This is a genomic window from Citricoccus sp. CH26A, from assembly GCF_000224415.1.
Classification (GTDB): Bacteria; Actinomycetota; Actinomycetes; order Actinomycetales; family Micrococcaceae; genus Citricoccus.
Map to the genome: position 1 here is coordinate 1 of NZ_AFXQ01000019.1, position 57,215 is coordinate 57,215.

Annotated in this window: 47 protein-coding genes, 3 tRNA genes and 2 pseudogenes (1 of these 52 running past the window's edge); 25 read left to right on the forward strand and 27 right to left on the reverse strand. The window is 71.2% G+C overall.

The genetic code is table 11. The features are described from left to right. Positions 1-407: 407 nt before the first annotated feature. The 3 genes from sucD to CITRI_RS0111570 all read right to left on the reverse strand — a co-directional run bounded on the left by sucD (position 408) and on the right by CITRI_RS0111570 (position 5,269). A complete protein-coding gene (sucD, locus tag CITRI_RS0111560; RefSeq protein ID WP_010144978.1) occupies positions 408-1,343 on the reverse strand; it encodes a succinate--CoA ligase subunit alpha in 936 nt (311 codons plus the stop codon). 15 nt (positions 1,344-1,358) lie between these two features. Beyond that, positions 1,359-2,534: an ADP-forming succinate--CoA ligase subunit beta gene (sucC, locus tag CITRI_RS0111565; RefSeq protein ID WP_010144979.1), complete on the reverse strand. Its 1,176-nt coding sequence runs from the start codon at positions 2,532-2,534 to the stop codon at positions 1,359-1,361. 233 nt (positions 2,535-2,767) lie between these two features. After that, positions 2,768-5,269 carry a UvrD-helicase domain-containing protein gene (locus CITRI_RS0111570; protein WP_010144980.1) on the reverse strand — a complete coding sequence of 834 codons (2,502 nt, stop codon included), beginning with the start codon at positions 5,267-5,269 and terminating at the stop codon, positions 2,768-2,770. Positions 5,270-5,374: 105 nt separating this feature from the next. Here CITRI_RS0111570 and CITRI_RS17515 point away from each other — a divergent pair, with 105 nt between their 5' ends. Beyond that, on the forward strand, positions 5,375-6,097 hold the full coding sequence (locus tag CITRI_RS17515; RefSeq protein WP_010144981.1) for a hypothetical protein: 723 nt from the start codon (positions 5,375-5,377) through the stop codon (positions 6,095-6,097). Positions 6,098-6,200: 103 nt separating this feature from the next. Further along, positions 6,201-6,277, forward strand: a tRNA-Arg gene (locus CITRI_RS0111580). A 40-nt stretch (positions 6,278-6,317) separates the two neighbouring features. On the opposite strand, the gene CITRI_RS17520 is transcribed toward CITRI_RS0111580, so the two are convergent. Continuing rightward, the gene (locus CITRI_RS17520; RefSeq protein ID WP_010144982.1) at positions 6,318-7,121 is read right to left on the reverse strand and encodes a carbon-nitrogen hydrolase family protein; all 804 of its coding nucleotides are present in this window, start codon (positions 7,119-7,121) and stop codon (positions 6,318-6,320) included. Between the two features lie 5 nt (positions 7,122-7,126). Beyond that, positions 7,127-8,809: an NAD(P)/FAD-dependent oxidoreductase gene (locus CITRI_RS0111590; protein ID WP_010144983.1), complete on the reverse strand. Its 1,683-nt coding sequence runs from the start codon at positions 8,807-8,809 to the stop codon at positions 7,127-7,129. Between the two features lie 257 nt (positions 8,810-9,066). On the opposite strand from CITRI_RS0111590, the gene CITRI_RS0111595 reads away from it, so the two are divergent. Genes CITRI_RS0111595 through CITRI_RS0111620 form a run of 7 tightly spaced genes read left to right on the forward strand, consistent with a single transcriptional unit; the run spans position 9,067 to position 17,111 of the window. Then, entirely contained in the window at positions 9,067-10,812 is a 1,746-nt protein-coding gene (locus tag CITRI_RS0111595) for an ABC transporter substrate-binding protein (RefSeq protein ID WP_010144985.1), read from the forward strand. Further along, positions 10,809-11,828, forward strand: coding sequence for an ABC transporter permease (locus tag CITRI_RS0111600; protein ID WP_010144986.1), 1,020 nt, complete (start codon positions 10,809-10,811; stop codon positions 11,826-11,828). Before CITRI_RS0111595 ends, CITRI_RS0111600 begins: the two co-directional genes overlap by 4 nt. Before the next feature lie 31 nt (positions 11,829-11,859). After that, the gene (locus tag CITRI_RS0111605; RefSeq protein ID WP_010144987.1) at positions 11,860-12,744 is read left to right on the forward strand and encodes an ABC transporter permease; all 885 of its coding nucleotides are present in this window, start codon (positions 11,860-11,862) and stop codon (positions 12,742-12,744) included. Continuing rightward, a complete protein-coding gene (locus tag CITRI_RS20235; RefSeq protein WP_010144988.1) occupies positions 12,741-13,397 on the forward strand; it encodes an ATP-binding cassette domain-containing protein in 657 nt (218 codons plus the stop codon). The genes CITRI_RS0111605 and CITRI_RS20235 overlap by 4 nt, the downstream gene beginning before the upstream one ends. After that, positions 13,391-14,482: an ABC transporter ATP-binding protein gene (locus CITRI_RS20240; RefSeq protein ID WP_010144989.1), complete on the forward strand. Its 1,092-nt coding sequence runs from the start codon at positions 13,391-13,393 to the stop codon at positions 14,480-14,482. The genes CITRI_RS20235 and CITRI_RS20240 overlap by 7 nt, the downstream gene beginning before the upstream one ends. Continuing rightward, positions 14,479-15,732 (forward strand): acyl-CoA dehydrogenase family protein, encoded by a 1,254-nt coding sequence (locus CITRI_RS0111615; RefSeq protein WP_010144990.1) that lies wholly within the window; start codon positions 14,479-14,481, stop codon positions 15,730-15,732. The genes CITRI_RS20240 and CITRI_RS0111615 overlap by 4 nt, the downstream gene beginning before the upstream one ends. Continuing rightward, complete coding sequence (locus tag CITRI_RS0111620) at positions 15,729-17,111, forward strand: LLM class flavin-dependent oxidoreductase (protein ID WP_010144991.1); 1,383 nt, start codon at positions 15,729-15,731, stop codon at positions 17,109-17,111. Before CITRI_RS0111615 ends, CITRI_RS0111620 begins: the two co-directional genes overlap by 4 nt. A 36-nt stretch (positions 17,112-17,147) precedes the next feature. Here CITRI_RS0111620 and CITRI_RS0111625 read toward each other — a convergent pair whose 3' ends face one another. The 5 genes from CITRI_RS0111625 to CITRI_RS0111645 all read right to left on the reverse strand — a co-directional run bounded on the left by CITRI_RS0111625 (position 17,148) and on the right by CITRI_RS0111645 (position 22,295). Further along, positions 17,148-19,031 (reverse strand): ABC transporter ATP-binding protein, encoded by a 1,884-nt coding sequence (locus tag CITRI_RS0111625; protein ID WP_010144993.1) that lies wholly within the window; start codon positions 19,029-19,031, stop codon positions 17,148-17,150. Continuing rightward, complete coding sequence (locus CITRI_RS17530) at positions 19,028-19,435, reverse strand: hypothetical protein (protein WP_010144994.1); 408 nt, start codon at positions 19,433-19,435, stop codon at positions 19,028-19,030. The genes CITRI_RS0111625 and CITRI_RS17530 overlap by 4 nt, the downstream gene beginning before the upstream one ends. 40 nt (positions 19,436-19,475) lie before the next feature. Continuing rightward, positions 19,476-19,970, reverse strand: coding sequence for an HNH endonuclease (locus CITRI_RS0111635; RefSeq protein ID WP_010144995.1), 495 nt, complete (start codon positions 19,968-19,970; stop codon positions 19,476-19,478). Between the two features lie 321 nt (positions 19,971-20,291). Further along, complete coding sequence (locus CITRI_RS0111640) at positions 20,292-21,227, reverse strand: C40 family peptidase (RefSeq protein ID WP_010144996.1); 936 nt, start codon at positions 21,225-21,227, stop codon at positions 20,292-20,294. A gap of 360 nt (positions 21,228-21,587) precedes the next feature. Then, positions 21,588-22,295, reverse strand: coding sequence for a metal-dependent transcriptional regulator (locus tag CITRI_RS0111645; protein WP_010144997.1), 708 nt, complete (start codon positions 22,293-22,295; stop codon positions 21,588-21,590). Positions 22,296-22,599: 304 nt separating this feature from the next. Here CITRI_RS0111645 and serC point away from each other — a divergent pair, with 304 nt between their 5' ends. After that, positions 22,600-23,727, forward strand: a complete 1,128-nt coding sequence (gene serC, locus CITRI_RS0111650) for a phosphoserine transaminase (RefSeq protein WP_010144998.1) — start codon at positions 22,600-22,602, stop codon at positions 23,725-23,727. Positions 23,728-23,819: 92 nt separating this feature from the next. Here the strand turns inward: serC and CITRI_RS18495 are convergent, their stop codons facing one another. Together CITRI_RS18495 and CITRI_RS0111660 are read right to left on the reverse strand one after the other, a co-directional pair. Then, complete coding sequence (locus tag CITRI_RS18495) at positions 23,820-24,500, reverse strand: DUF3027 domain-containing protein (protein ID WP_237709055.1); 681 nt, start codon at positions 24,498-24,500, stop codon at positions 23,820-23,822. After that, positions 24,490-24,873: a cold-shock protein gene (locus CITRI_RS0111660; protein WP_010145000.1), complete on the reverse strand. Its 384-nt coding sequence runs from the start codon at positions 24,871-24,873 to the stop codon at positions 24,490-24,492. The genes CITRI_RS18495 and CITRI_RS0111660 overlap by 11 nt, the downstream gene beginning before the upstream one ends. A 320-nt stretch (positions 24,874-25,193) precedes the next feature. On the opposite strand from CITRI_RS0111660, the gene CITRI_RS17540 reads away from it, so the two are divergent. The 7 genes from CITRI_RS17540 (at position 25,194) to CITRI_RS0111695 (ending at position 33,829) form a co-directional block, all read left to right on the forward strand. Continuing rightward, a complete protein-coding gene (locus CITRI_RS17540; RefSeq protein WP_010145001.1) occupies positions 25,194-25,475 on the forward strand; it encodes a hypothetical protein in 282 nt (93 codons plus the stop codon). 155 nt (positions 25,476-25,630) lie between these two features. Beyond that, complete coding sequence (locus CITRI_RS20500; RefSeq protein ID WP_141566087.1) at positions 25,631-28,030, forward strand: helicase-associated domain-containing protein; 2,400 nt, start codon at positions 25,631-25,633, stop codon at positions 28,028-28,030. Beyond that, positions 28,012-29,724, forward strand: a complete 1,713-nt coding sequence (locus tag CITRI_RS0111675; RefSeq protein ID WP_010145004.1) for a DNA repair helicase XPB — start codon at positions 28,012-28,014, stop codon at positions 29,722-29,724. Before CITRI_RS20500 ends, CITRI_RS0111675 begins: the two co-directional genes overlap by 19 nt. Before the next feature lie 121 nt (positions 29,725-29,845). Further along, positions 29,846-30,553, forward strand: a complete 708-nt coding sequence (locus tag CITRI_RS0111680) for a response regulator transcription factor (protein ID WP_010145005.1) — start codon at positions 29,846-29,848, stop codon at positions 30,551-30,553. A 20-nt stretch (positions 30,554-30,573) separates the two neighbouring features. Further along, positions 30,574-32,388, forward strand: coding sequence for a HAMP domain-containing sensor histidine kinase (locus tag CITRI_RS0111685; RefSeq protein WP_050813677.1), 1,815 nt, complete (start codon positions 30,574-30,576; stop codon positions 32,386-32,388). Between the two features lie 127 nt (positions 32,389-32,515). Then, on the forward strand, positions 32,516-32,806 hold the full coding sequence (locus CITRI_RS0111690) for a WXG100 family type VII secretion target (RefSeq protein WP_010145007.1): 291 nt from the start codon (positions 32,516-32,518) through the stop codon (positions 32,804-32,806). Positions 32,807-32,893: 87 nt separating this feature from the next. Further along, positions 32,894-33,829: a DUF4031 domain-containing protein gene (locus tag CITRI_RS0111695; protein WP_029139272.1), complete on the forward strand. Its 936-nt coding sequence runs from the start codon at positions 32,894-32,896 to the stop codon at positions 33,827-33,829. A 168-nt stretch (positions 33,830-33,997) separates the two neighbouring features. Here CITRI_RS0111695 and groL read toward each other — a convergent pair whose 3' ends face one another. From groL to CITRI_RS0111710, 3 genes are all read right to left on the reverse strand, one after another. Next, positions 33,998-35,635 carry a chaperonin GroEL gene (gene groL / locus CITRI_RS0111700; protein ID WP_010145009.1) on the reverse strand — a complete coding sequence of 546 codons (1,638 nt, stop codon included), beginning with the start codon at positions 35,633-35,635 and terminating at the stop codon, positions 33,998-34,000. A gap of 280 nt (positions 35,636-35,915) precedes the next feature. Continuing rightward, positions 35,916-36,641, reverse strand: coding sequence for a LytR C-terminal domain-containing protein (locus CITRI_RS0111705; RefSeq protein ID WP_010145010.1), 726 nt, complete (start codon positions 36,639-36,641; stop codon positions 35,916-35,918). Between the two features lie 83 nt (positions 36,642-36,724). Continuing rightward, positions 36,725-37,078 carry a DUF3263 domain-containing protein gene (locus CITRI_RS0111710; RefSeq protein ID WP_010145011.1) on the reverse strand — a complete coding sequence of 118 codons (354 nt, stop codon included), beginning with the start codon at positions 37,076-37,078 and terminating at the stop codon, positions 36,725-36,727. Between the two features lie 123 nt (positions 37,079-37,201). Here CITRI_RS0111710 and CITRI_RS17545 point away from each other — a divergent pair. Then, positions 37,202-37,895: pseudogene (locus tag CITRI_RS17545) on the forward strand (uracil-DNA glycosylase). Between the two features lie 27 nt (positions 37,896-37,922). Here CITRI_RS17545 and CITRI_RS0111720 read toward each other — a convergent pair. Continuing rightward, positions 37,923-39,776 carry a threonine/serine exporter ThrE family protein gene (locus tag CITRI_RS0111720; protein ID WP_141566088.1) on the reverse strand — a complete coding sequence of 618 codons (1,854 nt, stop codon included), beginning with the start codon at positions 39,774-39,776 and terminating at the stop codon, positions 37,923-37,925. 171 nt (positions 39,777-39,947) lie between these two features. Next, positions 39,948-40,024 (reverse strand) — tRNA-Val (locus CITRI_RS0111725). A gap of 133 nt (positions 40,025-40,157) precedes the next feature. Here CITRI_RS0111725 and CITRI_RS20625 point away from each other — a divergent pair. The 3 genes from CITRI_RS20625 to CITRI_RS0111735 are packed head-to-tail and all read left to right on the forward strand — an operon-like array spanning position 40,158 to position 41,229. After that, positions 40,158-40,439 carry an AzlC family ABC transporter permease gene (locus CITRI_RS20625; RefSeq protein WP_010145016.1) on the forward strand — a complete coding sequence of 94 codons (282 nt, stop codon included), beginning with the start codon at positions 40,158-40,160 and terminating at the stop codon, positions 40,437-40,439. Further along, a complete protein-coding gene (locus CITRI_RS20630) occupies positions 40,421-40,921 on the forward strand; it encodes an AzlC family ABC transporter permease (protein ID WP_369732230.1) in 501 nt (166 codons plus the stop codon). The genes CITRI_RS20625 and CITRI_RS20630 overlap by 19 nt, the downstream gene beginning before the upstream one ends. After that, positions 40,918-41,229 (forward strand): AzlD domain-containing protein, encoded by a 312-nt coding sequence (locus tag CITRI_RS0111735; RefSeq protein ID WP_010145018.1) that lies wholly within the window; start codon positions 40,918-40,920, stop codon positions 41,227-41,229. The genes CITRI_RS20630 and CITRI_RS0111735 overlap by 4 nt, the downstream gene beginning before the upstream one ends. 146 nt (positions 41,230-41,375) lie before the next feature. Here CITRI_RS0111735 and CITRI_RS20420 read toward each other — a convergent pair whose 3' ends face one another. From CITRI_RS20420 to CITRI_RS0111755, 4 genes and pseudogenes are all read right to left on the reverse strand, one after another. Continuing rightward, a complete protein-coding gene (locus CITRI_RS20420; protein WP_010145019.1) occupies positions 41,376-42,524 on the reverse strand; it encodes an S-layer homology domain-containing protein in 1,149 nt (382 codons plus the stop codon). A 147-nt stretch (positions 42,525-42,671) separates the two neighbouring features. Continuing rightward, positions 42,672-43,668, reverse strand: a pseudogene (locus tag CITRI_RS17565) (IS481 family transposase). Positions 43,669-43,930: 262 nt separating this feature from the next. After that, positions 43,931-44,004 (reverse strand) — tRNA-Thr (locus CITRI_RS0111750). A 126-nt stretch (positions 44,005-44,130) separates the two neighbouring features. Further along, a complete protein-coding gene (locus CITRI_RS0111755) occupies positions 44,131-45,003 on the reverse strand; it encodes a thioredoxin domain-containing protein (RefSeq protein WP_010145022.1) in 873 nt (290 codons plus the stop codon). Between the two features lie 264 nt (positions 45,004-45,267). Between CITRI_RS0111755 and CITRI_RS0111760 the strand changes: the two genes are divergently transcribed. From CITRI_RS0111760 to CITRI_RS17575, 4 genes are all read left to right on the forward strand, one after another. Continuing rightward, positions 45,268-46,917, forward strand: a complete 1,650-nt coding sequence (locus tag CITRI_RS0111760) for a trehalose-6-phosphate synthase (protein ID WP_010145023.1) — start codon at positions 45,268-45,270, stop codon at positions 46,915-46,917. Beyond that, positions 46,910-47,686 (forward strand): trehalose-phosphatase, encoded by a 777-nt coding sequence (gene otsB / locus CITRI_RS0111765; protein ID WP_010145024.1) that lies wholly within the window; start codon positions 46,910-46,912, stop codon positions 47,684-47,686. The genes CITRI_RS0111760 and otsB overlap by 8 nt, the downstream gene beginning before the upstream one ends. Continuing rightward, positions 47,674-48,354, forward strand: coding sequence for an ABC transporter ATP-binding protein (locus CITRI_RS17570; RefSeq protein WP_010145025.1), 681 nt, complete (start codon positions 47,674-47,676; stop codon positions 48,352-48,354). The genes otsB and CITRI_RS17570 overlap by 13 nt, the downstream gene beginning before the upstream one ends. A gap of 75 nt (positions 48,355-48,429) precedes the next feature. Beyond that, the gene (locus CITRI_RS17575; protein ID WP_010145026.1) at positions 48,430-49,749 is read left to right on the forward strand and encodes a DUF4032 domain-containing protein; all 1,320 of its coding nucleotides are present in this window, start codon (positions 48,430-48,432) and stop codon (positions 49,747-49,749) included. A gap of 106 nt (positions 49,750-49,855) precedes the next feature. Here the strand turns inward: CITRI_RS17575 and treZ are convergent, their stop codons facing one another. The 6 genes from treZ to CITRI_RS0111805 form a co-directional block, all read right to left on the reverse strand. Continuing rightward, on the reverse strand, positions 49,856-51,814 hold the full coding sequence (gene treZ / locus CITRI_RS0111780; protein WP_010145027.1) for a malto-oligosyltrehalose trehalohydrolase: 1,959 nt from the start codon (positions 51,812-51,814) through the stop codon (positions 49,856-49,858). Next, complete coding sequence (gene treY, locus CITRI_RS0111785) at positions 51,811-54,378, reverse strand: malto-oligosyltrehalose synthase (protein ID WP_010145028.1); 2,568 nt, start codon at positions 54,376-54,378, stop codon at positions 51,811-51,813. Before treY ends, treZ begins: the two co-directional genes overlap by 4 nt. A 29-nt stretch (positions 54,379-54,407) precedes the next feature. Next, positions 54,408-54,860: a hypothetical protein gene (locus tag CITRI_RS0111790; protein WP_010145029.1), complete on the reverse strand. Its 453-nt coding sequence runs from the start codon at positions 54,858-54,860 to the stop codon at positions 54,408-54,410. A gap of 46 nt (positions 54,861-54,906) precedes the next feature. After that, the gene (locus CITRI_RS0111795) at positions 54,907-55,464 is read right to left on the reverse strand and encodes a hypothetical protein (protein WP_010145030.1); all 558 of its coding nucleotides are present in this window, start codon (positions 55,462-55,464) and stop codon (positions 54,907-54,909) included. Further along, positions 55,461-56,447 (reverse strand): aldo/keto reductase, encoded by a 987-nt coding sequence (locus CITRI_RS0111800; protein WP_029139274.1) that lies wholly within the window; start codon positions 56,445-56,447, stop codon positions 55,461-55,463. The genes CITRI_RS0111795 and CITRI_RS0111800 overlap by 4 nt, the downstream gene beginning before the upstream one ends. Positions 56,448-56,616: 169 nt before the next feature. Beyond that, positions 56,617-57,215, reverse strand: partial view of a C39 family peptidase gene (locus tag CITRI_RS0111805; protein ID WP_010145032.1) — the 3' portion only. It continues 514 nt past the right edge of the window; 599 of the gene's 1,113 nt are visible here — the last part of the coding sequence; its start codon lies beyond the right edge, outside the window; it ends in the stop codon at positions 56,617-56,619.

Genomic DNA, 57,215 nt, shown 5'->3' on the forward strand with positions numbered 1-57,215 from the left:
GGGTCCGCCCCGCACACCCCGGGATCCGGGATCCGGTTTCCCGTGGTATTCCCGTTGCCGGACCTCGCACCGCGTCTCGCCCGGCACGGCGCCGATCCGGCCGGATTCCCGCCGCCGCTTGGGGATTCGCAGCACGGCCGAACTTGAACTGAGGGGGTTGATTGTGCCCATAATCATTGACGAACCGCAGAGCGCGGAGAACGGAGGAACACCATGCGTGGTAGCAGTCTCGTCTGGACCATTGTCGGCATTTTGCTGGCGATCGCCCTGATCATCTGGATCGTCTCGGCTCTGTAGAGTCCGGTTCTCCAAGCCAGGGTCGGGGCCCCACGGCACTCGCCGCCGGGTCCCGATGAGAACGGCCCCCTTCCGCGTGCGGAAGGGGGCCGTTCTCATCGGCGTCCGGGTCAGAGCGAGGAGAGTTCCTCGTGCTCCGGGTACACCTCGCGCAGCAGGTGCGCGGTCTCGGACGGGGTCTTGCCGACCTTCACGCCCGCGGCCTCGAGGGCCTCCTTCTTGGCCTGCGCGGTGCCGGAGGAGCCGGAGACGATGGCGCCGGCGTGACCCATGGTCTTGCCCTCCGGAGCGGTGAAGCCCGCCACGTAGCCGACGACCGGCTTGGTCACGTTGTTCTTGATGAACTCCGCGGCCCGCTCCTCGGCGTCGCCGCCGATCTCGCCGATCATCACGATCGCCTTGGTGTCCGGGTCCGCCTCGAACGCCTCGAGGGCGTCGATGTGGGTGGTGCCGATGACCGGGTCGCCGCCGATGCCGATGGCGGTGGAGAAGCCCAGGTCCCGCAGTTCGTACATCATCTGGTAGGTCAGGGTGCCGGACTTGGAGACCAGCCCGACGCCGCCCTTGCCGGTGATGTTGGCCGGGGTGATGCCGGCCAGGGACTCACCCGGCGTGATGATGCCGGGGCAGTTCGGGCCCAGGATCCGGGTCACCGGCTTGCCGTCGGCACCGGTCTTCTCCTGGGACAGGGCGAAGAACTCGGCGGAGTCCTGCACCGGGATGCCCTCGGTGATGACCACGAGCAGCGGGATGCCGGCCTCGATCGCCTCGATGGCGGCGTCCTTGGCGAACTTCGGGGGCACGAACATCACGGAGACGTCCGCCCCGGTGGCCTCCATGGCCTCGGCCACGGACCCGAAGACGGGCAGCTCGACCTCGGCACCGTGCTGGTCCTTGTGGGTCACGGTGGTGCCGGCCTTGCGGGCGTTGACGCCGCCGACGATGTTGGTCCCGGCGTGCAGCATCCGGGCGGTGTGCTTGGAGCCCTCGCCGCCGGTGATGCCCTGGACGATGACCTTGGAATCCTTGTTCAGGTAGATCGACATGTGTGCTGTCCGTCCTTACTTCTGTGCCGAGGCGTTGGCGAGCTCGGCGGCCTTGTCGGCGCCTTCGTCCATGGAGGTGGCCTGGGTGACCAGCGGGTGGGCGGCCTCGCGCAGGATGCGGCGGCCCTCGTCCACGTTGTTGCCGTCCAGGCGCACGACCAGCGGCTTGGTCGCCTTGTCGCCCAGGATCTCCAGGGCCTTGACCACGCCGTTGGCGACCGCGTCACACGCGGTGATGCCACCGAAGACGTTCACGAACACGCTCTTGACCTGCTCGTCGTTGAGGATGACGTCCAGGCCGTTGGCCATGACCTCGGCGGAGGCGCCACCGCCGATGTCCAGGAAGTTGGCGGGCTTGACGCCGCCGTGGTTCTCACCGGCGTAGGCCACGACGTCCAGGGTGGACATGACCAGGCCCGCGCCGTTGCCGATGATGCCGACCTCGCCGTCGAGCTTGACGTAGTTGAGGTCGTTGGCCTTGGCCTTGGCCTCCAGCGGGTCCTCGGTGCGCTCGTCCACCAGGGCGCCGTGGCCCTCCTGGCGGAACTCGGCGTTGTCGTCCAGGGTGACCTTGCCGTCCAGGGCCACGATGTCACCGGCGCCGGTCTTGACCAGCGGGTTGACCTCCACCAGGGTCGCGTCCTCCTTCTCGAAGACGTCCCACAGCTTGACGAGGACCTCGGCGACCTTGCCGCGCAGCTCCTCGGGGAAGCCGGCCTCGGCCACGATCTTGTCCGCGGTCGCGGCGTCGATGCCGGTCAGCGCGGAGACGGGCACCTTGGCCAGGGCCTCGGGGCGTTCCTCGGCGAGCTGCTCGATCTCCATGCCGCCCTCGACCGAGCACATCGCCAGGTAGGTGCGGTTGGAGCGATCCAGCAGCACGGAGAAGTAGTACTCCTCCGCGATGTCCGCGCCCTGGGCGATCATGACCTGGTGGACGGTATGGCCCTTGATGTCCATGCCCAGGATGGCCTTGGCGTGCTCGAAGGCCTCGTCGGCGGTCTTGGCGACCTTCACGCCGCCGGCCTTGCCGCGGCCACCGACCTTCACCTGCGCCTTGACGACAGTCACGCCGCCGATCTTCTCAGCGGCCGCCTTGGCCTCTTCCGGGGTCTGCGCCACGATGCCGGCCAGCACGGGAACGCCGTGTGCCTCGAACAGATCGCGCGCCTGGTATTCATACAGGTCCACGGGTTGGAGTCCTTCTACGTCGAAAACGGGGACGGCACGGATTCCGCGGGCGGCATCTGGGCACGGCAGCACCCGATCCTGAAAAGGTCATCCGACCCCTGACATCGGGTGATGCGTGTCCGGCTCGGCGGAAGCCGGCCGGAAGTCCGGGAAACCCCGGGCATTCCAACCCTTACCTTAGTCCACGCCACACCGTGGCCGTCCATTCCGGCCGGCAGGGTCCCGTGGGGACCTCAGTCCACCCGGGTCAGCGGGGCATAGCGCAGCAGCAGCCGCTTCTCGGTTCCGGCGAAGTCGACGGTGGCGACGGTCTTGTCCCCCGCGCCCGCCAGCGCCAGCACGGTGCCGCGACCGAAGGTGCCGTGGTCCACGGCGTCCCCCGGCGCCAGGGTCACGATCTCCTTGTTGGGCTGGACCCGGGTGGGCTTGGCACCGCGGTTCGGCACCGTCAGCTCGGCGTCCTCCGCATAGGCTCCCGACGCGCGGGCCGGCCGGTTGGACGCGGACCCGGCACCCCAGTGGGAACCGGAGAACCGCTGGGGATAGCGAGAACCACCGTGGCCGCCGATCGAGCCGCCGCCGAAACCGCCGCCGAAGCCCGCGGGACGGGTCGACCCCTCCCGTTCCCAGACCAGCAGCGTCTCCGGGATCTCCTCCAGGAACTGGCTGGGCGGGTTGAACTGGTGCTGGCCCCACAGGGACCGGGCCTCGGCGCGGGAGACGAAGAGCCGGCGTCGGGCGCGGGTCAGGCCCACGTAGGCGAGCCGGCGTTCCTCGGCCAGTTCCTTCTCGTCCGTCATGGACCGCGAGTGCGGGAAGACGCCGTGCTCCATGCCGGTCAGGAACACCACCGGGAACTCCAGTCCCTTGGCGGTGTGCAGGGTCATCAGGGTGACCTGGCCCAGCTGGTCGGCCAGGGCGGCGCCCTCGGTGTCCGGGGCGTCCGGCAGCTGGTCCGCGTCCGCCACGAGCGCCACCTGTTCCAGGAAGTCCCCCAGGGTGCCCCCGGGGTTGGTCTTCTCGAACTCGCGGACCACCGCCACCAGCTCGCCGAGGTTGTCCGCGCGGGACTCGTCCTGCAGGTCCTCGGAGGAACGCAGCGCCTCGAGCATGCCCGTCTGCTCCAGGACGGCCTCGAGCACGGTGGCCGCACCGGACGTGGCCGCCACCTGGGCGAGGTCGTCCATCATCTGCACGAAGCCGTTGACGGCCTTGAGGGAGCGGGTGGCCATGGCCGGGGCCTGGTCCGCCTGGCGCAGCGCCTCGAAGAAGGTCGAGCGGTTGCGGCCCTGCAGCGCCGCCACCGCCCCCTCGGCGCGGTCGCCGATCCCGCGCTTGGGCTCGTTGAGGATCCGGCGCAGGTTGACGTCGTCATCGGGGTTGTCCAGCACGCGCAGGTAGGCCAGGGCGTCCTTGATCTCCTTGCGGTCGTAGAACCGCGTGCCGCCCACCACCCGGTACGGGATGCCCTTCGTGACCAGGCGCTCCTCGAGGGAACGGGACTGGGCGTTGGTGCGGTAGAAGACCGCGACGTCCGCCGGGCGGATGCCCTCCTCGTCCTGGAGCCGGTCGATCGTCGTGGCGATCCACTCCGCCTCGGCCGACTCGTTCTCGGCGGCGTAGCCGACGATCTTCTCCCCCGACCCCTCGGCGGTCCACAGGTTCTTGGGCCGGCGCTGGGGGTTCTTCGAGATCACCGCGTTGGCGGCGTCCAGGATCGTCTGGGTGGAGCGGTAGTTCTGCTCCAGCTTGATGGTCTCGGCCTCGGGGTAGTCCTGCTCGAACTCCACGATGTTGCGGATGTCCGCACCGCGGAAGGCGTAGATGGACTGGTCCGAGTCCCCGACCACGGTGAGCTCGCCGCCGGCGGTCTCCACGCCCTCCGGCTCCCCCGCGGGCCCGGTGAGCAACCGCACCAGGCGGTACTGGGCGTGGTTGGTGTCCTGGTACTCGTCCACCAGCACGTGCCGGAAGCGCCGGCGGTAGTTGTCCAGCACCCCCGGGAACGCCTCGAGCATGTTGACCGTCATGCCGATCAGGTCGTCGAAGTCCATGGCGTTGGCCTGGCGCAACCGTGCGGTGTACTCGGTGTAGACGGCGGACACCGCCTGGGCGAAGGGCTCGGAGGTGCCGACGGTGGCCGCGTGGTCCTCGCAGTCCACGAGCTCGTTCTTCAGGGCGCTGATCCTGTTCAGGATCGCCTTGGGCGCGAACCGCTTGGGGTCCAGGTCGTGTGCCTTGGCGATCGAGGTGACCAGCCGCAGGGAGTCGGCGGAGTCGTAGATGGAGAAGTTGGACTTCAATCCGACCGTGGTGGCCTCCCGGCGCAGGATCCGCACGCAGGAGGAGTGGAAGGTGGAGATCCACATCTTCTGCGCCGCCGGACCGATCAGCGTGCTGATCCGCTCGCGCATCTCCGCGGCGGCCTTGTTCGTGAAGGTGATCGCCAGGACCTCGTGCGGGCGGGCCCGGCCGGTGGCCAGGGCGTAGGCGATCCGGTGCGTGAGCACGCGGGTCTTGCCCGAGCCGGCTCCGGCCACGATCAGCAGCGGCGAACCGGTGTGCTCCACGGCGCGCTTCTGCTGCTCGTTCAGCCCCTCGAGCAGTTCGTCCGCACCGGGCGCGCGGTGGGCCCCGGCGGTGGAGGCGAGGCCGAACTCCGGTTCCTCGGAGAACGGGTCGGCGGGGCGGGCGGCGAACAGGCCCGGCAGGGCGGTCTGGAAATCCTGGGACATGGTGGCGTCCATTCTACCGAGGGCCGGGACGCCCTCAGGGGCCGTCCACAGCCCCGGTCCTCCGGCCCGTCCCGCAGGCGGGATAATGGGAGGCTGGAGGTTCACGTGTCCCAGAAGAAGAGCAAGAAGCGGCAGAACAGGCCCGGTACCGGCCGGTCCGGTCCCCCGTCCGGCGCACCGTGGCAGGGCGAGGTCAGGGGCGGTGCCCCCGCGTCGGACGCCGGTCCCGTCCGGCACCCCCGCCCCTCGGTGGCCCAGGCCCGCCAGGACCTGGAGGCCTCCGGCCAGAAGGAGGGCAGCCCGGGAATGCTGGTGGCCGCCCTGCTGGGCACCACCCTGTTCATGTTCTTCTACCTGCACGTGCTGGTGCTGCCGCAGATGGCGCAGCTGTCCGGCGGGCTGCCCATGCCGGACCAGCAGTTCCTCTACGACTCCGCCTACCTCGCCGAGCTGGACGCCGCCATGGACGAGCCGGCCCACGGGCAGCTGAACTGGGTGCACAAGACGGCCGGGGTCATCTTCCCCATCGCGGTGGGCCTGTCCGTGGCCGCCGTGGCCGCCTGGTGCCTGCCCGGCGGCTGGGGTCGCTGGGTGTCCTACGCCGCCGGTGCGCTGTTCGCGGTGGTGGACATCGTGGAGAACATGCTCATCGAGTCGGTGCTGCGGGCCGGGGGCGAAGGCGCGGCCCTGGCCTCCGCGTTCACCACGGCGCGCTGGGTGCTGCTGGTGGCCATCACGGCGTGGATCGTGCTGATGCTCGCGGGCCGGTTCCGTCGCGCGGCCCGGGAACGCACCGGGGCGCTCACCCGCCAGCCGCGGCGGAGATGACCCACGGTTCCCGGAGGTGACGCACGGGCCGCCGGGGACCGCGTAGGATGTCCGAGTGGGCCCGGACGCCCTCGCGCGTGCGAGCGGGCGTCCGGGCCCTGTAGCCCCCGTAGCTCAGTAGGATAGAGCGACCCTCTCCTAAAGGGTAGGCCATCGGTTCGATTCCGGTCGGGGGCACCAGTCCTCTCCTCCGCCGCCCGTCGGCGCCCCGCAGCAGGCCTCAGGACGGTGTGGTCCGAGGGTCGCCGGGATCGCCCGGCCCGAAGAGGTCCGCCCGGCGGTCGGCCAGGTACGGCGGCACGCCCTCGACGTCCCGAAGCTCCGCCACGAGCAGGTCCTCACCCGCCGCCGGGAGGGCGTCCACGGCGCCGCCGGGGCCGCAGATCACGCTGAGCCCCGCATAGTCCTGGTCGCCCTCGCTCCCGCAGTAGTTGGCATAGGCGATCTGGACCCCGTTCTCGTAGGCCCGGGCGGGGACCAGGGTCCGGGACACGATCTCGTAACCGGCCATGTTCGCCGTCGGGACCAGGACGACCTGTGCACCCCGCAGCGCCGCCGCCCGGACGGCCTCCGGGAATTCCACGTCGTAGCAGATGAGCAGGGCGACCCGGCGCCCCCGGAGGTCCGCCACCGCGGGCGGTGCGTTCCCGGGGGTGAAGCGGCTCCGGTCCAGGTCCTCGAACAGGTGCATCTTCCGGTGCCGCAGGACCGTCCTGCCGTCCGAGACCAGCTGGGCGGAGTTGTACACGGTGCCGTCGGTGTCCCGTTCGGGATAGCCGTAGGCCACGGCCACCCCGGTGCGCACGGTCAGCTCGGCGATCCGCTGGGCGGTCGGACCCCCGCACGGCTCGGCCAGCCGATGCGTGTCCCGGCGGGGGATGTCGTACCCGGTGGTGAACATCTCCGGGACCACCAGGACGTCGGCACCTTGTTCCGACGCCCGGCCCAGGGCGTCCTGTAGCCGCAGGAGGTTCCCCTCCACGTCGAGCGGATGCGGCTCGCACTGCCAGACGGCGACGCGCACGGTGCTCAGTCCGCCAGCGCGACGGGCGCGATCTCGTCGAAGAGGTCCCCCGGGCCGGGATTGTCCCCGGCACAGGAACCGCCGAAGTAGTCCATGACACCCCAGACCGCGTTCAGCCCGGTCTGCACCGCGCCTTCCGCCCAGGCGGGGGTGAAGGAGACGTCGTCACCGGCCAGGAAGATCCCGCGCTGGCTCTCCGGCAGGTCCCGCTGCACGAAGTGGGTGTACATCCTGTGGTTGTAGCGGTAGTGCCCGGGCAGGGCCCCCTTGAACGCGCCCAGGAAGAACGGGTCGTCCTCCCAGGACACCGTCACGGGCTCGCCCACGATGTGACCGCGGATGTCCACGGTGGGATAGATCTTCGACAGCGAGTTCAGCGCGAGGTCGACCCGGCGGTCCACGGCGTGCGGAAGCATCTTCAGGGAGTCCGACATCCACGAGTAGGACAGGCAGATCGCGGCCGGACGATCGGGACCGTCGTCGAAGAGGTAGGTGCCCCGCGTCAGCCGGTCGGTGAGCGTCATGCTCATCTGCTGGCGACCGGTCTCCGGGTCCGTGCGCAGCCAGAACGGCTCGTCGACCATGACGAACGTCTTCGTCGACTGCATGTACCGCGTCCGGTCCAGCGCCATCCACAGGTCCTGCGAGAACAGGCTCTCGTCGCAGTCGACCTCCGTGGTCAGCAGCCAGCTGTGGCACGTCGCGACCACGGCGTGGTGCCGGCGCGTGGTGCCCCACCGGTCCCGCACGCAGAACCGGCCGTCGTCGTCCTTCCCGATGGCCGAGGCGGCGGCCAGAGTGGCCCCGTGGTGGAGGGAGGACAGCGTGGTCCCGCTGGGCCAGGGCCCGCCGGGGCGGACCGGCAACTCCCACAGCCCGCGGGGCAGCTGGTCGACGCCGCCCACGATGAGACGCTGGTCGGCGTCGCAGTTGGTGAGGACCACCCGCAGGATCTCCAGCATGGAATTCGGGAAGTCCGAGTCCCATCCCCCCGTGCCGAACCCCACCACGCCGAACAGTTCCCGGTCCCGGAAGGACAGGGGCCCGAAGGCCTTCGACCGGGCGATGAAGTCATAGAACGTCCGGTCGTCCCAGTCCGCCACGAGGGCGTCCCAGGACTTCTTGAGCCGGGGGACGTCGCGATGCCGGATGGCCTCCTGCATCTCGGTGTACCCGATCTCCTCCAGCGCGGCGTCCCAGGCGTCGGAGATCCTGGTGAAGGTCTCCGGGAGATCGGCCAGGGTCTGCCCGTAGAAGGTCTCACCGCCGATGTCGATGACCGTGCTTCCCGCGGCGGGTGTCAGCGGGTTCGGGAAGGGCCGGTGTTCCAGGCCCAGGAGGTCGGCATAGTGGAAGAAGGTGCTACCCGAGGTGGGGAAGCGCATCCCCCCCAGTTCCGCCACCACCCCCTCAGCACCGTCGAAGCGGTGGGTGCGCAACCGGCCACCGATCCTGGTCGGCTCGTAGATCACCGGCTTGAGCCCCAGGTTCATCAGCTCGTAGGCGGCGACCATGCCCGACAGTCCCGCCCCGATGATCGCCACCTCACGTCCCAGGACCGCCTGCGGCAGGGCGCCGAGGCCCGCCGGATGGTCCAGCCACTCGTCGTAGGCGAATGGGAAGTCGGGCCCGAACATGGTGACGGGCAGCGGCGAGGTGTCCTTCTCGGACGGCGTGAAAATGCTCACGTCAGGAGACTATGGCCTCCATCGCCACGTGCCCACCCCCCGGACGGCCGGGGCAGGTCACCACCCAGCCGCGGGAAGCACAAGTCAGGTGCGTCCCGGATGACGCGATGTGACCGTGAGGACTCGGCCTGGAAGCGCCAGATGACCTGCGTGACGCCGCGCGACAGGAAAGCCACCGTGGATGACTCCCCCCTTGGTCCCCGGTCCAACCCGCCGATAGACAGGTCCCACCGCCTCCATCACGCACAGGAGAACCAGTGGAAAATCGCCAGCCGGCGTATCCCGGGACAACCGTCCCGGGCCTGCGCACCCCATCCGCAATCACCCCTTCCGGACCACGACGCCGGCTCCCTCGCCCGGGTGCCCCGGCCGCCGCCGGACTCCTCACCGCCGCCGCCCTGGCCCTGACCGCCTGCGGCGGGCCGGCCACCGGAACCGCAGACCCCGCGGGTGAACCGCGGCGCGGGGGCACCCTGACCTATGCCACCGGTGACGTGGAACCGGCGTGCCTGGACCCGATCGTCTCGGGCAACGTCCCCCAAGCGCTGGTCTCGACCCAGTACCTGGAACCCCTGTTCCACCAGGACGAGGACGGAGAGATCGGCCCCTGGCTTGCCGAGTCCTGGAAGTGGTCCAGCGACCGGCTGGCCCTGGACATCACCGTCCGCGACGACGTGAGCTTCACGGACGGCCAGCAGCTCAATGCCGAGACCATCCAGAAGAACGTCGAGTACATCAAGGACCCGAAGACCCTCTCCAGCACCGGCATCCTCGCCGTGGAGAAGGTCGAGTCCGTGGAGCTGGTGGACGAGTTCACCGCCCGGTTGCACCTGTCCGAACCGGACAATGCGTTGCTGGAGCACTTTGCCCAGGTGTGGGTACCCATCCAGTCCCAGAAGGCCCTGGCCCGCGGCATGGAGCAGAACTGCCTGGCCCCCGTCGGCACCGGGCCATTCACTGTCCACAGCTGGACCAAGCAGCGCGAGATCGTGCTGGTGCGCAACGAGGACTACCACACGCCCGCCCCCACGGCCGGGCATTCCGGACCCGCCTACCTGGACCGGATCGTCTGGCGCTTCCTGCCGGACCACGCCAACCGCTTCTCCGCGTTGCAGGCCGGTGAGGTCGACGTCATCGACGTCATCCAGCCCCAGGACGCCATCGCCGCGGACGCCGACCCGGCACTCGACACCCTGATCGGCTCTCGTCCCGGCCACGTGGTGAACCTGACCTTCAACACCAGGCGCGAACCCTTCGCGGACCTCCGGGTCCGCGAGGCCCTGATCCGCTCCGTGGACGTGGACGCGGCGTTGAAGAGCATCTTCCTCGGCACGGTGGACCGTTCCGACTCCGTGCTCAGCTCCATCACGAAGTACAACCACCAACAGCCGGAGGTCTTCGCGACGGACGTGGAGAAGGCGAACCGGCTCCTGGACGAGGCCGGTTGGACCGGACGGGACGCGGCGGGCTACCGCACCAAGAACGGTCGGCGGCTCTCGGCCACCGTACTGCAGACCGAGTCCGTGCTCGTCCCGGTCTCGGTGCTCGAGCAGTTCCAGGCCAGCGCCAAGGCGGTCGGCTTCGAGTTGTTGATCAGCCAGGAGGAGACATCGACCTTCAACGAACGCCGCTACGCCTGGGACTACGACCTGGCACCGATGTACTACACGAAGAACTCCCCGGCGGTACTGAACCTCACCCACCACAGGGACAACATCCCCTCGGTCATCGAAGGCGGATACCACGCCAACAACAACGGCCTTCAGGGGCCAGAGGCCGAGCGGATCGACCAGCTCCTGGACACCGGGTCCGTGACCGCGGATGAACAGGAACGCCACGACTCCTACGTCGGGGCCCAGGACGTCCTGCACTCCCAGTACCTCAACCTGCCGATCTTCGACCAGCAGACGCGCCTCGGGTTCCGTTCCGACGTCGAGGGCCTCCAGCTGATCTCGCCCCTCGGCATGCCCACCTTCTACGACACCTGGTTGGACCGCTCATGACCACCACGCTGCCCGCCCGCTCCCCCGCCACGGCCACCGGTCCCACCCAGTCCGGCCGACCGGCCCGCAACTCCGGGGCCACCACCACGGCACGTTGGGCCCTGAGCCGCGTCGTCGGTGCGGCCTTCGTCCTCTGGTCCGTGGCCACCATCGCCTTCTTCGCGCTGCGGCTGGTTCCCGGGGACCCGGTGGACGCACTCCTCGGCGGCCCCGGCAACAACGCCACCGAGGAGGTCCGCCAGCAGACCCGGGAACTGTACGGCCTGGACCAGCCGGTCCTCGTCCAGTACGCGGCCTTCCTGGCCGGACTGCTGCGGGGTGACCTCGGCCAGTCCTACCAGCTGCGCCAGCCCGTGGCCCAGGTCCTCGGCGAGCAGGTCGGCAACACCCTGCTGCTCGCCGCCCTCGCCCTCGCGCTGGCCTGGGCGCTCGCGCTGGGGCTGGCCCTCTGGTCCACCCGTCCGGGGCGCACCGCGGCGGTCGTCGCGAGCGTGCTGGAGATCGTCTCGGCCGCCGTCCCGCACTTCTGGCTGGGCACCATCCTGATCCTGGTGTTCAGCGTGAACCTGCAGCTGCTCCCCGCCACCTCGGGAGCGCCCGGGGTCGAGGGCCTCATCCTGCCGGTCGTGACCCTGGCCGTGCCGCTGGCCGGCTTCCTCGGCCAGTCCATGCGCGAATCCATGCTCACCGCCATGCACTCTCCCTTCGCCCTGTCCGCCCGCGCTCGCGGCGAGGCCGAGACCGGCGTGAGCCTGCGCCACGCACTGCGACACGCCGCCCTGCCCGGCATCAACCTCTCCGGGTGGGCCTTCGGTTCCCTGATCAGCGGCGCCGTGGTGGTCGAGACGGTCTTCGCCCGCCCCGGCCTCGGTCGCACGCTGCTCGAGGCCGTCACCGTCCGGGACGTCCCGGTGGTCCTCGGGGTCGTGCTGCTGATCGCCGCTGTCTACGTCGTCGTCACGCTGCTCAGCGACCTCGCCGAACGCCTCGCCGATCCCCGCCTCCGCGACGCATGAGCGTCTCCTCTCCGACTCCCCCGAGGTAGCCATGACACAGACCTTCCCGGTCACCGAGGCCTCCGCCCCGGTCACCTCCCCCACCCCTCATCCACCCCGCGGTCCCCGCCGACGGCGATTCGGCCCCGCAGTCGCCATCCCAGCCACCGTGGTCACCGTGCTGGCGGTGGCGGCCATCGCCCCTGCCCTGTTGGCCCCCGGTGATCCACTGGCCATGGAACCGGCCAACGCATTCGCCGCCCCCTCGCTCCAGCACTGGTTCGGCACGGACGAGTCCGGCCGGGACGTGTTCACCCGAGTGATCCACGGATCCCGCGACTCACTGTCCATCGGTCTGCTGGCCACCGTCATCGGCGTAGGCCTCGGCCTCCTCCTCGGCGCGATGGCCGGCTGGGGATCGAGGGCAGTGGACTTCGGCGTGAACAGGGTCCTGGAGGTCCTCTTCGCTTTCCCGAACCTGCTGCTGGCGCTGCTCGTCATCACGATCCTGGGCCCCGGCGTGGTCACCACCACGCTGGCCGTCGGACTCTCCACCGCTCCAGGCTACGCCCGGATGATCCGGTCCCAGGTGCGGGCGGTCAAGCAGTCCGGCTACGTGGAGGCCTCCATCGTCCAGGGCCGCTCCCGCTGGTTCATCATCCGGCGGCACGTCCTTCCCAACGTGGCGGCTCCCCTGTTCATCCTGGCCACCCTCGGCGTCGGACAGGCCATCGTCTGGGCCTCCTCCCTGAGCTTCCTCGGTCTCGGCGCCACCCCGCCGGCCCCGGAGTGGGGTGCCATGCTCTCGGCTGGTCGCGGCTACATGTCCATCGCCTGGTGGATCACCCTCTTCCCGGGCCTCTTCATCGTGCTCAGCGCCACCGCCACCACCGTCCTCGGCCACAGCCTCCAGCAGAAGCTCAAGGAGATGTCATGACCCAGCAGCCCGCCTCCGCCACCGGTCCCGAACCGGCGGCCCGCATCCGGAACCTCTCCGTTGCCTTCGGCGAACGCCACCACGCGGTCCCGACCGTGCGCGGGGTGGACCTGGAGATCCACCCCGGTGAATGCCTTGCCGTGGTCGGTGAGTCCGGCTCCGGGAAGTCCGTCACCGCCCGCACCCTCATCGGGCTGACCGGCGGCCAGGCCATCGTCACCGCCGACGCCCTGGAGCTCGGCGGGCAGGACCAGCGTGGCAACACCGCCAGGGCCTGGCGCGGGGTCCGCGGCGCAAAGGTCGGCTACGTCCTGCAGGACGCCCTGGTCTCCCTCGATCCGTTGCGGCCGATCGGACGCGAGATCGATGACAGCCTGCGGTTGCACACGAACCTGACCAGACGGCAACGGCAGGAGCGCGTGCTGAGGCTGCTGGCCGACGTCGGGATCCCGGAACCGGAGCAGCGCGTCCGGCAACGCTCCGGGGAGCTGTCCGGTGGGCTGCGCCAGCGCGCCCTGATCGCCGCCGCCGTGGCCCTGGACCCGCCCCTGCTCATTGCCGATGAACCCACCACCGCACTGGACGTCACCGTGCAGCAGCAGATCCTCGACCTGCTGGCCGGGCTCAAGGAACGGGGACGGGCCTGTTGCTGATCAGCCACGACCTGGCCGTCGTCGGCCAGCTCGCCGACCGCATCGCCGTCATGCAGTCCGGCAGTATCGTCGAGACGGGACCCAGCGCCGAGGTTCTGGGCAGCCCGGCTCACGAGTACACGAAGCGGCTGTTGCGGGCCGTCCCGACGGACCGGCCGCGCGGCACCACGCTGTCCGAACAACCGGTCTCCATCTCGGCCCGTCAGCACCGCCTGATCGAGTCCCGGCAGCGGGACGACCGTGACGTTGCGGGCCGGGGGCCTGCGACCGAGCCGCTGCTGGTCGGCACGGACCTGCGAAAGGTCTACCGAAACCCGGACCGCAGCGAACGGGTCGCCGTGGCGGATGTGTCCTTCTCCCTGAACCGCGGCTCCACGCTCGGCATCGTGGGTGAGTCCGGCTCCGGCAAGAGCACGGTGGCGCGGATGGTCCTCGGTCTCACCCCACCCGACGCCGGCGCGGTCCGGTTCCGCGGTGGCGACTGGAGCGCCCTGAGCGAGCAACAGCGCCGACCCGACCGTCGCCGCATGGCCTCGGTCTACCAGGATCCACTCGGGTCCTTCGACCCGCAGTGGACGGTGGAACAGGTCCTCGCCGATGCCCTGATCGACGGGGGCGCCCTCAGCCGGTCCGATCGCCAGGATGAAGTCGTGGAACTCCTGGAGGCGGTCGGACTCGGATCGGCCCACCTGCGACGGCGTCCACTGAGCCTGTCCGGCGGCCAGCGCCAGCGCATCGCCATCGCCCGGGCCCTGGCCTCGGGCCCCGAGCTGATCGTCTGCGACGAGCCGGTCTCCGCCCTCGATGTCTCCATCCAGGCCCAGGTGCTGGACCTGCTGGACGAGCTGCAGCGTGAATTCACGCTGAGCTACCTGTTCATCTCCCACGACCTCGGGGTCATCCAACACGTCAGTGACGAGATCCTGGTGTTACGCCAGGGCAGGGTCGTGGAAGCCGGCCGGGCGCAGGAGGTCTTCACCGATCCCACCCATCCCTACACGCAGTCCTTGCTGGCCGCCGCACCCCGTCTGGCCACGGGTTCGACCCGACACACACCCACCGTCGAGGCAGGAGCCCGACCGTGACCATCACCACCCCCACCACGCAGCGATCCGCACCCGGTATCGAGGAACTCCTGGACCGTTTCCGGCCCGTCCTCGACGAGATCGCAGCCGGGTCCGTGCGGCGTGAGTCCGACCGCGAGCTGGCCCACGACGCCGTCCGTCGCCTCGCCGAGTCCGGGTTCACGGCACTGCGGGTCCCGACCGAACACCACGGCCTGGGTGCCTCCCTCGCGGACACCTTCCACCTGTTGGCACGGTTGGGGGAAGCCGACCCGAACCTGGTGCAGGCCCTGAGGGCCCACTTCACCGCGGTGGAGAACTTCCGAGCCGCCGGCCCCGCCGCGCAGGAGCGGTGGTTCCCACGCATCGTAGCCGGTGAGGTGTTCGGCAATGCCACCACTGAACGGGGCAATCGCCCCCGGACGAATGAGACACGGTTGGAGCAGCGCGATGGAGGGTGGATCCTGAACGGGACCAAGTACTACAGCACGGGAAGCCTCTACGCAGACTGGATCCAGGTCACGGCCGACCTTCCCACCGGGGAGACCCGGAGGGTGACCGTTCACCGTGGGGATCGCGGCGTCGAGCTCGTCGACGACTGGGACGGCTTCGGACAGCGCCTCACGGCATCGGGCACCACTCGGTTGCTCGACGTCGCGGTGGATCCGCAGAACATCGCGGCCGTCGGAGCGCAGGAGGGCTACGGCACCCTCACCTCGTTCGTCCAGATGGTGCTGCTGGCCGCCCTGACCGGAATCGGTCGTGCGGTCCGCCGCGATGCCGTGGAGTTCGTCCGCAATCGCACGAGGGCCTATGCCCACGGGGTGGGCGACGAACCCCAGCGCGATCCCCTGGTTCAGGAGACCGTCGGACGTATCTCGGCAACGGTCTTCGCAGTGGAGTCCGCCTTCGATTCCGCTGCCCGCCGGCTGGACGGTGCCGTGGCGCGGTCCGAACGCGGAGAGCTCACCGCGGACGACCAGGCCGAACTGGACACGGTGACCTCTGAGGCCCAGATCGTCATCATCGAGCAGGTGCTCGCCGTCGCCACCCAGCTCTTCGAGGTGGGCGGCGCCTCGGCCACGACCGAGTCCCGCCGGCTGGACCGGCACTGGCGCAACGCCCGGGTACTCGGCAGCCACAATCCCCTGGCGTATCGGGCCCGGGAGGTCGGCCAGCAGCGGCTGACCGGTGATGCAGTGATCGCCCCGGTCTACATCGGTTCCGCCACCCCACACCAGTCCCACCGAGTTCAGGAGACGACCCCATGAGCCTGCCTTCCGTCCCCCTGCTGTTCAACGCCTTCCTGATGAACACTGGCTCCCACATCCAGCACGGGCAATGGCGTCATCCCGAGGCCCGCCAGTCCGAGTTCAATGACCTGCACCTGTGGCTGGACCTGGCACGGACCCTTGAGGACGGACTGTTCGACGCCATGTTCTTCGCCGATGTCTCGGGCCTCTACGGCCCAGCCGGCGGCCAGTACGTGGACAACGTCCATGAGGGGCTGCAGATCCCCTCGAATGACCCGACCGTGCTGCTGGGCGCCCTGGCCGTGGTCACGAAGCACATCGGCCTCGCCACCACCTCGAACGTGATGCAGAACCACCCGTTCAACTTCGCCCGGCAGCTGTCCACCCTGGACCACCTCTCCGGTGGCCGGGTGGCGTGGAACATCGTGACCTCCACGCAGGAGAACGCGGCCCGGAACTACGGCCTGCCCGCCCTGGTCGAACACGACGCCCGCTATGACTGGGCCGATGAATACCTGGACGTGGTCTACAAGCTCTGGGAGGGTTCCTGGGACGAGGGGGCCCTGCTGCAGGACAAGGAGGGTGGCCGCTTCGCCGACCCGGCCCTGATCCACAAGATCTTCCATGAGGGTCCTCGTTACTCCGTCGAGGGCCCGCACTTACCCTCACCCTCGCCCCAGCGCACCCCGCTGCTGTTCCAGGCCGGCGGTTCCGAGCGCGGCATCCGGTTCGCCGCCCGGCACGCCGAGTGCCAGTTCATCGTCACGCCGACCCCCCAGGTGGCGCGGGACCACATCCGGCGCGTGCGGGCGGCGGTCGCCGAGGCGGGCAGGGATCCGCAGGACGTGAAGTTCTTCCAGGGCCTGTCCTTGGTCATCGGGGACGACGAGTCGGATGTGAGGGCCAAGGAGCAGGACTACCTCGACTACGCCTCGGTGACCGGGTTCCTCACGCACGCCTCTCTGGGGATCCTCCCGGACGGCACCAGGCTGCCCGACGAGACCCGCCTGGTCGACATCCCGAACAACGGCGGGCAGGCCCACGTGGAGTGGTTGCGCCGTGCGACCCCCGAGCGGGAGCCCACCCTCGCCGACCTGGCCAACGGCCGGATCCGCCGGGGTTACGCCGCGGGGACGCCGGAGCAGATCGCGGACCAACTGCAGGTCTGGCGCGAGGCCGGCGTGGACGGGATCAACCTCATCAACTGGCGGCTGCCCGGCACCTATGAGGAGTTCAACGAGAAGCTGTTGCCCGTGCTCCAGCGCCGCGGACTGGCCAAGACCGGGTACACCGAGGGCACGCTGCGGCACAAGGTCTTCGGCCGGGACCGGCTGCCGGACAACCACCCGGGAGCCCGCTACCGCGGGGCCTTCACCCCGGCCACGGCAGCGACCTGACGAGGCCGTCGGCCCCTGGCCGGCCGCCCCGGCGGGTCAGCCACCGGCGCCGGCCACGGGATCGTCGAACTGGGTCCGGTACAGCTCGGCGTAGCGGCCCCCGCGGGCCAGCAGGTCCGCGTGCGGCCCCTCCTCCACCACGTGCCCGTCCTCGACCACCAGGATGCGGTCGGCGGAGCGGATGGTGGAGAGCCGGTGCGCGATCACGACGGCGGTGCGGCCTTCCAGAGCCTCTGCCAGGGCGGCCTGGACGGCCTTCTCCGACGTGGAGTCCAGGGCGGCCGTCGCCTCGTCCAGCAGGACGACGCGCGGTGCGGCCAGCAGCAGTCGGGCGATCGTCATCCGCTGCCGCTCTCCCCCGGAGAGCCGGTAACCCCGCTCCCCCACCACGGTGTCCAGCCGGTCCGGCAGGCCCTCGACCACGTCCCGCAGGCGGGCGCGGTCGATCGCCTCCCACACCTCCTCCTCGGTGGCCTCGGGCCGGGCCAGGGTCAGGTTCCCGCGGATCGTGTCGTGGAACAGGTGCCCGTCCTGGGTGACCATGCCCACCGTCTCCTGCAGGGAGGCGAAGGTGGTGTCCCGGACGTCCAGGCCGTTGTAGCGGACCGAACCGGAGCCGACGTCGTAGAGCCGGGCCAGCAGCGAGGCGATGGTGGACTTGCCCGCGCCCGAGGTGCCGACCAGGGCGTAGGTCTGCCCCGGCTGCACCGTGAAGGAGATCCCGTGCAGCACCTCGGCCCCGCCCCGGCGGTCCAGCACGGCCACCTCCTCGAGCGAGGCCAGCGAGACCTGGTCCGCGCTGGGATAGGAGAACCGCACGTCCTGCACCTCGAGGGTGACCGGGCCGTCCGGGATGGCCCGCGCGTCCGGCCGCTCGCGGATCAACGGTTCCAGGTCCAGCACCTCGAAGACCCGGTCGAAGGAGACGAGGGCACCCATGATCTCCACGCGGGCGCTGGCCAGGCCGGTCAGGGGGGCGTAGAGCCGGGTCAGCAGCAGGGCCAGCGTGACGACGTCCCCGGCCTCGAGCGTCCCGGCCAGGGCCTGCAGCCCGCCGATGCCGTAGACCGCCGAGAGGGCGAGCGCGGAGACGAGGGTCAGTGCGGTCATGAACACGGACTGGCGCACCGAGATGCCCACGCCGACCGCCCGGACCCTGTCGGCCCGGGAGGCGAACTCGGCCGACTCCCGCGCGGGACTGCCGAAGAGCTTGACGAGGGTGGCCCCGGCCGCGGAGAACCGCTCGGTCATCTGGTCGCCCATGGTCGCGTTGGACTGGGCCTGGCTGCGGCTCAGTTCGGCGATCTTGCCGCCCATGAAGCGCGCCGGGATCAGGAACAGCGGCAGCAGCACCAGGGAGACCAGCGTGACCTGCCAGGAGGTCGTCAGCATGACGATGAGGGTCAGCACCAGGGAGACCACGTTCATCACCACCCCGGACAGGGTGCGGGAGATCGCCGTCTGGGCGCCGATGACGTCGTTGTTGAGCCGGGAGACCAGGGCACCGGTGCGGGTGCGCATGAAGAAGGCGATCGGCATGGTCTGCACGTGGTCGAACACCGCGGTGCGCAGGTCGTAGATGATGCGCTCCCCCAGGTCGGAGGACAGCCACCGGGTCACCACGCCCAGGATCGCGTCGAGCACGGCCACCAGGGCGATCAGCAGCGCCAGCCGGATGATGAGCGCGGACGTCCCCCCGCCGACGATCGCGTCCACCACGTCCCCGGCGAGGATGGGCGAGGCCACCCCCAGGAAGGCCCCGACGACGGAGAGCACGAGGTAGAACAGCAGCTTGCCCTTGTACCGGCGGACGAAGTCCAGGGTGCGCCGTACGGTGCCCGGCCGCAGTCCCCTGCCGGCCTGGTCCGCGCCGCGGCTCATCCGGTACATCGTCATCCACGCGGCCCGTTCCATGCTCATGGCCTGGGCTCCTGGTCCTCGGCCGTCCCACCGGGGGCGCCGGCCGCCGTCGCGTCGGTCGCGCCGGCCGGGGCCCGCCCGCGCGGGGGATGCGCGGACGGGGCGGTGACCTCCGCCGCGAGGAGCCGCTCGATCGCGCGCAGCGAGGCGGCGTGGGCGCGGTCGAATCCGGCCTGTCCCGAGCCCTCGGCCAGTCCCGCCGCGTAGCCGGCGATGAACGCCGTGGCCGCGGCGTCGTCGTCCTGACCCGAGGCCGCCGCGGCGATCCGCGCGGCCCGGGAGAGCCGGGCGGTGTCCGGGCTGACGCCCGAGAGCTCGAGGGCGGCCATCAACCGCTCCGGCCAGCCCGCCGGATACTGCGGGGCGGAGGCCTGCGGGGACGGGGCGGGAACGTTCTGGGGCACCGCACCAGTCTAGGTCGGCGCCCGCGCCGGGCTCCCGGGATCAGGCGACGGCGGCCAGGAAGTCGGTCCACTGCTCCGCCGGGCGCTCCAGTTCCCGGATCCGCCACTGCGGTCCCCGCGGGCGGGCGGGGGTGACCCGCAGGGTCCAGCCCATCTGCGCCAGGGTGCGGTCGCCCTTGGCGTTGTTGCACTTCAGGCAGCACGCCACCAGGTTCTCCCAGGAGTCCTCACCCCCGCGGGACCGCGGGTGGATGTGGTCCACCGTGGTGGCGGAGCGTCCGCAGTACCCGCACTGGTGCCCGTCCCGGCGCAGGACGCCGCGGCGGGAGACGGCGGCGGTGTCCGCGTGCGGGATCCGGATGTAGCGGTTCAGCAGGATCACGGCCGGGCGCATCACCGTACAGGTCGGCCCGACGACGGGGTCCCCGCCGTCGGCGAGCACGCTCGCCTTCCCGGTTCCCACCAGCAGGATGGCACGGCGATAGCTGACGACGGACAGCGGCTCGTAGCCGGCGTTCAGGACCAGAGTGCGCATGGGATGACCTCGCGGCTCGGGGGTGCCGCGGGCGCCGGATCGCCTGCCGGGTACCGACCCGGCCATCCGGCGTCTGCGGAGTGTATCGGGGGCGATCAGGTTCAGGATACGCGCCGCTCCCCCGGGCGCGGGACCGCGGCTCCCGACGCCGGGCGTGTCCCGGGCAGTGTTCACGGACCCGTCATGCCGCGTTCACGCGTCCGCACGGTCGCTGACGAGCACCCACCCGGGATGCCGGGAACGACCGAGGGCCCCTCCGTGTCCGGAGGGGCCCTCGTAGCAGTCGTCACCCGGCCGGTGGCCGGGGCAGGTGGTCGGTGGTCAGCCGACGTAGGTGTAGTAGCCGTACAGCGGGTTGCGGGTCACCGGGTGCTGGAAGGTGCCGACGGACGGGTTCTGGGCACCGATCATCTGGCCGTTGCCGACGTAGATGCCGACGTGGCCTCCACCGTTCTGGAACACCAGGTCGCCCGGCTTCGGGTTCGAGGTGGGCACGAACAGGCCGGAGCCACGGATCGCGGAGGTGGAGGACGGGATGGTGATCCCGGCCTGGCGGTAGGCCCAGGCCGTGAAGCCGGAGCAGTCCCAGCCGGCGGTGGTCTTGCCTCCGTAGACGTAGGGCACGCCCACGCCGGAGTAGGCGGCGGCCACGACGCCGCTGAGGCCGCCACGCTCCGCTGCCGGCTTCGGGGCCGGCTTGGCGGCGGGCTTCGGGGCGGACTGCGTGGTGGTCGTCCGCGGGGTGGACTGCTCGGTCCGCGAGGCGCGCTCGACGGTGCGCTCGGTGGAGCGCTCGGCCTGGGCCGGGCGCTCGGCCGGAGCGGAACGGGTGGTGGGCTCGGCGGACCGGGTGGTGGTCGCGGCGGCGGGGGCCTCTGCGGCGGCGGGCTGCGGGGCGGGGGCCTCGACGACGGGCTCCGGCTCGGGCTCGGGCTCCGGGGCGGGCTTGGAGGCGACGGGAGCGCGGTTCAGCTCGACCTTGACGTCCTTGGCGGCGGTGACGTTGACGGCGGCGACGGACGCGGCGCGCTCGATGTCCAGGCCCGGGGCCGGGATGCTGGTGGTGGCGCGGACGGCCGTGTCGGCGCCCTGGGCCGGCATGCCGATGGTCAGGACCAAGCCGGAGGCTGCCGCCACGACGGCCGCCTGGCGGCCGACGGTGCCGGCGTTGGCGGACACTGCCTTGGAGATGGCCTCGAGCGGGTTGCTGGTGGCCGGGGTGGCGCGGTGACGTGCAACGGAGCTGCGCTTCGACACGGGATATACCTCTCTCACGTGCCGCCGGGCCTGACCCGCCCCCGCCATGATGGACGACTGCTGAAAGGGCACCGGGCTGCGGGGGGATTGGCAAGACACCGGCCGGCTCTTCCTCGGGAATCCCGCCGAAGGGCCGGGCTCCAAGGTATATGAAACGTTTACCAATGTCACACTCAGGTCACGACGGACTGTGGATAACTCAGGGCCCCGCCCCGGCAATCTCCAGGAAGCGCCTAGTCCGATGGGGAGACGGCCGCCAAAAATGGTGACAAAGTGATTTATCCCACGTCGCGACCGAGCGCGCCACGTGATGGTGCCGTGACCTACACCGGGACGCCTTCCCGCCTCCCGGGAGCCCGGTCAGGGGAGGCTGCGCTCCACGCGGATGTGGGCGGCCGCATCCTGCGAGACCTCGAGGGCGACCCCGCCCTCCGCGGCGTCCGCGGCGCGCACCGTGATGTAGCCGTCACGCGGTGCGATCTCGATGTCCTGCCCGGGGCGGACGCCGGCCAGGGCGAGCTCCGAGAGCAGTTCAGGATCGGTCTGGATGGCCTCGGTGAGGCGGACCACCGTGTACCGGCCCGGAGCGCCGGCGGCCACCGACAGTGCCACCCCGTGCTCCAGGGCTGAACGGGCACCGCTCATGGGCGCATGGAGCTGGTCGAGTCCCGGGATCGGGTTGCCGTACGGGGAGTCGACGGGATGGTCCAGCAGTTCCAGCAGGCGCAGCTCGACCTTCTCGCTCATCACGTGCTCCCAGCGACAGGCCTCCTCGTGGACGTACGCCCAGTCCAGCCCGATGACGTCCGACAGCAGTCGCTCAGCCAGGCGGTGCTTGCGCATCACCTGCACGGCCTTGGCACGGCCTCCCTCGGTGAGTTCGAGGTGCCGGTCGGTGCTGACATGCACCAGGCCGTCGCGTTCCATCCGCGCCACGGTCTGGGAGACGGTCGGCCCAGAGTGCTCCAACCGTTCGGCGATGCGTGCCCGCAGCGGCACGATACCCTCCTCCTCGAGCTCGAGGATGGTGCGGAGGTACATCTCCGTGGTGTCGATCAGATCCGTCACTTCTGACTTTCCTCTCCAGGTCCCTATGGTCCATGGGTGACCGCCCGGCCGGGGAGTCAGGCCGGGCCCGCACACGGGACCGCACCAACCATCCTAGCCACGGCGGGGATCACCCGGGATCACCGGTCGGCCCCGTCGACAGGGTGGTGCACGGGCTGACGGGGACCACGCCCGGGCCTGACATGAATCCCGAGGTCCGGGGCCGATGCGGGAGAATGGGGAGTCGCGACCGGCGTGGCGGCAACGCCGCCCGTCCCCGGGTCGCACGCCCCGTTCCGGGACGACCGTCGAGTCAGGAGATCGCATGAGCACACCCGAGGTGACCATTCCCCAGCAGCTGCTTCCCCGGGATGGACGATTCGGCGCCGGACCGTCCAAGGTCCGCCCGGACCAGGTCCAGGCCCTGGTCGACGCCGGACCGAGGCTGCTGGGCACGTCCCATCGCCAGGCACCGGTGAAGAACCTCGTGGGCAGCGTGCGCCAGGGCCTGACGCAGCTGTTCTCGGCCCCCGAGGGCTACGAGGTGATCCTCGGCGTCGGTGGGTCCACCGCGTTCTGGGACGCCGCCTCGTTCGGCCTCGTCCGGTCCCGTGCCCAGCACCTGTCCTTCGGTGAGTTCGGGTCGAAGTTCGCCAAGGCGACGGACAAGGCGCCGTTCCTGGAGGCCTCCTCCATCCTCACCGCGGAGCCCGGGACACGGCCGGAGCCGCGGGCCGAGGCCGGCGTGGACGTCTACGCGTGGCCGCAGAACGAGACCTCCACCGGCGTGGCCGCCCCCGTGCAGCGCGTGGCCGGGACGGACGAGGACGCCCTGGTGCTGATCGATGCCACCTCGGCGGCCGGCGGACTGCCCGTGGACGTGTCCCAGGCCGATGCCTACTACTTCGCCCCGCAGAAGAACTTCGCCTCCGACGGCGGGCTGTGGCTGGCCCTGTTCTCCCCCGCGGCCCTGGAGCGTGTCGAACAGGTCAAGGCCTCGGGCCGCTGGATCCCGGACTTCCTGGACCTGAAGACCGCGGTGGACAACTCGCTGAAGAACCAGACCTACAACACCCCGGCCCTGGCCACGCTCGTGATGCTGGACAGCCAGCTGCGGTGGATGAACGACAACGGCGGCCTGGACTTCGCCACGGCCCGCACGTCCGACTCGTCCAACCGGGTCTACACCTGGGCCTCGGACTCGTCCTTCGCCACGCCGTTCGTGACCCGCCCGGAGGACCGCTCCGCCGTGATCACCACCGTGGACTTCTCCGACGACGTCGATGCCGCCGCCGTCGCCACGATCCTGCGCACCAACGGCGTGGTGGACGTGGAGCCCTACCGCAAGCTCGGCCGCAACCAGCTGCGCATCGCGACGTTCGCGGCCATCGAGCCAGACGACGTGACGGCCCTGCTCGCCTGCATCGACCACGTCGTCGAGCGACTGGGCTGAGGCTGGCGGCCGGCACGGCAGGACCACCGACCGGCACGAGAACGGCGGGGCACCCGGGTGGGTGCCCCGCCGTTCTCATCGCGGTGACGTGGTCAGGAGGCCGGTTCGGCTCCGGCGTCGGCGTCGGCCACGTCCGAACCGCTATCGACGTCGGCCGCGTCGACGGCGTTCTCGTCGCACTGGTCCTGGCCCTGGTCCCGGCCATCGTGCTCGCCCTCGGGGCCCTCGTCCTCGTCCTCGTCCCCGTCGCCGCGAAAACGGGCCAGGGCCTTCTCCGGGTCCTCGCCGGCGGCGATGGCGTCCAGGCGGATCTTCTCCTCCTGGCTGACCCGTTCGGACCACGGCAGCCAGTCCGGGGCCAGGATGGCGCGCTCACCGGGCAGGAGGCCGACCTCGCACACGGTGACGACCTTGCTGCGCGGGGCGCGGGCCAGGGTCGCGAACCACTCCCACCCGCCGTAACCGGGCAGCGTCGCGGCGAACCGGTGGGTGACGAGCCGGTCGTCGTCGGCCACGGCGCTGACGTGCGCGCCGACCTGGCCGTCCTCGGCCAGGCCGGTCTCCGCGATCAGCGCGGCCCGTGCCTCGTCCACGGCACCGGCCAGCAGCTCGTCGAGCTTCGGTGCCCGACGCCGGGGCGCGCGGGTCGGCTTCGGGGGGATCCGCACGGTGCCTGCGGCCGTCTGCACGGTCTGCGCCTCACCGGGCGGGGTGTCCGCGGTCCGGGCCTCGTCGTCTGTGGCCTGTGCGGCCACCGCTGTCTCAGGCCTCAAGATCGTCCGCAACCTTGCGCAGCGCCATGGCGATCTTCTCGGCCTGGGACCGCTGGGGGTACTTGCCCTTGCGCAGGCCGTTGGAGGCGATGTCGAGCCACTTGATGAGGTCCTCGACCAGCACGGCCATGTCCTCGGGCTTGCGGCGATGGGCGCGCACCACGGAGGGGGCGTCGTCGAGGATCCTGGCGCTGAGGGCCTGCGGGCCGCGGCGCCCCTCCGCCACGCCGAACTCCATGCGCGTGCCGGCGCGGACCTCGGTCACCCCGGCGGGCAGGGCGGAGGCGGGCAGGTGCACTTCCCTGCCGTCCTCGGTGTGCAGGAATCCGAACCCCTTGGCGGAGTCGTAGAACTTTACCTTGCCGGTGGGCATAACTCGTGTCCTTCTCTGTCTTCGGTGCACCCTTCCGGCCGTGGCAGCGTGCCGTCGCCGACCGGTCGGTCCGGGCCGACTGCGGGGGTCGCATGGCCGGGCGTTCACGGTGCGGCGACTCCTGGTGGCCCTGCGGCGGTGCCGGCGTGACGGGCGGGTGCGGCCTCGGGAGTCGTCGTGGACGTCCGGTTCCGGGTGAACCCGCCTCCGTCGCGTGCCGGACGGAAGGGAAAGTCTGTAGCCCTTCAAGGATACCCTCTCGCCCCTCACCCGGGACCTTCCCCCGCGGCGCCGCCCACCGCAGGCGTAGACTGGTCGCCATGTCCGTACGTCCCGCGACCTCCCCAGAGGCCTCCCTCGCCACCGGTCCCGCCGCAGGCTCGAACCCCGAGTCCCTGCCCTGGCTGCGCGCGTTGCTCATCGCGGGCGGGACGCTGACCGCCGTATCCTTCGCCGCCACGGTGCTGCTCCTGGCGTCCTACTTCCTCCAGATCACGGCCTGGCCGGTGTTCTACTGGTTCGGGCTCTTCGGGCTCCCGCTCGGATTCGCGCTGATGCTCGCGTTCGTGGTGATCAAGGCGGTGCTCAGGCGCCGCGCCTGACCCCGGTCGCCGAAGCCATGACGGCCGTCTCGCTGACGAGCCACCTCGCCCGGTGGCCGGACCACCGACTGCACCGCCTGTTCCGGCTCCGACCAGACCTCTGTCATCCGCCCGTTCCCGACGTCGCCGCCCTGGCGGCGAGGGCCAGCACCCAGATGTCCGTGCTGCGTGCCCTCGATGGCCAGGACCGGGCCCATCTCGACGTCCTCGAGGCCATGTCGGCCCTCGCCGCGGCACCCCGGATCCCCGACGCCGTCCAGGGTGCCCCGGGCCGCCGGGTCCCCGACACCGGGGCGGCCGTCACCCGCGCCCGCCTCGCCGCGTTCCTGGGGACCGCCGGTCCTGACGGTCCCGGTTCCGACGCCGTGGACTCGGTCCTGCATGACCTGGCGGACGCCGCCCTGGTGCTGCCCGCCGGTGACGGTTGGCAGTTGCCGTTGGCCGTCACCACCGCGATCGGCCCCCACCCGCTGGGCCTGGGGCGCAGCCTGGCGGTGCTCCTACCCGAGGACGGTCCCGCCGGTTCCGGCGGACGGCCCACCCGCCCGGGGCCCGTCCCGGCCCCCGAACCACCGACGGACCGCGCCGAGGTCCTCGCGGCCCTCGGCCGCCGCACCGAGGACCCGGAGCTGCTGGCCCGGGCCACCGCCGCCCTGGACGTGCTGCAGTCCGCTCCCGTGGCGCGGTTGCCCGGACCACCGGGACCGGTCCTCGACCTGCTCCTGGACACCGGCCTGCTGGTCCGGACCGGCAGGTTGCCGGACGGCACCGACCTAGCCGAGCACCCGCTCGAGGCCGGGCTGGCCTGGCGCGACGGAACCGCCGGACGCCGGATGGATGTCACCGCGCCGTCGCCGCAGGACCGCACCGTGCCCTCCGCGCTGTCCTCGAACGCCGCCCTGGCCGCCATGACCGACCTGTTGCGCGGTTGCGCCGACCTCCTGGACGGACTGGTCGAGGGACTGCCGACCCTGCGCTCGGGCGGTGTCGGCGTGCGGGAGGTGAAGCGGCTGGCCGACTCCACCGGTTCGACGCCCGAGGACACGTCCTGGCTGCTGGAACTGCTCGCCGCGACCGGTCTCGTGGTCCTGGATCCGGACACCTCCCGCTGGGTCGTCGCCGCCGAGGCGGAGGACTGGCGCAGCAGCGAGCGCCAGGTGCAGTGGGAGGCGCTCGTCCTGGGCTGGCTGGGCAGCGGACGCGCGCCCCTGCTCGGCCCGGTGCCCACGGTCCGTGGCGTTCCGTCCGGTTCCTCGTCCGGGGCAGCGCCCTCGACGGCGGGTGGCGGGCGGGCGCTGGCCTCCGACCGGAACCGGCCCGATGCGCCCGGGTTGCGGGCCGCCGTGCTGGAGACCGCCCTCGAGCTCGCGGAGGAACGGCCGGGTGTGCTGGTGGATGAGGCGGTGGCCGGGCGCCTCCGGTGGCGCAGCCCCCGCCAGTCCGCCCGGACCGCTCCGTTCACCGCACCGCTGCTGACCGAGGCGGCCAGGCTCGGCCTGACCGGTGCCGGCGCCCTCACCGCGGCCGGCGCCCTCGTCGCCGCCGGCCGCCTCGGAGAGGCCGCCGACGCCGTCGGGACGGCACTTCCCGCTCCGCTGACCCGGGTGCGCCTGCAGGGCGACCTGACCGCCGTGGCCCCCGGGTACCTCGACCCCGAGGTGGCGCGGACGCTGGCGGCGATGGCCGACGCCGAGGGAGACGGTGCGGCCCGGGTCTACCGGTTCTCCGACGACTCCCTGTACCGCGCCCTGGACACGGGGCTGGACGCGACCGCGATCGAGCAGTTCCTGGCCGCGCACTCCGAGGACGAGCTGCCGCAGTCGCTGCGTTATCTGGTCCGCGACGTCGCGCGCCGCCATGGGGCGGTGACCGTCGGCGCCGCCGGGTCCTGGCTGCGAATGGAGGACGAGGCCCTGCTGGATGCGATCGTTGCCGATCCGGTCCTGGCCGAGGCCGGACTGGAGCGGGTGGCACCCACGGTCGCGGTGTCCACGGTCGGCGAGCGCGAACTGCACAGGATGCTCGTCGCCGCCGGACACCGGTCCTCCCGTCGGCCGCGCACGCCGGACCGCAACGGGACCCCTGACCCCACTGGGGCCGGCGCGGCCGATCTCGGGCCGTCCAGGCTGCGGCGGGCGACCCCGGCGACCGGGACGGTGGACTCCGTGTTCCCGGCCCCCGTCCGGGCGGTGCGGTGGACGCCCAGTGAGGAGGAGCTGGCTGCCCAGGTCGCCCGGTTGCGGGCCGCTCCCCGTCCCTCGCCCAGCGGGCCGGGCACCGAGGAGGCCGTCGTGCTGTTGCGCCACGCCGCCCGGCAGCGGAGCGAGGTCGACCTGGTCACCGTGGACCAGCGGGGCCATCGGCAGTCGTTGCGGGTGGTGCCCCTGGCCGTGGCCGGTGGCCGCGTCCGCTGCCTCGTCCCCTCCCGCGAGGCTGAGACGGTGGTGCCCCTCCACCGCGTCGTCTCCGCGGAGCCCGCCGGGGCAACCGAGCCCGTGACCACCCCCGCATCCCCCACGACCGACCAGGAGGACCCATGCCCGACGGACCGTTGATCGTACAGTCGGACAAGACCGTGCTACTGGAGGTGGACCACCCGGACGCCACCGAGGCCCGGCACGCGCTGGCCTCCTTCGCCGAGCTCGAACGCGCTCCGGAGCACGTGCACACCTACCGGATCACGAACCTGGGCCTGTGGAACGCCCGCGCGGCCGGGGTGGACGCCGAACGCGTGCTCGACGTCCTGTTGACCCACTCGCGCTACCCGGTGCCCCATGCGTTGCTGGTGGACATCGACGACACCATGAGCCGCTACGGCCGGCTGCGGCTGGAGAACGACCCCGTCCACGGACTCGTCCTGCGCACCGACGACCATCCGGTGCTCGAGGAGGTCCTGCACGCCCGGAAGACCGCGGACATGTTCGGTCCCCGCATCGACGGCCGGACCGTGGTGGTCCACGTGGCCAGCCGCGGACAACTCAAGCAGGCCCTGCTCAGGCTCGGCTGGCCCGCCGAGGACGCCGCCGGTTACGTGGACGGCACGCCCTACCCCATCGGGCTCACCGAGGTACCGGCGACCGGTGAGCTTCCGGACGGGGAGTACCCGGACGGCGACGCGGTCGGCACCGCTCCGGGGGAACCCTGGCGACTGCGCCCGTACCAGCGCATGGCGGTGGAGAACTTCTGGGCGGGCGGTTCCGGGGTCGTGGTGCTGCCGTGCGGGGCGGGCAAGACCCTCGTGGGCGCAGGCGCCATGGCGACCGCGGGTGCCACCACGCTGGTCCTGGTGACGAACACGGTCTCCGCGCGGCAGTGGAAGGCCGAGCTGCTGCGGCGGACCACGCTGACCGAGGCCGAGATCGGTGAGTACTCGGGGGCGGTCAAGGAGGTCCGTCCGGTCACGATCGCCACCTACCAGGTGCTGACCACCAAACGGGGCGGGATCTATCCGCACCTGGAGCTGGTCAACGACCACGACTGGGGGCTGATCATCTACGACGAGGTGCACCTGCTGCCCGCGCCCATCTTCCGGTTGACGGCAGACCTGCAGGCCCGGCGTCGGCTGGGGTTGACTGCCACCCTGGTGCGTGAGGACGGACGGGAGTCCGAGGTGTTCTCGTTGATCGGGCCGAAGCGCTACGACGCCCCGTGGAAGGACATCGAGGCCCAGGGCTACATCGCCCCGGCCGAGTGCATCGAGGTGCGGGTGGAGTTGCCCAGGGATGAGCGGGTGGCCTACGCGATGGCCGAGGACGCCGACAGGTACCGGCTGTGCTCCACCTCCGAGGTGAAGCTGCCCGTGGTGCGCTCCATCGTCGAACGGCACCCCGGCGAGCAGGTGCTGGTCATCGGCCAGTACCTCGACCAGCTCCAGGAGCTCGGGGAGCTCCTGGATGCTCCCGTCCTGACCGGGTCGACGTCGGTGGCGGAGCGCCAACGCCTCTTCGGCGCCTTCCGGGACGGGGAGATCGGGGTACTGGTGGTGTCCAAGGTGGCCAACTTCTCGATCGACCTGCCCGAGGCCTCGGTGGCCGTGCAGGTCTCCGGGGCCTACGGTTCCCGCCAGGAGGAGGCCCAACGTCTCGGCCGGCTGTTGCGTCCGAAGGAGGATGGCAAGTCCGCCCACTTCTACACCGTGGTCTCCCGCGACACGCTGGACCAGGACTACGCCCAGAAGCGGCAGCGATTCCTGGCCGAGCAGGGGTACGCGTACACGATCCTCGACGCCGCGGACCTGGCCCAGCCCTAGGGTGGTGCCCGCTGCCGTCGTCACGGCGGTGGCTCCGCAGCCCGGGACCGTCCGGTACCCCGAAATCCTCGCACAGCAAACGTTCAGGAAATGCTCAGCGAACGGGTGGACGATGGAATCCATGAAGTCCAAAGAGCCCGAAGCCAAGCTCCTGGTCGTCGATGACGAGCCCAATATCCGAGAGCTGCTGTCCACCTCCCTGCGTTTCGCCGGGTTCGAGGTGGTGGCGGCCGCGAATGGCCGCGAGGCCCTGGCCGCTGCGGAGAAGGACCAGCCGGACCTGGCCGTCCTGGACGTGATGCTGCCGGACATGGACGGTTTCACGGTCACCCGCAAGCTCCGCGCGGCCGGCCGGCACTTCCCGGTCGTGTTCCTCACTGCCCGCGATGACACCGAGGACAAGGTCACCGGGCTGACCGTCGGCGGTGACGACTACGTCACCAAGCCGTTCTCCCTCGACGAGGTGGTCGCCCGCATCCGGGCCGTGCTGCGCCGCACCGCCCCGGCCGACGGTGATGACGCCGTCCTGCGGGTCGACGACCTCGAGCTCGACGACGACGCCCATGAGGTGCGCCGGGCCGGCGAGGTGGTGGAACTGTCCCCCACCGAGTTCAAGCTGCTGCGCTACCTGATGATGAACCCGAACCGCGTACTGTCCAAGGCGCAGATCCTGGACCACGTCTGGGAGTACGACTTCAACGGGGACGCCTCGATCGTGGAGTCGTACATCTCCTACCTCCGCCGGAAGATCGACCGCCCCGACCTGCCGGACATGATCCAGACCAAGCGCGGCGTCGGTTACCTGCTGCGCTCCGCTGAGAAGCGCTGACCGTCCGTATCCTTGATGGCATGCCCCCACCCGTGAACCACAACGGGCGCTTCCGGCCGTTCCACGAGATCGTCCGGACCTGGAAGACCTCCTCGTTGCGCACCCAGCTGGTGGTCATGACCAGCGGCCTGATGCTGCTGGCCGTGGCCGTGACCGCCGCGCTGACCGCGTCCCTGTTCCGGCAGGAACTGGTGCGGCAGATCGACGAGGACCTGTTCGCCAACCGCAGCAATGTCTCGATCTACCTGACCAGCCTCGGCATGGGCACGGACTATTTCTCCTCGCCCCAGTCCATCCTGCGCTTCTACGGCGAACTGCAGGACAACGAGGGGCGGACCACCACGAACTCCTCCTTCACCGGGGCCGACGAGGACCGGCCGGTCATTCCCGGGATGACGGCACAGGAGGTCCTGTCGAGGGGAACCCAGGCGTTCGAGGTTCCCGGCACCCACGCGGACTCCCGCGGGTGGCGGGTGAAGGTCTACCGCCTGGAGTCCGGTGAGGGTTCCCTGGCCATCGCGCTGCCCCTGGAACCGGTGTACAGCTCCGTGGACCGGGTGATGTCCCTCGTGGCCACCATCGGCCTGCTGGCCACCGCGGGCGCCTCGGCGATCGCCTACGCGGTGACCACCCGCGCGTTCCGCCCGCTGCTGCGGGTGGAGCGCACGGCGGCCCAGATCGCGGCCGGCGACCTCTCCCAGCGCGTGGAGATGGGTGCCCCGGACACCGAGGTCGGCCGGCTGTCCCGTTCCCTGAACGCCATGCTGGCCCATATCGAGACCGCGTTCCGGTCCAAGGAGCAGTCCGAGGAACGCATGCGCCGGTTCATCCAGGACGCCTCGCACGAGTTGCGCACTCCGCTGGTCACCATCCGGGGCTTCTCCGAGCTCTACCGGCACGGCGGGATCTCCGAGAAGGAGGACGTGGACGCCGCCATGGGCCGGATCGAGGGTGAGGCCAAGCGGATGAGCCAGCTCGTGGAGGACCTGTTGACGCTGGCCCGCCTGGACGAACAGCGGCCGCTGGACCATGAGCCGGTGGACCTGATGATGCTGGCCCACGACGCCGTCCTGGACGCCCGCGTCAACGCGCCGGACCGGGAGGTCAGGCTCGAGGGACTCGACGGCGGGCGCGCCGGTTCCGCGCCCACTTCCGGGGATGAGGGCCGGCTGCGGCAGGTGGTGGCCAACCTCGTGACCAACGCCCTGCGGTACACCCCGGAGGGCACTCCGTTGGAGATCGCCGTCGGTACGGTGGACGTGCTGCCGGGGTCGGTCGACTCCGACGGCCAGCAGGTGCACGGCTCGCGCGACTCCGTGATCGAGATCCGGGACCACGGACCCGGCATCGACGAGGACGACGCCGCCCGGGTCTTCGAGCGCTTCTACCGGGCGGACTCCTCCCGCCAACGGGAGACCGGCGGCACGGGCCTGGGGCTGGCCATCGTGGCGGCGATCGTCGCCCAGCACGACGGCACCGTACGGCTGACCCAGACGCCCGGGGGTGGCGCCACCCTCTCCGTGCGCCTGCCCTGGATCCCCGCCGCACAGGACCAGGACGAACAGTCCGATGAGGATGGGGCGGCCGGGACGGACCAGGCTGGGGACGGGGCCCCCGTCGCAGACGCGGACCTGCCGGTGGACGGGGACGAACGGGCCCGCGAGCAGTCCGGCGCCGGCCGACCGGTGAACGGCAGGCAGCCGAGCGGCAGGCAGGCGGCCCCGGGGAAGCCGGTACGGAACGGACGCGGCGTGATGCGTGGCCGGCGCAAGCCACCCATCCCGCCGCGTCCTGCACAGGCGCCCGGCGGGACGTCGTCCTCCACAGCAGAGTAGGAGGCCCTGCCGGGTGCCCGACGGGGCTCCTAGCGTGGACAGGGAGCCGGACCACTCCGGCCCGGTCGGTCCGACCGCCTCGCGGCGACCGGACCGGCATCCAGATCCCCCACCCACAGGAGTGAACATGGCGCTCGTCCAGATCGACACCGAAGACCTGATGGCCAAGAGCCAGGCCGTGGAGGGCTCCATCGGCCGGCTGCAGGCCGAGGTCAACGCGATGGAGGCCAACCTGCGCCAGCTGCAGGACACCTGGCGCGGCCAGGCCTCGAACAACTTCCAGACCATCCTGACCGAGTGGCGGGCCACCCAGGCCCGCGTCGAGGAGTCGCTGGTGTCCATCCGCGGGGCCATGACCCATGCGGCCCAGCAGTACCTGGACGCCGAGACCGCGAACGCCTCGATGTTCCGCGGCTGACCTCCCGGGCCCTGACGTCAGCCGGGTGGGTGGAGGTGCGCAGGCGATCCATCTCCACCCACCCGGCTGAAACCTAGGATGGGGACCATGGCCGTGCTGATCGATCCGGCACGGTGGCCCGCCCACGGCACCGTGTTCTCCCACCTGGTCTCGGACCACTCCCTGGCGGAGCTGCACGCCTTCGCCGAGGAGGCCGGGATCCCCCGCCGCGCCTTCGACGGGGACCACTATGACGTCCCCGTCGAGCGATACCCGGCCCTGGTGGCGTTGGGCGCCGAGGAGGTCAGCGGCGCCGAGCTCGTCCGTCGCCTGGTCGCCTCCGGGTTGCGTATCCCGGCCAGTCACCGGCCGGGCAAGCTGGACAAGATCCTCACCCAGCGGTTCAACCGGTTGCTGCCCGGTCACTCCCCCCTCGAACGGGAACCCGTGGTGGCAGACCTGTTGGCCCGGTGGTCCGAACCCCACCGCCACTACCACGACCGTTCCCACCTGCTGGCCGTGCTGAAAAGCGTCGACCTGCTGCTGCGCCAGGGAGAGGACTGCGGTCGCTGGGACCGGGCCGTCAAGCTGGCCGCCTGGTTCCACGACGCCGTCTACCGCGGCGACCCCGGCCGGCCACCCGGACAGGACGAGGAGGACTCCGCGGTGCTGGCGGAGACCGTCCTGTCGGATCTCGGCCTACCGGACCCGGAGATCGCAGAGACGGCCCGGCTGGTCCGGCTGACCATCACTCACGACCCGGACCCCGAGGACCGCTCCGGCGCCGTGCTCAGTGATGCGGACCTGGAGGTGCTGGGCCGTGGTCGCGGTGACTACGCGCGGTACCTGGCCGCCGTCCGGAAGGACTTCGCGCACGTGCCGGACGATGCCTTCGCCGCAGGCCGGGCCGCCGTCGTGCAGTCCCTGCTGGACGCCGACCCGCTGTACTGGACCGAGACGGGTCGCCGGATGTGGGACGGTGCGGCCCGCCACAACCTCTCCGCGGAGCTGCACCCCACCTCCCGGTGGTGGTTCCGCCGCTAAGGGTCCGGAACCGGACAGGGCGAGCGGTGCCCGTCCGGCGATGCGCCAGGACACGAGAAGGCCCGGCCCCCGGGAGACAAACCGGGAACCGGGCCTTCGCCGTCACTGGCGTCCGAGGCGGGATCAGTCCCGCCCGGACGGCCGGTGATGCCTGCTAGGAGCAGGTCATCACATCATGCCGCCCATACCGCCCATGCCACCCATGTCGTCGCCACCCGGCATGGCAGCGGCCGGCTCGGGCTTGTCGGCCACGACGGCCTCGGTGGTCAGGAACAGGCCGGCGATCGAGGCGGCGTTCTGCAGGGCAGAGCGGGTCACCTTGACGGGGTCGTTGATGCCGGCGGCCAGCAGGTCCTCGTACTCGCCGGTGGCGGCGTTCAGGCCGTGGCCGGCGGCCAGGCCCTTGACCTTGGCTGCCACCACGCCCGGCTCCAGCCCGGCGTTGAAGGCGATCTGCTTCATCGGGGCCTCAATGGCGACCTTGACGATGTTGGCGCCGGTGGCCTCGTCACCCTCGAGGGACAGCGAGTCGAAGGCCTTGGTGCCGGCCTGGATCAGGGCGACGCCACCGCCGGCGACGATGCCCTCCTCCACGGCGGCCTTGGCGTTGCGCACGGCGTCCTCGATGCGGTGCTTGCGCTCCTTGAGCTCCACCTCGGTGGCTGCACCGGCCTTGATGACGGCCACGCCGCCGGCCAGCTTGGCCAGGCGCTCCTGCAGCTTCTCGCGGTCGTAGTCGGAGTCGGTGTTCTCGATCTCGGCACGGATCTGGTTGACCCGTCCGGCGATCTCCTCGGCGTCACCGGCACCCTCGACGATGGTGGTCTCGTCCTTGGTGACGACGACCTTGCGGGCGGTGCCCAGCAGGTCCAGGGTGGCGTTCTCCAGCTTGAGGCCGACCTCCTCGGAGATGACCTGGCCACCGGTGAGGATGGCGATGTCCGCCAGCATGGCCTTGCGGCGGTCACCGAAGCCCGGGGCCTTGACGGCCACGGACTTGAAGGTGCCGCGGATCTTGTTGACCACCAGGGTGGCCAGGGCCTCGCCCTCGACGTCCTCGGCGATGATCAGCAGCGGCTTGCCGGACTGCATGACCTTCTCCAGCAGGGACACCATGTCCTTCACGTTGGAGATCTTGGAGTTGACGATGAGGATGTACGGATCCTCCAGCACGGTCTCCTGGCGCTCCGCGTCGGTGACGAAGTAGCCGGAGATGTAACCCTTGTCGAAGCGCATGCCCTCGGTGAGCTCGAGCTCCAGGCCGAAGGTCTGGGACTCCTCGACGGTGACGACACCCTCCTTGCCGACCTTGTCCAGGGCCTCGGCGATCAGGGCACCGATCTGCGGGTCGGCGGCGGAGATCGACGCGGTGGCGGCGATCTGCTCCTTGGTCTCGATCTCCTTGGCGGAGGCGATGAGCTCGGTGGTGACGGCCTCGACGGCCTTCTCGATACCGCGCTTCAGGGACAGCGGGTCGGCGCCGGCGGCCACGTTGCGAAGGCCTTCCTTGACCAGGGCCTGGGCCAGCACGGTGGCGGTGGTGGTGCCGTCACCGGCGACGTCGTCGGTCTTCTTGGCGACCTCCTTGACGAGCTCGGCGCCGATCTTCTCGTACGGATCCTCGAGCTCGATCTCCTTGGCGATGGAGACACCGTCGTTGGTGATGGTGGGCGCGCCCCACTTCTTCTCCAGCACCACGTTGCGGCCGCGGGGGCCGAGGGTCACCTTGACGGCGTCGGCAAGGGTGTTCAGGCCCTTCTCCAGGCCGCGGCGCGCCTCTTCGTCGAATGCAATGGTCTTGGCCATGTGTGCACTGTCCTTTCTGGACCTTGGCGTTGCTTGGCAGTGTTCAACCGACCTGTGCAGTGCCCGCGACGGACGGCCCTGGGCCGGGCCTCACCACGTTCAGGTCAAACTCGTGGCGCGGACCACCCGCATGCCTGCGGGCCTTGGCAGTCCGAACCACTGAGTGCTAGTCCATATTTAGCACTCGGCACACCCGAGTGCAAACGTCGGGACGGGCCCTGGACGGTTGTTCAGCGTGCAGGGGAATCCGTGTCCGGAACGCAGGGGGCGCGGTAGCACGTCAGCCGGCGTAGGAGGCGGTGACCACCACGGCGATGCCCGGGATCCGTCCGTCGTAGACCGCCGGCAACCCGAGCCGGGCTGCGACCGCCTGGGCGGTGACCGGGTTCGAGGAGTAGAAGACCGCGGAGGAGGACACCGGGTATCCCGACCAGTTCCCGGCGGTGGCCACCGTGAAGCCGGAACCGGAGAGCGTGCCGCCGACCCGGCCGGCCAGCCCGTTGACCCGGGAGGCGTTGTAGACCTCCACCGGGAAGGAGTAGTCCACCGTCTCCGGCTCCTGGGTCTGCGTGGGAGTCGGTGTGGGTTCCGGCGTCTTCGTGGGCTGCGGGGTCGTGGTCGGCTGGGGCGTCGTGCTGACTTCCGGGGACCTGGCCGGTGGCGCGGACGACGGCGCCGCCGTGGCCGTGCCGGCGGCCGAGGGGTCGGCGGTCCCCGCCCCGGCACCGGGCCGGGCCGCCCCCGGGGAGGTTCCCTGCCCCGGCGCCGCCGACCCGGACACCGACGCCTCCGCAGCACCGGGCCGGGCGGTCTCCTGGACCCGCAGCGTGGGCAGGATGAAGTACGAGAACGCCCCGATCACCAGGGCCAGGGCGGCGGCGAGCGAGATCCAGGTCAGCCCGGACGGGCCGGTGCCGCCGGACGGCTCCGCCACGGCCCGATGGCTGCCCTTGCGGTTGCGGTATTCGGGCACGTCATCGAACTGATCGCGCGGGTACTCAGTCATGGACCATCATCACCAGATCTTCGGCACCGGGCGGCGCCGGGGTGGCTGCCGCAGACGTGGCCACGGCCCCATGACCGTGGCGCTCAGGCCTCCTGCCGCCTGGCGCTGCGGGCCCGGTGGCGAGTCGTCCGTAGTCTACGCAATCTCTTGACCAGCATCGGCTTGTGGGCCAGGGCCTCCTGACGGTCGAGCAGGCCGTTGAGCACCTGGTAGTACGTGGTGGCCGAGATGGAGAACCGGTCGCGGATCGCCTGGTCCTTCGCCCCGCCGTACTTCCACCACTGGTCCTCGAAGTCCAGGATGTCCCGGTCCCGCTCGGACAATGCCGACGACGCCCCGGGCTCCTGCCCGCTCGCGCCCTCCAGCCCGTCGTCCTGTCCCCGGTCAGCGCGCGGGTCGTCCTCGCGCTCCGAGGGGACGGGGTCAGCTGCAGTCATGGGAGGGTCCTTCCGGGAAGTGGTCCCCCGCCGCGCGTCTGTTCGGGCACCCACGGCGCTGGACGGAGTACTCCACAGTCTACTCCGCCGAACTACAGCGGTGTCATTCGATAGTCTGCACCGATGAGACTGCTCGAACCACTGGATCCCGGATGGGAGCGCGCCCTGGCGCCCCAGCAGGAGGCCCTGGATGCCGTCGGGCGCGAGGTCAAGGCCCGGAGGGCCGACGGGGAGCAGGTCCTCCCGGCGCCGGAGAACATCCTGCGGGCCTTCCGGCAGCCCTTCGACGAGGTGCGGGTGCTGATCCTGGGCCAGGACCCCTATCCCACGCCGGGGCACCCGATCGGGATGAGCTTCGCCGTGGACCGGCACGTGTCACCGCTGCCACGCTCACTCGTGAACATCTACCAGGAACTGTCCGAGGACCTCGGCATCCCCCGGCCCCCACGGTGACCTGACCGCCTGGACCGGGCAGGGCGTGCTGCTGCTGAACCGGGTCCTGACCGTGGCCGCCGGCCAGCCCGCCAGCCATCGTGGATTGGGGTGGGAGCGGGTGACCGAGGCCGCCGTGGAGGCACTGTCCGGACGAGGCACCCCGCTGGTGGCCATCCTGTGGGGCGCCGATGCACGGAAGATGGCCCCGGTGCTGCAGCGGCACGCGCCCGCGGACGCCCCCCTCGGGATCATCGAGTCGGCCCACCCGTCCCCGCTCTCGGCGCGGCGCGGGTTCTTTGGCTCGCGGCCGTTCAGCCGCACCAACCAGTTGCTGGAGCAGTGGGGCGCCGAACCGGTCGACTGGCGCGTCGACCACTCCTGACCCCTCCGACCACGCCGCGCGGACCGGTCATCGACGGCCGATCCGGCGCCGTTCGTTGGCCTGCAGGGCGGTGGTGAACGGACGGGCCAGGGTGTCGCCCAGGACCACGCCGGCGGCGATGGCCATGATGGTGGCGGAGGCGTTGAACAGCCCGACGAGCCCGTCCACGAGGGCGCCGCTGTCCATGGCGATGCCGTACATGGACCGGAAGATGGTCAGTCCGGGCAGCAGGAACAGGATGGCCGGCACGGCCACCACGAGCTGGGGCGCGCCCATCCTCAGGGCCACGTACCGGCCGACGGCGCCGATGACCACGGCGGCGATGGCGGGGGTCAGCCGGGGCCCCACGCCCAGGGCCTCCGCGCCGGCGTAGGCCGCGAAACCCGTCAGGGACACCAGGGCGGTGGGCAGCAGCAGCTTCCACTCGGACTGCTCGAAGATCGAGTCCCAGACGGCCGCCAGGAAGACGAGCAGGCCCATGAACCAGACCGGGTACGTGGAGGAGCTGGCGTTGTCCACGTCCAGTTCCGCGAAGCCCATCAGGCTGGCGAACACCACGGCGGACATGATCCCCGCGATCAGCGCCGCGAAGATGAGGGCCGCGGAGACAAACCTGCCTGCGGCGGTCACGGGGAAGCCGTTGATCGCGTCCTGCACCGCGGAGACGAAGCGGCCCGACGGCAACAGGAGCATGATCCCGCCGGCCACCACCAAGGACGGCCCCAGCGGCACGTCGAGCTCGAAGAGCACCAGGGCGATCACGGTGGCGATGAAGCCACCGGCCATCGTGGCGAAGAACTCCGGGATCCGGGCCCGGCCCATCACGTCCATCACGGTGATCAGCAACGAGGTGGACAGCAGGGCCACACCGGCACCGACCAGCCCGCCGCCGATGAACAGCACGAAGGTGGCCGCGAACAGGCCGGCGGACAGCGTGTTGAGCCACTTCGGGAACGGCTTGGGCTTGTGCCGGATGTCGGCCAACCGCTGTTGGGCCTCGTCCCGGTCCACCTCTCCGGCGGCGATCGCGGACACCAGCCGGTGCATCAGCGCCAGGCCCGCGTAGTTCTGCGACCAGGACCGCACCACGCGCTGCAGCGTGTACGGCGTCTTGCCGGCGGGTGCGTAGTTCAGCGAGATCGACTGGTTGGTGATGTCCACCTCGGTCTCGTGCACGCCGAAGGCCTGGGTCACCACGATGATCGAGGTCTCCACCTCGAGGGCACCGGCGCCGAAGCGGAAGAGGGTCTCGGCCAGTTTCAGCGCGAAGTCCAGGGTGGTCCGCTCGTCGGCGTCCGCCAGCCGGGTGGTGCGCAGGTAGGGGTTGGCGTACGGGCTGCCGGCGATCCGGTCCACCATGGACAGGGCCTGCGTCGGCAGCGGTTCCGAGTACATGATCCGCCGGATCGCCGAGCTGCCGGAGAACCGCAACCGGGGCTTCTTCGGCCCCCGCAGGGCCACCGGGGCGGCCGGCGGCTCGCCGGTGATCGGCTCGGAGGGCGCCAGCACGGACTGCGGCACCGGCACGGAGCTGGGCGGCTCCGTGATCGGGGTGTCGGTGACGGGCCCGACGCCGGCGCCGTCGGCGGCGACGGGGGCGGTGACCGTGGGCTGCGGACCGGTCGCCGGGGCGGCGGTGGGGGTCTGCCCGGTCGGCACGTGGCCGGCGGCCTCGGCCGCCGGGCCCAGGGGGAAGTCCGTGATCGAGCTAGTGGCGGGGGCGCTCTCCTCCACGGCGGGACGGCCGGAGGCGGGGTGCTCCCCGGAGGGTGCTCCCGCGGGAGTCTGTGCCGCGGGGCGGATGATGGGGATCTGGGACAGTTCCACGGGCGGTTCCTGGATGTTCCGGCGTCCCGATCGCGTCCTGGCCTGATCGTCCACGGCTGTCTATCCTCCTGTCCCGTCAGTGCCGGCTCGCGGGGTCTCCCGCACCGCCGCCGGCTGCACTCTCCGCTGTCCTGTCCCTGCCCGGTCCGGGGCGGACGGGCGGCCCACGGCACACTGTAGTGCCCCATTTAACGACTGAAGGGCCCGTACCGGGCCCTTCAGGAGTGGTGGATCTTACTGGACTCGAACCAGCGACCTCTCGCGTGTGAAGCGAACGCTCTAACCAACTGAGCTAAAGATCCAACAGCGTGCCAGCGTCTTCCCCGTCGGGGGCTGACAGCTATGAAAGCTTAGCAGAACTGAGGCCCAGTCCGAAAACGCGCTGCGTGAGCCGCGGTGACGGGTGCTCGGCGCGGCGCACCTACGATGAACGGCATGGACTCCTTCACGCGGCTGGGCACGCATCCGGCCTTCCGGACCGGCGCCTCCGTGGCCGTGGCCACGGGCCTCTACGGGATCTCCTTCGGCGCCCTCGGGCTCGCGGCGGGGCTGGACGTGTGGCAGACGATCGCCCTGAGCGCGCTGATGTTCACGGGTGGTTCGCAGTTTGCCTTCGTGGGGGTGCTGGCCGGCGGGGCGGGGGTGCCGCGGCCACGGGTGCCGCCAGCCTGCTCGGGGTCCGCAACGCGGTCTACGGGATCCAGCTCAACGCCATGATGCGGCCCGGTCCCGCCCTGAAACCACTGGCCGCGCACGTGACCATCGACGAGTCCGCGGCCACGTCCATGGCCCAGCCCGATCCGCACGGGCGCCGCATCGGGTTCTGGACGGCCGGCGTCGGGGTGTGGCTGACATGGGTGGCCTTCACCGTGCTCGGCGCGGTCGCCGGGGACCTGATGGGCGACCCGAAGGCCTGGGGGTTGGACGGTGCGGCCGCCGCGGCGATGCTCGGCCTGCTGTGGCCCCGGTTGAAGACCGGTGACGCCTGGACCCTGGCAGCGGTGACGGCGCTCGTCACCACGATCGCCCTGCCGGCACTGCCCTCCGGGATCCCGATCCTGGTCGCCGGGGCCGTGGCGGGGCTGTGGGGCTGGTTCGGGTCCCCGGCACGCCGGGGGCCTGGTCCGCGGGGAGGCCACCCGGGTCAACTGGGGCGTGCCCGGACGCAACAGACCGGCACGAGGGAGTCGGCGGCGTGAGCACGTGGGAATGGATCCTGCTGGCGAGCGCGATCGCCTTCGGGACCAAGTTGCTGGGCTACCTCGTGCCCGCGACGATCCTGGACGACCCGCGGATGCTGCGCACGGCCAACGCGGTGACGATCGGGCTGCTGTCCGCGCTCGTGGTGATGAACACCGCCGCCGTCGGCCAGGGACTGGCACTGGATGCCCGGCTCGGGGCTGTCGTGGCCGCCGCGGTCGCGCTGGTGCTGCGGGCCCCGTTCCTGGTGGTCGTGATCACCGGTGCGGTGGCCGCAACCGGATTGCGCCTGCTCGGCGTCCCCTGAGGGATCGCACGGGCGTCCACCGCGGGGCCTGCCTGCCCCGCTCGGGTCGTCGCGGCCCTCCACGCGGACGGCGCCACCTCCCCCAGCCGGGAACGGCAAGGCCCCGGACCGCCATCTGCGGTCCGGGGCCTTGCCGTCGCGGTGCGTCAGTTGAAGCGGCCCGCGACACTGAGCATGTTCGCCGTGGAGTAGTCGATGTCCGTCAGGGTGACTCCGGAGGCAGGGTTGCGTGCATGGGCGATGGTGTCCGCGTCCACGACCACGGCCACGTGGTAGACGCCGGTGGACTTGCCGTTGTTCGACCAGTAGACGAGGTCGCCGGTCTTGGCCTGCGAGACCGGCACGTGCTGGTCGGCAGCGGTGTACTGGTCCTTGGAGGTGCGCGGCAGGGACTGCCCGCCGGCGGCGAACGCGCCGGTGGTGAACCCGGAGCAGTCATACCCGTAGGGGCCGCTGCCCCCGTACTGGTAGAAGGTCTTGGTGCTCTTGGCCTTGGTGGTGGCCCAGGTGGCGGTCTTCGCCTTCCAGGTGGCGGTGGTGGTCGAGGCCCGGTGGACCTTGACCGGCAGCGGAGTCATCTTGGCGGTCTTTACGTCGCCGCGGTGGGCGATGATGCTGTTGGCCTTGTAGAGGGCTACGGCGGTCTCACCGCGGGTGATGGCCTTCTTCGGGCGGTACGTACGGTCGGAGTAACCGGAAGAGAAGCCGCGGCTGCGCATGAAGGCGGCCTGGTTGTAGTAGGCCTTGCCCCGGGATAGGTCCTTGAAGGGGGACTTGACCGGGCCCTTGTACTTGGAGCCGGAGAGCTTGTAGAGGATCACGGAGGCGTCCCCGCGGGTGATCGCTTGGCTGGGCTTGAACTTCCGGCCCGAGTGCCCGTAGGACAGTCCTGCCTGGCCCAGCCAGTTCACGGCTTCGGTGTAGCTCTTGCCCTTGGGGACGTCGGTGAAGTACTGCTTGCCCTTGGTGTGCTTGGGTGTGACCTGCTTGTAGAGCATCACCGCGAAATCGGCGCGGGTGACGGTCTTGGTGGGTCGGAAGGTGCGGTCGGCATAACCGGTGCTGATGCCCTTGCAGTTCACCCAGGACACGGCCTGGTAGACGCTGACGCTGGTCTTGGCCCTCGGGACGTCCTTGAAGTTCGAGGTGGTGCAGCTGGCGGCCGCGGCTCCCGGGGCGGTGGCCACAGAGCCTGCCAGGGTCAGGGTGAGCCCGAGGACGAGTGCGGCCACGGCCGAAAGGATGGCGGCCGGCAGGGTGCCCCGGGCGCCGGGCATGGGTGCGGAGGTGTACATGCGGGTGATCCAGTTCGTGTGCGTCGGTCAAGGTGCGATAACGAAGTACACGGGGAGTATGTCACGGATCAGTCACAAAGTCCCTGTCAGAGGCCGAATTCATGGTCTCGAGGTCGCACCGACCGAGGTTGTCCTGAACCGGGAGGGTTAGCTGTGATGTCCAGGGAGGTTGGTCAGTCGGGTGACCGGTGGCTGGCCTCCGATCGCGGAGTGGGCTCGATGGTGATTGTAGAAGTGCAGCCATCCCGGTAGGGCGTCGTTGCGCTCGGGGGTGGAGGGGTAGAACTTCGCGTAGGCCCAGCCATCGGCCAGGGTGCGGTGGAAGCGTTCGATCTTGCCGTTGGTCTGGGGCCGGTAGGGCCGGGTGCGCTTGGGCGTGATGCCCAGCTCGGTGCAGGCCTGGGCCCAGGCGTAGGACCGGTAGGCCGACCCGTTGTCGGAAAGGACTCGCTGAATGGTGACGCCCCGGTCGGCGAACCAGGCGGTGGCCCGGCGCAGCACCTCGATCGCCGTGTCGGCCTTCTCGTCGGTGTGGATCTGAAGCATAGGCCACCCGTGAGTGGTCATCGATCACGGTATGCACGTAGGCGGTCCCGACCAGGGGGCCACGCACTCGGCCCTTGCGGCGCTGGTCGTCGGTGGCGGCGCGGTTGCGCCGGCCTTGCTGCTTGCCCACGTAGCGCCAGCCGCCGCCGTCGGGAATGTTGCCGAACTTGGTCACGTCCACGTGGAGCAGCGAGCCCGGATGGGGGTGCTCGTAACGGCGCAACGGTTCACCGGTGACCCGGTCGATGGAACCCAGCCGGTTGATCCGGCAGCGCACCAGCACCGCGTGCATGGTCGAGGCAGCCACTCCGAGCCGACCAGCGATCTGGACCGGACCCAACCGGTGCCGCCACCGCAGGGCCACGATCCGGCGCACCAGGGCCGGACTGGTCTTGGCCGGGCTGGTGTGCGGGCGGGAGGAGCGGTCAGCCATCCCCGCCTGGCCCTCGGCCCGGTAGCGCTGGGCCCATTTCTTGGCCGTGCGCGGGGAGACCATGAACATCTTCGCCGCGGCGGCATAGGTCCACTCCTTCTCGACGACCAGCCGGGCCAGGCGGAGGCGTGTACGAGGAGTCAGGACAGCGTTAGCGTGGGACATGAAGGCCTCCGGTCGGTGAAGCGTTGAACTAGACAGCTCCACTTCACTACCGGGGGCCTTCGCCTGTCAGCCCCACTCACCGCCGCGAGGCGGGACAACCTCCCTGGACATCACAGTTAGCCCCCCGGGTGCCCCCGGTCATCGCGGTGAAGGATGCTGGCCCATTCATCGGGACCAGCCCGTCACACGGGGGGGGGTACGGCGGCAGGATGCGCAAGGACCCCGCCGGGCAGGATGATGTCCAGCCGGGCGGGGTCCACGGAGCCCCCTACCGGGTTCGAACCGGTGACCCCCTGTTTACAAGACAGGTGCTCTGGCCAGCTGAGCTAAGGAGGCGAGAAGGGCCGGGCCCCGAGCGCCGTGGCGGCGCCGGAGGACCAGCCCCTCAAGGGTAACGGATCGGTCCCTGGCGCACCGTCCCCGGAGACGACCGGCCGGCCTCCGGGCCCTCCGGTCAGTCGATCAGGACTTCTTCTCCATCACGGACTGGGCCCAGTCGGTGAAGGACTGGCCCTCCTGGGCGGACTCGGCCCAGTTCTGGCCGTTGACGAACACGGTCGGGGTGCCGGTCACGCCGTCCGCCCGGGCGGTCGCCCCGGTGTACTTGACGTAGGGACGGTAGGTGTTGCCGTCGATGCACCCGTTGACGTCGGCACCCAGGCCGGAGGCCATGGACTTGAGGTCGTCGTCGCTCATGCCCTCACCTGTATAGGCCGCGAACACCTGGGCCACGAAGGAGTTGTAGTTCTCCGGCGAGCCCTCGGCCACGCACAGCGCGGCGTTGGCGGCGCGCGAGGAGTAGTTGCCGGTGGCCGGGTTGTCCAGGAAGTCCAACAGGCGGTACTCCACGGTGGCCTCGCCCGCATCCAGCCACTGGTTCAGCTGCTGGCCGTTCTCGGACTCGAAGCTGGCGCAGTGCACGCAGTTGGCATCGGCGTAGATGATGATCTGGGCCGGGTCGTTGGCCCCGCGCTCCTCGAGACCGGGCACGGTCTCCATCGGGGTGGGCGTCTCCGGCACCTCGACAGAGGTGGCGTCCACCTGCTCACCGCCGAACTCGCTGGGTGCCAGCTCGGTCGTCGAGGTCAGCACCACGCCGCCGTACTCGTTGGCCACGGTCGGCGCCGGGCCGGCGTCGGGAATGGAGCGGGACGAGTTCATGAAGATGACGCCCACGACCACGGCGACCACCACCACGACGCCGATGACGACGCCCCAGCGGACCATGAGGGACCGGCGCTTCTCCTGACGCCGCTGTTCCTCCTGCATCCGGCGGGCCTTCTCACGGGCGCTCTGCTGTCGTTCTGCCTTGGTCTGCTTGTCGTTGGAAGCCATCGTCCTGCCTGTCGGTGGGGCTGCGGTGTGGGTCGGTGCCGGCGGCCGGTACCCCCTGATACCTCGTCCGGGCCGGGGGTCAGCCTACCGGCCCTTCCTGAGAACCCGTGGCGGATGGCGACGGCGTCCGTTCCGCCTCCCCGGGCGCCCCGGGCACCGGCCGCGCGCCGGCTGAGGCTAGGCTTGACGAGGGCCGTCGGTCCGTCCGGCGCCCCGGTCGCCTGTGCCGCACGGGCGGCGCAGTTGAGGACGAGGAGGCCCGTCGTGAGCGACACCCAGCACACCGGAATACCCACTGGCACCGTACCGTTCGTGGACCGGACCGACGGGGAGCCGCCCGCCCCCGGACAGTACGACCTCGTCGTGGTCTCGAACCGGCTGGCGGTCGACCGGGTGGTGGACGAGCAGGGCAACGCCAGCTGGCAGCGCTCCCCCGGTGGCCTGGTGACCGCGCTGGCTCCCATCATGGCCAGCGAGGAGGGCGCGTGGGTCGGCTGGAACGGCGCCCCCCAGGACTCCGAGGACGCGGACCAGGCCACCGACCCCTTCGACCACGACGGCATGCACCTGGTGCCCGTGCCGCTGTCCGAGCAGGACATCGAGGAGTACTACGCGGGCTTCTCCAACGCCACCCTGTGGCCGATCTACCACGACGTGATCGCCCGGCCCGAGTTCCACCGCCAGTGGTGGGACACCTACCAGCAGGTCAACGCCCGGTTCGCGCGGGCCGCCGCGCAGACGGCCTCGGAGGGGGCGACCGTCTGGGTGCAGGACTACCAGCTGCAGCTGGTCCCCCGGATGCTGCGACGGCTGCGCCCGGACCTGCGCATCGGCTACTTCCACCACATCCCGTTCGCACCGGTGGAGATCTTCGCCCAGCTGCCCTGGCGTCGCCCGGTGCTGGAGGGACTGCTCGGGGCGGACCTCATCGGCTTCCAGCGCACCTCCGACGTGGAGAACTTCCAGCGCTCCGTGGAGCGCATCCTGGGTGAGACGTTCACCTCGGGTTCCCTCGAGGTGGAGGACCTCGACGGCGGTTCGCGCACCGTGGCGGCCGAGGCGTTTCCCATCTCGATCGACGCGCAGACGGTCACCGCCCTGGCCGCGGATCCCGAGATCCAGGCCCGGTCCCGCCAGATCCGGGAGGAACTGGGCAATCCGCAGACCATACTGCTCGGCGTGGACCGGCTGGACTACACGAAGGGGATCCGCCACCGGATCAAGGCCTTCGCCGAGCTGCTGGAGGACGCACAGGTCACCGTGGAACAGGCGTGCCTGGTCCAGGTCGCCAGCCCCTCGCGGGAGAACGTGGAGACCTACCGGGAGCTGCGGGACGAGATCGAGCTGTCCGTGGGCCGGGTCAACGGCACCTTCGACACCATGGGCCACACCGCGATCCGCTACCTGCACCACTCCTACCCCGTGGAGGAGATGGTGGCCCTCTACCTGGCGGCCGACGTCATGCTGGTCACCGCGCTGCGGGACGGCATGAACCTGGTGGCCAAGGAGTACGCGGCCGTGCGCGGCGACTGGGGTGGCGTCCTCGTCCTGTCCGAGTTCGCCGGCGCCGCCGACCAGCTCCGTGACGCGCTGCTGGTCAATCCGCATGACATCGACGGCCTCAAGGACGCCATCATGGAGGCCATCCAGATGGACCCCCAGGACGCCCGCCGGCGGATGGGGGCCATGCACCGGCAGGTCCTCACGAACGACGTCGCCAAGTGGTCCCGGGACTTCCTCGACCGCCTGGGCGGACGGACTAAGCGGCGCCGGCCCCGGCCGGAGGACGCCGTCCAGAGCGCCTTCATGGACACCGACGACGACCGCGAGCGCCGCGAGGACGAGCACGCCGAACAGGCCGAACAGGCCGAAGAGGCGCGACGGGCCGAGCAGCTGCGGCTGGCCGATGACTGACGGCCTGGACCCGGGCCTCGAGCGCGCCCTGCGTGACTTCGCCGCCCGGGACACGGTGCTGGTCGCCCTGGACTTCGACGGTGTCGTCTCGGAGCTCGTGGACCGTGCCGAGGACGCCCGGCCGGTCCCGGAGAACGCCGCGGCCCTGGACGCGCTGACGGGGCTGCCCGGGGTCCACACCGCCCTGGTCTCCGGCCGCGCCCTGGAGTCCCTCATCGCCGTGGCCGCGCCCCCGGACCGCACCCTGCTGATCGGCTCCCACGGGGCCGAGCGGCGCCTGGGGCCGGACGCGCCCCCGCTGGAACTGGACGAGACGCAGCGCAGGACGCTGGCCGACGTCGGGGCCGTGCTGGAGGAGATCGCGGCGCGCTACCCGGACTCCTGGGTTGAGTACAAGCCGGCCGGCCGGGTGCTGCAGGTGCGGCTGGCCGCGACGGCGCAGGCCAAGCGCCGGGCGGTGGCGGAGGCCGAGGCGGCGCTGGCGGGACGGGACGGGATCTACCCCGGCCACGGCAAGGACGTGTACGAGGTCTCCGTGGTGCGCGCGGACAAGGGCCAGGGCCTGGACCTGCTGCGCCGGACCAGCGGTGCCGAGGCGGTCCTGTTCGCGGGGGACGACGTCACCGACGAGCACGGCTTCGCCCGCCTCGACCCCGCCACGGACGTCGGCATCAAGGTCGGGGACGGCCCGACGGCGGCCCGGTTCCGGATCGACGGGCCGGCCGCGCTGGCCGCGGTGCTCGAGGCGGTGGCCCGATGGCGTCGGTGACCCTGGAGAACGTCACCGTGCGCTACCCGGATGCCCCTGGACCGGCCCTGGACGGGCTGGACCTGCACGCCGGGGACGGGCAGTTCGTGGTGATCACCGGCCCGCCGCGCGCCGGCAAGTCCACCCTGCTGCGCGTGCTGGCCGGGCAGGAGGACCCCACGAGCGGACGGGTGCTGATCGGCGGGGTGGACGTCACCGCCGTCCCGGCCCGGGACCGTGACGCCGTGCTGGTGTTCCAGAACTACGCCCTCTACCCGCACATGAGCGTGCGGGACAACATGAGCTTCACCCTGCGGGTGGCCGGCGTCCCCGAGGCCGAACGCGAGGAGCGGGTGTCCGAGGCCGCCCGGCTGCTGGACCTGACGGACCGGCTGGACCTCGGCCCGGACCGGCTCACCGGGCCCCAGCGCCAGCAAGTAGCGCTGGCCCGGGCCGTGGTCCGGCGGCCTGCGGTGCTTCTCATGGATGACCCGTTGGCCATGGTGCCCCCGGAGCTGAAGGTCCACACCGCGGACCTGATCCGCTCGCTGGTCCGGAACCTGCGGGTCACCACCCTGCATGCCACGGCCGATCCCGGACCCCTGGCGTCCGCGGCGGACCGGGTGCTGCGGCTGGACGGGGGTCGGATCATGGAGGACACTGCGGACACGGGCGTCGTGCCGGCCTGAGGGGACTGCTGGCATTCCCCCACTGCGCACGAGTCCCCGGTCGCCCGCGACCACCGCGACGGAAGGAGCTGTCCCTTGGCCTCACGCACCGGACTGGACATCACGACCTCGGTGTCCTCGCAGTTGGGCGCCACGGAACTGCTGGCCCTGCCCTGGGATGTCTCCCTGGAGGACTGGCCGGTGCGGACCCTCGCCGCCCTGCCCCGCGGCATCTCACGGCACGTGGTGCGCTTCGCGCACCTGGCCGGGGCCGTGGTGGCCGTGAAGGAGACCACGGAGGAGTCCGCGCGGCGGGAGTACCAGTTGCTGCGGCGCCTGGAACGGTTGAACCTGCCGTGCGTGGAACCGGTGGCGGTGGTCAGCGGCCGGACCACGGAGGACGGCGAGCCGTTGCTGACGGCGCTGGTCACCCGCCACCTGCGCTTCTCCCTGCCCTACCGCGCGGTGTTCTCCCGCAGGCTGCACCAGGACACCGTCACGCGGTTGATCGACGCGCTGGCCCTGTTGCTGGTGGAACTGCACCTGGTGGGCTTCTACTGGGGGGACGTGTCCCTGTCCAACACGTTGTTCCGCCGCGACGCCGGTGCGTTCGCCGCCTACCTGGTGGACGCCGAGACGGGGGAACTGCACCCCTCCCTGTCCCGCGGGCAGCGCGAGCACGACCTGGAGATCGCCCGCGTCAACATCGCCGGGGAGCTGATGGACCTGGCGAGCGGGGGCATGCTGGACCCCGACGTGGATCCGGTGACGACCTCCGAGCTGATCATCAACGCCTACCGCCGGCTCTGGGACGAGCTCACCGGGGACATGTCCTTCCGCACCGAGGAGCGCTGGCGGGTGGAGGACCGGATCCGCCGGCTCAACGCCCTGGGCTTCGACGTGGAGGAGTACGCGATCCGCACCACCCCCGACGGTTCCGAGCTGGTGCTGCAGCCCAAGGTGGTGGACCCGGGCCACCACCAGCGGCGGCTGCTGGGCCTGACCGGGCTGGACGTGCAGGAGAACCAGGCCCGCCGGCTGCTGCGGGACATCGACCACTTCCGTGCCGACCGGCACCCCGAGCTCGACGAGCAGGAGGCCGCCCACCTCTGGGTCGAGGAGGTGTTCGACCTCGTGACCCGGTCCATCCCCCCCGAGCTCTCCGGCAAGCTCGAACCGGCCGAGGTGATGCACCAGTTGCTGGAGCACCGTTGGTACCTGTCCGAGAACCAGAACCGGTCCGTGCCGCTGACCGAGGCCCTGCAGTCCTACATCCGCACCGTGCTGCCCGCGCGGCGGGACGAGGACGCCGTGGCCCTGCACCCCACCACCACCATGCTGCGTGCCGTGCCGCCGCGGGCCGGCGGTCCGGACGGCCCCTGGAGCCCGCAGTCGGCGCAGACCCCCGGACTGTGACCCCGGGCCTGTGACGTCGAGCCTGTGACGTCGAGCCCCGGGCCCCGACGCTGACGCCGGGGCCCTGGCGTCCCCGTCCCGGGGGCCGGCCGGGCGGCAGGACCGGTCAGCGACGCCCGAGGAGCAGGAAACCGGGTGCGGGGACGGATGCCGGCGGTGCGTCCTCGCCGGCGGGACCACCCTGGTCGCCGGCCGGCACCGGGCCGTCGATGCCGTGCCCGGCCAGCAGCCGGTGGCCGGCCAGTTCGGGCGGGACCGGCAGGGGGTCCTCGCCGAAGGCGGCCAGGAGCACCACGGATCCTGCGCCGTGCCCGCCGGCCTGGAGGGAGGCACCCACCCCGGTCCCGACGTCGGCGGCCCCCTTCCGCAGGCCACGGTCCAGCCGCAGGTGGCGCGGGCCGGCGTCGACGGTGGCGCGCGTGGTGGCGCGGGCGGGGTCGGTCAGTTCGGGCAGCTCGGCGCGCAGGGCGGCCAGCCGGCGGTACAGCTCCAGCAACCGGGCGTGCCGGCCGGTACCGGCCTCCTCCCAGCGCAGCGTGGAGTCCCGGAAGGTCTGCTCCGCCTGCGGGTCCGGCACGGCGTCGTGGTCCCAGGCCATGCGCTCGAACTCCCTGCGCCGGCCCTGGGTCACCGCCTCGGCCAGTTCCGGCTCGCGGTGGGCCGTGAAGAACTGCCAGGGCGTGGACGCCGCCCACTCCTCCCCCATGAACAGCATGGGGGTGAAGGGCCCGGCCATCAGCAGCGCCGCCCCGATGGCCAGCCGCCCCTCGTCAAGGGACGCGGTCAACCGGTCCCCCGTGGCCCGGTTGCCGACCTGGTCGTGGTTCTGGGTGCACACCACGAGGGCCTCCGCCGGGGTGTGCTCGCCCAGCGGGCGGCCGTGGTGGCGGCGGCGGAAGGAGGAGTAGGTGCCGTCGTGGAAGAAGCCCTCGTTGAGGACCTTGCCCAGGGCGTCCAGGGAGGCGAAGTCGGCGTAGTAGCCCTCGGTCTCCCCGGTCAGCGCCACGTGAACGGCGTGGTGGAAGTCGTCAGACCACTGGCCGGTGAGCCCGTGACCACCGACGCCACCGGGTGCGCGGGGGCTGATCATCCGCGGATCGTTCAGGTCCGATTCGGCCACCAGCACCAGGGGCCGGCCCAGCCGCGCGGACAGGGCGTCGATCTCGGTGGCCATCTCCTCGAGCAGGTGGACGGCGCGGGTGTCGTGCAGGGCGTGGACGGCGTCCAGCCGGAAGCCGTCCACGTGGTACTCCTCGACCCACATCCGGAGGTTGTCCAGGATGTAGCGGCGGACCTCGTCCGAGTCGGGGCCGTCCAGGTTCAGGCCGCTGCCCCAGCCGGTGGACTGCTCGGTCAGGTAGGGGCCGAACTTCGGCAGGTAGTTCCCGGAGGGTCCCAGGTGGTTGTAGACGACGTCCTGCAGGACCGCCAGCCCGGCTGCGTGGCAGGCGTCCACGAAGCGCCGGTAGGACTCCGGTCCACCGTAGGAGGCGTCGACGGCGTACCAGCCGACGCCGTCGTAGCCCCAGTTGTGCCGTCCGCCGAAGGAGTTCACGGGCAGCAGTTCCACGTGCGTCACCCCGAGCGAGACGAGGTGGTCGAGCCGCCCGAGGGCCGCATCGAGGGTGCCCTCGGCGGTGAAGGTACCCACGTGGAGCTCGTAGATGACCGCGCCCCGCAGTGACCGTCCGGTCCAGTCGCCGTCCTGCCAGTCGTACGCCGCGGGGTCCACCAGCCGGGAGGGGCCGTGGACGGTGTCCGGCTGGCACCGCGAGCGCGGGTCCGGGAACGGGCCCTCGCCGTCCACGCGGTATCCGTAGCCCGCGTCGGTGCTTCGGGGAGCGGTGACCCCGGGCACCCACCACCCGTCCCCGGCCGGTTCCATCGGGAACGTCTCGGCGCCGGCCCACCGGTCGGCGCTGTCGTGGACGGCCCCCGGTTCGCGGTCGGTGACCACCAGCTCGACGGTCCTGGCCTCCGGTGCCCAGACCGACCACCGGGTGTCCCGCGGGTGGGTTGCGTCCCCCTGCTCCCGGGACGTTCCCCGGTCCCTCGTCTCCGTCATCGCAGCGTGTTCCCCTCCTCCGGCACCAGCAGGGCGACCGGGTGGTGTTCGAAGATCTCGGCCAGTCGGGTGGTCCCGTCCGTGAAGGCCCCGCCGAAACGGCGTCCGGTGATCAGGTCCACCACGGCCTGGCGGGGCAGCACGACGGCCGTGTCGCCCCAGCCGCCCTCGTCGGCCAGTCCCAGCGGCCAGCGGGTGGCCAGGGTGATGCAGCCCCCGCGGGAGAACGCGACCACGTGGTCGGCGGCCTCACCGAGGACGTCCAGGTCCTGGTAGCGGTTGAACCACTCGGGGTGTTCCCGGCGGGCCCGCAGCGCCCGGGAGGTGACCAGCAGCTTCAGGCCGGCGGCGTACTCGGCGAGTGCCTCGCCGTCGACCTGGCCGGTGTCCTCGGCGGGCCGGGGGAATTCGGGGGTCCAACCACCGTCGAGCCGGGCCAGCAGGGCCGCCCGCTCACGGAAGTCCACGGGCCGGCGGTTGTCCGGGTCCACGAGCGTGGGGAACGGGACCTCCGTGCCCTGGTAGACGTCCGGGATTCCGGGCATCGTCAGCTGGATGAGCTTCATGGCCAGCTGGTTCGAGACTCCGGCCACGGTGATCCGGTCGGCGATCGCCTGGACGGCCTCGCGCAGTTCACCGGTGCCGGTGGCCCGTTCGGCGAGGTCTGCCAGGAGGGCCTCGAACCGCTCGTCCGGTTCGGTCCAGGTGGTGCGCGTGGCCGCCTCGCGCGCTGCCTTGAGCGCGTAGTCGGCCAGCCGCTGGGTCTGCAGGGCCGTGCCGTCCACCGGCCAGGCGCCCACGACCGTCTCCCACAGCAGCTTCTCGAACGGCCCGTCCCCGAGCGGGGCCATCTGTCGGAACCGTTCCAGTGCGGCCGTCCACTCCTGGGGGATCTCGGAGAGCACGTCGATGCGGGCGCGCACGTCCTCGCTGCGCTTGGTGTCGTGCGTGGACAGGGTGGTCATGGTGCGGGGCATGCGAGCCTGCCGGTCCGCCTGGGCCGCATGGAAGGCATCCAGGTCCAGGGCGAACGCCGACGGGTCCCCGCCGACCTCGTTGAGTGAGGCCAGCCGGGTGTACCGGTAGAAGGCGGTGTCCTCCACGCCCTTGGCCATGACCATGCCGGAGGTCTGCTGGAAGCGCTCGGCCACCGGGTGGTCCGGGTCTGCCAGCAGCGGCATGAGGGCCTCGAGCACGTCCACCAGTTCGGGCCGGCGCCGGCGCACCTCGGCCGCCGCGTCGTCCAGGTGCTCGCGGCCCGTGGGCAGGTAGGAGCGGTAGACCGGGAAGCAGGCCAGCAGTTCGGCCAGGGTGTCCTGCACCCGGTGCGCACCGGGGTCCTCGGCGCCATGGTCCTCGTCCCCGGGGATCAGGCCCGGGACCAGTCGCGCCAGCCGCTCCACCTCGGAGCGCAGCATGCCGTCCGCCACCGCCCTCTTGGTGCCGTGGATCATCTCCGTCCACACCACCTCCGCGTCCGGGTCCGCCCAGTCCCCGAGCCGGGCGGCCACCGCGTCCAGCTCGGGGGCGCCGGCCGGATCGACGAGGACGCGATCCACCTCGCCGAGGGCGTCGTAGCCGGTGGTGCCGTCCACGGCCCACGCCGCGGGCATCCGCTCGCCGGGCTCGAGGATCTTCTCCCCGAGCAGGTAGACCCCGCCCGTGGCCTGGCGCAGGTTCTCGAAGTAGCCGCCCGGGTCGGCCAGTCCGTCCGGGTGGTCCACGCGCAGCCCGTCCACGAGCCCGTCGCGGACCCAGGACAGGATCTCCCGGTGCGTCTCGGAGAACACGCGCGGGATCTCGACCCGGACCCCGGCCAGCGAGTTGACGGCGAAGAAGCGTCGGTAGTTGAGGTTCTCGTCGGCCTCGCGCCAGGGCATCAGCCGGTAGTTCTGGAGGTCGTGGACCGCCCGGGCCAGTCGCTCCTCCTCGGAGCGTCCCGCCTCCGCGCCGACCGCCGGGGCACCGGCTCCGTCGGGACCGGCACCACCGGCCTCACGGGAGGCCACCGCGGCGCGGGCGGCCTCCTCGGTGCCCGGGGCCAGCGGGTAGACGTTGTCGTAGTAGTGCAGCTCCCCGTCCACGATCCGCAGCTTCGACAGCTCGGCCTCCGGATCCTCCTCCGTGCCGTCACCCAGCACGGGCAGCCAGATCCGGCTGTCCCCGGCGGCCCAGTCGATGTCGAAGGCCATCGCGTACTTGGAGGCCCGGCCGTGCTTGAGCACGTCCCACCACCAGGCGTTGTCCTTCGGGGTGGCAACGCCCACGTGGTTGGGGACGATGTCCGCCAGGATCCCGCCGCCCGCCTCGTGGACCGCCTCGGCGAGCTCGCGCAACCCGGCCTCTCCCCCGCGGGCGTCGTCCACGTGGGTGGGGTCCACCACGTCGTAGCCGTGCGTGGAGCCCTCCTCGGCGCCGAGCATCGGGGACAGGTACACCCAGTCCACGCCGAGGTCCCGCAAGTACGGCAGCACCGTACGCGCATCGTCCAGGGTGAAGTCGCCGGTCAGCTGCAGGCGGTAGGTGGACGCGGGGACTCTCTGCGGACTGGTCACGGTCTGCACGCTAGCAGGGTGACGGGCGCTGCGGCCCGCTAGCTGCCGGGCGGCGCGGTGAGGTCACGGCTGATGCGCGGTTCGCCGGAGTCCTCGAAGATGATCACGACGTCCTGGTGGACGGTGCCGTCCGGCATGGCGAGGTCGGCGATCAGGGCGTTGCCCTGCCACTTCTCCTGATGGACGGACTCGACCCCGTACTTCTGGCGCAGGTTGTCCGCGATGCGCACGTTGGCCTGGGACGAGCCGAACACCGCATAGCTGATGCCCACGAGCCCGATCACCAGCACGCCTGCGCCCGCGAGGATCTCCCGCATCGAGTCCCGCATCCGGTCGGGGCCGGCGTACCGCGCGTCCTGGTCGTCCAGGTGGAGGCGGTAGCGCTTGCGCCGCCACAGGCCGTGGGCCATGACCGCCGCGCCGGCCACCGCCATGAGGATGCCGATCCACTGGGCGACGAGGGGGGTCTGCAGGTCGATCGGTGCGTACATGCCTTCCATTGTCCCCCGCCCGGAGTCCTCGTGCTGCGCGGGGCGCTCAGGCCCCCGGGGTCTGCGAGAAGACGTCCTCACCGGTGAGCGGTTCCCCGTCGGCCTCGAAGTAGACCGTTGCGTCCCTGCGCACGGTGCCGTCGGCCAGGGTCAGGTCCGCCACCAGGAAGGCACCGCTCCAGCGCGCGTTGTCCACCCCCGTCACCCCGTACTTCACCGCGAGGTTGCCGCGCACGTTCTGGTGCGTCTGCCAGGCGCCCAGCGCTGCGAGACCGGCCAGCACCACGGCCGCCGCCAGGCAGAGGTAGGAGACCACCTGCTCCACCCGGGTGTCGCGAAGGTGTGCCGGATCGGTGTTGCGCCCGGTGCGCCGCGCGTACGCGAGGTGCCGGCGCCGCCGCCACACCGCATGGCCGAGCACGGCGAGTCCGACCAGCACGAGCATGCCCGCCACCCACAGGGTGGCGACCGGGGACTGGAAGTCGACGGCCCGGTAGTCGACGGCGGTGGACACCGGTGCCGTGAGCGGCAGCGCCGGGACGGACAGGGACGCCAGGGCGGACAGGGCAGTCAGTGTGGACAGGACGGGCGGTCCGGGCGTCATGGCAGGGGTTCTCCTCGGGCGGCGGTCCAGATCCGGTACCACTGGTCGGCGTCCATGCGGGCGGCGACCTCCTCGGCGGTGGCACTGGCGGCGATGCGCTCGGGCCGGGTGCTGCCCACGACCGGGCGGATGCCCCACGGCAGGCGCAGCAGCCAGGCCAGGACCACCACGTCGGCCGGGACACCGAGTTCCTCGGCCACCCGGGCGACCTCGGCGGCGGCCGGGGCGTCGGCCGGCTCGGGATCGGGCCGGGTGTACCGGCCCCGGCCCAGCGGACCCCAGGCCTGCAGGTCGATGCCGCGCGCGGTGCAGAAGCCGACGATGCCCTCCATGTCCCCGGAGGCATGGGCGTCCTGGTGGTTGGCCAGCACCACGGTCTCGATCAGCGTGCGAGCGTGCAGTCCCAGCTCGAGCTGGACGCAGGCCAGGGTCTCAGTGCCGCCGCTGGCCTCACGCAGGGTGTCGTCGAAACGCCGGACCCAGGCCAGGCCCATGTTGGACACGCCCAGACGGCCGACGTAGCCGGCGGCCTTCAGCTCGAGGTACGCGCCGACGGTCTCGGCCGGGTCGGTCAGCACGTCGGGGCGGTGGATGATCAGGGTCTCGACGTGGTCCGTCCGGAGCCGCTCCAGGGAGCCGGCCACCGCCGTGCGCAGGTGGGCGGCCGAGGAGTCGTAGCGGGTGGCCCCCGCACCGCGGGCCCGGCCGTACAGCGGCGAGCCGCCGAGCCGGATACCGCACTTGGTCTGGATGCGCAGCTCCCGCCGCAGCCCCGGGTCGGCGGCCAGCACCCGGCCGAGGGCCTCCTCGGACCGGCCATGGGCGTAGATGTCCGCGGTGTCCAGGGTGGCGATGCCGACGTCGAGAGCGGCACGGAGCGCGCGGCGGGCCGCGTCCTGCGCGTCGCGCCACGCCTGGGGGGCCGGTGGCTCGGGGGCCCAGCCACCTCCCCATCCCATGCAGCCGAGAATCGTCCTGGTCATGTGCCCAGCATGCCGGACGGCGGGGCCGCACGGAACCGCGCCGCCGCTCTGGAGGCCGGCGTCGTCGGTGGTCAGGGACAGGTCGACGACACCCGGGGCCGGAAGGGGACGCACGCCGGGCTCCCGGCCCGTCCCGGCTGGTGGACAGGCCCCCGGCCGGCCCTGACCGCTACCTCATCGAGGCGTACCCGCGCGTGCCCGCCATGTCCGCGAGCCTGTACAGGTCGATCCAGAACGGCTTGGTCCAGGGGTCCTGCACAAGCACCTTGTTGTTGTTCTGGTTGTATCCCACAATGGGCATGTGATGGCGCAGGGTGAACCGCCCGCGGGTCTTCTGGCGCTGGATCGGGGGCTGCTCAGCTGGGGTGGCCGCGATGTTGACCAGGACCGGCACCCCGGCCTTGATGGACCGCCTGACGTTCTCACGGATGCGCACCTGGTCGGCGTACCCGGCGTCCTGGCCATGGATGGGGGTCACCTTGTAGCGGACGCTGGCGGGGGCGTTGTAGTCCATCACACGGGCCACCTGATGCAGCCATGTGCCCTCGCGGTCCGTCTGGGCCTGCTTGGCCATGGCAGTCTGGGTGGTCTTGATGCCGAAGGCCCCCAGCGCGATCTTGATCGAGGCCGGCCCGCACCAGTATCCGTTGGGCTGGGCCGCCCACGTGGTGTCGAGCACGGTGACGCCCTTGCGGGTGGTGGGCTTGCGCAGCGTACCGGTCCTGGCCAGTGCGGACTTGGCGTTGCCCTTCTCGAAGTCCTTCATGA

What these genes read in the sequence shown, in the direction of transcription:
- sucD (WP_010144978.1), bottom strand. Translation starts at nt 1,343, where the DNA reads ATGTCGATCTACCTGAACAAGGATTCCAAGGTCATCGTCCAGGGCATC.
- CITRI_RS0111570 (WP_010144980.1), bottom strand. Translation starts at nt 5,269, where the DNA reads ATGTCCCAGGATTTCCAGACCGCCCTGCCGGGCCTGTTCGCCGCCCGC.
- CITRI_RS0111600 (WP_010144986.1), top strand. Translation starts at nt 10,809, where the DNA reads ATGACCACCACGCTGCCCGCCCGCTCCCCCGCCACGGCCACCGGTCCC.
- CITRI_RS0111605 (WP_010144987.1), top strand. Translation starts at nt 11,860, where the DNA reads ATGACACAGACCTTCCCGGTCACCGAGGCCTCCGCCCCGGTCACCTCC.
- CITRI_RS20235 (WP_010144988.1), top strand. Translation starts at nt 12,741, where the DNA reads ATGACCCAGCAGCCCGCCTCCGCCACCGGTCCCGAACCGGCGGCCCGC.
- CITRI_RS0111620 (WP_010144991.1), top strand. Translation starts at nt 15,729, where the DNA reads ATGAGCCTGCCTTCCGTCCCCCTGCTGTTCAACGCCTTCCTGATGAAC.
- CITRI_RS0111625 (WP_010144993.1), bottom strand. Translation starts at nt 19,031, where the DNA reads ATGAGCATGGAACGGGCCGCGTGGATGACGATGTACCGGATGAGCCGC.
- CITRI_RS0111635 (WP_010144995.1), bottom strand. Translation starts at nt 19,970, where the DNA reads ATGCGCACTCTGGTCCTGAACGCCGGCTACGAGCCGCTGTCCGTCGTC.
- serC (WP_010144998.1), top strand. Translation starts at nt 22,600, where the DNA reads ATGAGCACACCCGAGGTGACCATTCCCCAGCAGCTGCTTCCCCGGGAT.
- CITRI_RS0111660 (WP_010145000.1), bottom strand. Translation starts at nt 24,873, where the DNA reads ATGCCCACCGGCAAGGTAAAGTTCTACGACTCCGCCAAGGGGTTCGGA.
- CITRI_RS17540 (WP_010145001.1), top strand. Translation starts at nt 25,194, where the DNA reads ATGTCCGTACGTCCCGCGACCTCCCCAGAGGCCTCCCTCGCCACCGGT.
- CITRI_RS20500 (WP_141566087.1), top strand. Translation starts at nt 25,631, where the DNA reads ATGTCCGTGCTGCGTGCCCTCGATGGCCAGGACCGGGCCCATCTCGAC.
- CITRI_RS0111675 (WP_010145004.1), top strand. Translation starts at nt 28,012, where the DNA reads ATGCCCGACGGACCGTTGATCGTACAGTCGGACAAGACCGTGCTACTG.
- CITRI_RS0111680 (WP_010145005.1), top strand. Translation starts at nt 29,846, where the DNA reads ATGAAGTCCAAAGAGCCCGAAGCCAAGCTCCTGGTCGTCGATGACGAG.
- CITRI_RS0111685 (WP_050813677.1), top strand. Translation starts at nt 30,574, where the DNA reads ATGCCCCCACCCGTGAACCACAACGGGCGCTTCCGGCCGTTCCACGAG.
- CITRI_RS0111690 (WP_010145007.1), top strand. Translation starts at nt 32,516, where the DNA reads ATGGCGCTCGTCCAGATCGACACCGAAGACCTGATGGCCAAGAGCCAG.
- CITRI_RS0111695 (WP_029139272.1), top strand. Translation starts at nt 32,894, where the DNA reads ATGGCCGTGCTGATCGATCCGGCACGGTGGCCCGCCCACGGCACCGTG.
- groL (WP_010145009.1), bottom strand. Translation starts at nt 35,635, where the DNA reads ATGGCCAAGACCATTGCATTCGACGAAGAGGCGCGCCGCGGCCTGGAG.
- CITRI_RS0111705 (WP_010145010.1), bottom strand. Translation starts at nt 36,641, where the DNA reads ATGACTGAGTACCCGCGCGATCAGTTCGATGACGTGCCCGAATACCGC.
- CITRI_RS0111710 (WP_010145011.1), bottom strand. Translation starts at nt 37,078, where the DNA reads ATGACTGCAGCTGACCCCGTCCCCTCGGAGCGCGAGGACGACCCGCGC.
- CITRI_RS20625 (WP_010145016.1), top strand. Translation starts at nt 40,158, where the DNA reads ATGGACTCCTTCACGCGGCTGGGCACGCATCCGGCCTTCCGGACCGGC.
- CITRI_RS20420 (WP_010145019.1), bottom strand. Translation starts at nt 42,524, where the DNA reads ATGTACACCTCCGCACCCATGCCCGGCGCCCGGGGCACCCTGCCGGCC.
- CITRI_RS0111755 (WP_010145022.1), bottom strand. Translation starts at nt 45,003, where the DNA reads ATGGCTTCCAACGACAAGCAGACCAAGGCAGAACGACAGCAGAGCGCC.
- otsB (WP_010145024.1), top strand. Translation starts at nt 46,910, where the DNA reads ATGACTGACGGCCTGGACCCGGGCCTCGAGCGCGCCCTGCGTGACTTC.
- CITRI_RS17570 (WP_010145025.1), top strand. Translation starts at nt 47,674, where the DNA reads ATGGCGTCGGTGACCCTGGAGAACGTCACCGTGCGCTACCCGGATGCC.
- treZ (WP_010145027.1), bottom strand. Translation starts at nt 51,814, where the DNA reads ATGACGGAGACGAGGGACCGGGGAACGTCCCGGGAGCAGGGGGACGCA.
- CITRI_RS0111790 (WP_010145029.1), bottom strand. Translation starts at nt 54,860, where the DNA reads ATGTACGCACCGATCGACCTGCAGACCCCCCTCGTCGCCCAGTGGATC.
- CITRI_RS0111795 (WP_010145030.1), bottom strand. Translation starts at nt 55,464, where the DNA reads ATGACGCCCGGACCGCCCGTCCTGTCCACACTGACTGCCCTGTCCGCC.
- CITRI_RS0111800 (WP_029139274.1), bottom strand. Translation starts at nt 56,447, where the DNA reads ATGACCAGGACGATTCTCGGCTGCATGGGATGGGGAGGTGGCTGGGCC.